The following is a 57131-nucleotide window of genomic DNA, read 5'->3' on the forward strand; positions in this document are numbered from 1 at the left end:
CGCCGGTTCCTGCCAGCCCCAGGCCCGATAGGCCGAGAAATCCCGCGTCGGATCGAAATCGCGCTGCACCTGGGGGCCCTGGCAGGCGGCTAGCGCGAAGAGCAGAGGTATCAGCAACAGGCAGCGCAACATGATCGTTCTCCGGGGGTGGAATCTGTTCAGTCTAGGCCTCGGCGCGGTGCTGAGTCTGCATCGCTGTCACGCTCAGCGCGGCGGGTAGTCCGCCAGCACCCGCTGCACCGCCTCGCGCAGCGCATCCTGCTGCTTGGCGCGGCTACCGCCGCTACGTGCTTCGGCGCGATTGCTCCAGATCGATTGGCCGGAAGCCGCGTCGAACATCTCGATACGCACCGAGAGCACCTCTTCCTCGTAGTTGCGCACGATGGGTACGCTCGTCCCCACGCCATAACCTGAGCCGTAGCCGCCACCGTAGCGGCCTACGCCGACATGCGGGCCGTAATCATCGTAAGTCTGCCGAATGCGGGTCTCCTTGCTGGCGCGGGCGCTGATCAACAGTTCGCCCTTGCGCTCGGCCTGCGCAGGGCGCAAGCCGAGTTGATCGAGCGCGCCGGCGACCATTTCCTGCAGCTCCTCGCCGGTGATCGACGCGGTGCCGGCCGGTGGTGCTTGCCAGCTCCAGTTCTGGTAGCTGGAAAAGTCCCTTGGCGCCGCCGGATAGATCGGTGACTGGATCTGCTCGATCGGTGGCGCCGGAGGAATCGGCGCGGATTCGTCGGTATAGGGGTTCTGGCTCTGGCAGGCTGCAAGGCCCAGGCAGAGCACCGGCAGCATGGCGCGGATCGACATCGGTACCTCCCGGTCGGCTCAGAGCGGCCGACACATCCAGTGCAGGTAGCGCCCGAGACCGGCAAATTGTGGATGGCGGCGGTAGGCCAGTTCCATCTCGATCAGTTCGGCAGGCTCGGTGCGGGCCTGGAAATCGGCGGGCATGTAGTCATGGAATACGCGCACGCCACTGGTTGTTTCGACCTGCCAGTGCGGTGCGAGTTGCGCCGCCAGCTCGCGTGGGTCCAGCGGCTGCTGAGGCGTCAGGCTCTGGCGCTCGCCGGCATAGGTCTGGCTGCGCAGTTTCTTGAAATGGCCCTTGAGCAGGTTGCGGTAGATCAGCGCGTCGCGGTTGTAGAAGGCCAGCGATAGCCAGCCATCGGCCGATGTTAGGCGATGCAGCGCCGGCAGGATCGCCTGGGGCTCGGCCAGCCATTCCAGCACCGCGTGGCAGATCACCAGATCGAAACGGCCCTCGACCTGGCTTTCGACTGTCTGCCAGGGCGCCTGAATGAAGGTTGCCTGCTGGCCGGCTGCGGCAAACTGTTTGCGCGCGCCTTCCAGCATCGGCTCTGCCGGTTCTGCCAGGGTCACATCATGGCCCTGCTGAGCCAGCCACAGACTCATGTGGCCGAGGCCGGCGCCGATATCCAGCACCCGCAGTGGCCGTTGCGGCAGGGCTTCCGTCAGGTCGGCCTGCAGCACGGCAAGGCGGATCGCGCCCTTGGCGCCGCCGTAGATCTTCTCGGCGAAGCGCGTCGCCAGCTCGTCGAAATGGCGATCGCTCATCGGGCGAACCGCCGCTCGTTGTCGGCCAGCTTGGTCAGCAGCGCCTGTTCCATGTCGATGCCCAGCTCGCTGCACATCAAGAGCAGGTACATGAGGATGTCGCCGACTTCCTGACCGGCATGCTCAAGTTTGTCGGCTGAGAGCTGGCGCGACTCGTCCTCGGTCTGCCACTGGAAGATTTCCACCAGCTCGGCCATTTCCACGCTGGCGGCCATGGCGAGATTCTTGGGGCTGTGAAAGCGCTGCCAGTCGTTCTGATCGCGGATGGCGTGCAGGCGTTGGGTGATCTGTTCGATGTTCATCTGGGAGGGTGGGCGTGTTCGAAAGACGACAAGCTTCCGCCAGCGCGGCAGCGCCCGCAAGGGGCGGATCAGAGACGCCGCACTTTCAGCTCACGCTCGATGGCGATCACGCCGGGACGGTAATCGCCCTGCTCGATGGCGCGGATTGCCTGTTCCAGGGTTTGCTCGGCGATCTGCTGGTGCTGCTGGGAAATCGCATTGACCCGGATCGGCAGGAAATCCAGCAACTGCGCGTCACCAAAGGTCGCCAGCCGCAGCTGCTCTGGCCACAGCAGGTTCCGCTCGCGCAGCGCATCGAAGACGCCTTCGAGCAAGACGTAGGCGGTGGTGATCAGCGCATCGGGCAGCGGGCCGCGCTCGAGCAGGGCGAGCATCTGTTCACGGCCGCACGCACGGCTGAACTGTTCGGCCTGCAGGATGCTGACCTGACCGCTGTGCTGCGACAGTGCCTGGCGAAAACCTTCCTCGCGCTGCTGGCTGATGGGCAATGCCGGGCGTGCGCTGATCAGGGCGATATGGGCGGCGGCCGGAACTGCCAGCGAGCGGGTGAGCAGGGCGGCCGCTTCGCAATCATCGCTGACCACCGAGCAGAAGTGCTCGGCGTCCAGCGCGCGGTCGAGGGCGATCACCGGCGTGCCAGCCGCCTGCACCTTGCGATAGCTCTGGTCGTCGGCCGGTAAGCAGCTGGCGACGATCAGCGCATCGCAGCGGCGCGAGCGCAGCAGCTGGATGACCTGGCGCTCGGTGTCCGGCTCGTCGTCGGTGCCGGCGATCAGCAGCTGGTAGCCGCGCTGCCGCGCGCGCTGCTCGAGCAGTTTGGCCAGACGCGCGTAGCTGGGGTTTTCCAGATCCGGAACGATGAAGCCGAGGGTGCGCGACTGCCCTCGACGCAGGCCAGCCGCCTGCTGGTCGAGCTGAAAGCCCTGCTGTTCGGCCACGGCCATCACCCGCTCGACCGTGGCCGCGCTGATACGGCGCTGCGCGGCCTTGCCATTGAGCACATAGCTGGCGGTGGTTACCGAAACGTTGGCGAGGCGGGCGATGTCGGTCAGTTTCAACAGAGGGTCCTGAGACGGGTGGTATGAACTCGGGCTTCTAGAATTACCCAATATTGCGTAATGTGCCAGTCTTAGGTGAAACGTTTCAGCAGTGTTTCGGTCTGAAGCGCCAGCCCAGGATTCGGGCAAAGCCGGCTTGACCGTCGGCCACAACAATCGCGAGCCCCGCAGGAGTTCTCCATGCTTGAGTTGAATGCACAGCACATCCACATGCATCAGGCCGCGGCGGACAAGCCAGCGGCGCTGGCCCTGCTGGGTGAAGTTCTGGTCGCCGACGGGCTGGTCGCGCCGGGTTATCTGGACGGGCTGCGTGCGCGTGAAGCGCAGGGCTCGACCTTTCTCGGTCAGGGCCTTGCGATTCCCCATGGCACGCCGGAAACCCGTGATCAGGTGTTCACCACCGGCGTGCGGCTGCTGCATTTTCCGGCCGGCGTCGACTGGGGCAACGGCCAGCTGGTGTATCTGGCCATCGGTATCGCTGCGCGTTCCGACGAACACCTGCGCCTGCTACAGCTGCTGACCCGAGCATTGGGTGAAGGCGATCTGAGCGAGGCGCTGCAGAAAGCCGAAAGCCCGGAAGCCATCATCGACCTGCTGCAGGGTGCGCCACAGGCGCTGGCGCTGGATGGCGAGCTGGTCTCGCTGGGTGTCGCTGCGGATGATTTCGACGAGCTGGCATGGCAGGGCGTCAAGCTGCTCAAGCGCGCGCAGTGCGTGGAGCCGGGTTTCAACGCCAGTCTGCCGCTTGGCCAGGCGCTGCCGCTGGGGGATGGCCTCTGGTGGCTGAGTAGCGAGCAGGCGGTGCAGCGTCCTGGTCTCGCCTTCGTCACGCCAGCTTCCCATCTCGAGCATCAGGGGCAGCCGCTCAATGGTCTTTTCGTGCTGGCCAGCCTGGGCGAAGCGCATCGGGCGATGCTCGAGCGCCTGTGCAATCTGCTGATCGAAGGCCGCGGGCAGGAGCTGAGCCAGGCGACGTCCAGTCGCACAGTGCTCGAAGCCCTGGGCGGCGAAGTGCCGGCAGACTGGCCGAGTGCCCAGGTGCCACTGGCTAACGCCCATGGCTTGCATGCCCGCCCGGCCAAGGTGCTGACCGAGGTCGCACAGGCCTTCGCCGGCGAGATCCGAGTGCGGCTGGCTGGTAGCCAGAGCGCGGGCGTGTCGGCCAAGAGCCTGAGCAAGCTGCTGGCGATGGGCTCGCATCGCGGCCAGGTGCTGGAGTTCATCGCCGAGCCCTCGATCGCCGACGATGCGTTGCCGGCGCTGGTCCGCGCGGTGGAAGAAGGGCTGGGCGAGGAAATCGAGCCGCTGCCGGCCGGCGGGGCGCCGGCGGAGCTGCGGGCCGTGCAACTGAATGAGGCAGCCCAGGACGTGCCCGTCTTGCGGGCCGGCGAGCAGGTCATCGGCATCGCCGCCGCGCCCGGCATCGCCATCGGTCCGGTCCTGGTACGCAAGCCGCAGGTGATCGACTACCCCAAGCGCGGCGAGTCTCCGGTGATCGAACTGCAGCGGCTGGATGCGGCGCTGGACAAGGTCCATGCGGAGATCGGCACGCTGATCAATGAGAGTCAGGTCGCCAGCATCCGCGACATCTTCACCACCCATCAGGCCATGCTGCGCGACCCGGCGCTGCGCGAGGAAGTTCAGGCGCGTCTGCAAAAAGGTTTGAGTGCCGAAGCCGCCTGGATGGAGGAAATCAAAATTGCGGCGCAGCAGCAGGAGGCCTTGCACGACAAGCTGCTGGCCGAGCGTGCCGCCGACCTGCGTGACGTGGGTCGCCGTGTGCTGGCCTGCCTGACTGGTGTGGAAGCCGATCAGGCCCCAGACGAGCCCTACATCCTGGTGATGGACGAAGTGGCGCCTTCGGACGTCGTCACGCTAAACGCCCAGCGCGTCGCAGGCATTCTTACCGCCGGCGGCGGCGCCACTTCGCACAGCGCCATCATCGCCCGCGCGCTGGGCATTCCGGCGATAGTCGGTGCTGGGCCGGGTGTGCTTGGGCTAGCGCCAAACACCTTGCTGCTGCTTGACGGCGAGCGCGGTGAACTGCTGGTTGCCCCAACCGATGCGCAGCTGGACCAGGCCCGCAACGAGCGCGCCACCCGCGAGGAGCGCAAGCGCCTGGCAAATGAGCGTCGCCTGGAGCCGGCCATCACCCGCGACGGCCATCCGGTAGAGATCGCTGCCAACATCGGCGCTGCCGGCGAAACCCTGGAAGCGGTGGCGATGGGCGCCGAAGGCATTGGCCTGCTGCGTACCGAGCTGGTGTTCATGAACCATTCCCAGGCGCCGGATCAGGCGACTCAGGAAGCCGAGTACCGCCGTGTGCTGGAAGCCCTCCAAGGGCGTCCGTTGGTGGTACGTACGCTGGATGTCGGCGGGGACAAGCCGCTGCCGTACTGGCCGATGCCCGCCGAGGAAAACCCCTTCCTCGGCGTGCGTGGCATTCGCCTGAGTTTGCAACGCCCGGACATCCTTGAAACCCAGCTGCGTGCCTTGCTCGCTTCGGCCGATGGCCGCCCGTTGCGGATCATGTTCCCCATGGTCGGCAATATCGACGAGTGGCGCACCGCCAAAGCCATGGTCGACCGCCTGCGCGTTGAGCTGCCGGTAGCTGACCTGCAGGTCGGCATCATGATCGAGATCCCCTCAGCAGCTTTGATCGCGCCGGTGCTGGCGCAGGAAGTCGACTTCTTCAGTATCGGCACCAACGACCTGACCCAGTACACGCTGGCAATCGACCGCGGCCATCCGACGCTCTCCGGTCAGGCCGACGGCTTGCATCCGGCGGTGTTGCGCCTGATCGGCATGACGGTCGAGGCCGCCCATGCCCACGGCAAGTGGGTCGGCGTTTGTGGCGAGCTGGCCGCTGATGCATTGGCGGTGCCGATGCTGGTGGGCCTGGGCGTGGACGAACTGAGCGTGTCGGCGCGCAGCATCGCCTTGGTGAAGGCGCGCGTTCGCGAGCTGGATTTCGCGGCCTGCCAGAGGCTGGCCCAGCAAGCCCTGATGCTGCCCGGCGCCCATGAAGTCCGCGCCTTCGTCGGGGAGCACTGCTGATGGCTCGTGTTCTCACTGTCACCCTTAACCCGGCCCTGGACCTAACCGTGCAGCTGCCCGCGCTGCGCCTGGGCGAAGTCAATCGCAGCGAAAGCCTGCAGGTGCATGCCGCCGGAAAGGGGCTCAACGTCGCGCAGGTGCTGGCCGACCTCGGTCATCAGCTGACCGTCACCGGCTTTCTCGGCGAGGGCAATCCGCAGGCCTTCGAGCAGTTGTTCGCAGCGCGTGGATTTGCCGACGAATTCGTCCGCGTGCCGGGCGATACCCGCAGCAACATCAAACTGGCCGAGGCGGACGGGCAGGTCACCGACATCAACGGCCCGGGGCTGAGGGTGAGCGAGGCGCACTGCACGGAGCTGCTGACGCGCCTCCAGCGGTTGGCGCCCGCTCATGACCTCGTGGTCGTCGCCGGCAGCTTGCCGCGTGGCATCGACAGCCAGTGGTTCGTCCAGCTCTTGCAGACGCTCAAGAGTCTCGGCGTGCGGGTGGCGCTGGACACCAGTGGTGCCGCGTTGCGTGACGGGCTGGCCGCCACGCCCTGGTTGATCAAGCCCAACGAGGAAGAGCTGGCGGAGGCCCGTGGCGTCGAACTCAACGAGTCGGCAGCGCTGACCGCCGAAGCGCGACGACTGCAAGCCGAAGGCATCGAGCACGTGGTTATTTCGCAGGGCGCCAATGGCGTCAGCTGGTTCTCGCCAGGCGCCACGCTGCATGCCAATCCGCCAAAGGTTCAAGTCGTCAGCACCGTGGGTGCCGGCGACTCGCTGCTTGCCGGGATGCTTCACGGCCTGCTGCAAGGCTGGCCGGCAGAGCGCACCCTCACACAGGCCACGGCCATCGCCGCGCAGGCGGTCGGGCAGGTTGGGCTCGGCATCACCGATACGGCTGAACTTGCGGAGCTTGAAGCTGCGGTGCGCCTGCAGTCGCTCAGCCAATAATTCGAACAAGAGGTGAAGGAATGAATCTTCTCATCGTCACGGCCTGCCCCAACGGAATGGTCACCAGCGTGCTGACTTCACGGCTGCTCGAAGCGGCTGCCCATCGTCTGGGCTGGTCGACCGCCGTGGAAGTCCACGATCCCAAGGCCATCGGCTCGCCGCTGACGCCCGCACAGATCACCAATGCCGATCTGGTGGTCGTGGTGAAAACCGGGCCGTTGTCATTGCAGCGCTTCGTTGGCAAACGCGTCGCGCAATCAACGCCATCCGAGGCGCTGCTTGATCCGGAAGCCTTCCTGCGCAGCGCGGCTGACACGGCAAGCGAGCTGCAGCAGGACGACGAAGCGGATGCCGCGCACACAAGCGGCAAGCCCAAACTTGTTGCCATCACCGCTTGCCCGACCGGCGTGGCGCACACCTTCATGGCGGCTGAAGCCCTGCAGCAGGCCGCGATCCGCAAGGGTTACGACCTGCAGGTTGAAACCCGCGGCTCGGTGGGGGCGCGCAACGTGCTGGAAGCGGACGCCATCGCCGCGGCCGACGTGGTGGTGCTTGCCGCCGATATCGAAGTGGATGTCGCCCGCTTTGCCGGCAAACGCGTGTTTCGCTGCGGCACTGGCGTGGCCCTCAAGCAACCCGATGCGACCCTGGATCGCGCGCTGGAAGAAGGCGCTGTGCTAGCCGGAGGCGCCACAGCCAATACCGGCGGCGGCGAACAGAAGGGCGAAAAGACCGGTGTCTACAAGCACCTGCTGACCGGCGTGTCCTACATGCTGCCGATGGTGGTGGCGGGCGGTTTGCTGATCGCGCTGTCGTTCGTATTTGGCATCGAAGCGTTCAAGGAGGAGGGCACGCTGGCCGCCGCGCTGATGAAGATCGGTGGCGAAACGGCCTTCCAGTTGATGGTGCCGCTGCTGGCGGGATATATCGCCTATTCCATCGCGGATCGCCCGGGGCTTGCGCCGGGCATGATCGGCGGCTTGCTGGCCGGCACCCTCGGTGCGGGCTTCATTGGCGGGATAATCGCGGGCTTTGTGGCGGGCTACGCGGCCAAGGCAGTGAGCCGCTGGATTCCGTTGCCGGCCAGTATCGAATCGCTCAAGCCAATCCTGATCATTCCGTTGCTGGCGAGCCTGGTAACCGGTCTGGTGATGATTTACGTGGTCGGCACGCCGGTGGCGAAGATGCTCGCCGGGCTCACCGAATTCCTCGACACCATGGGCACCTCCAACGCCATCCTGCTCGGGCTGCTGCTCGGCACCATGATGTGCGTCGACCTCGGCGGACCAGTGAACAAGGCCGCTTATGCCTTCTCCGTCGGGCTGCTCGCGTCCCAGAGTTACGCGCCGATGGCCGCCACTATGGCGGCGGGGATGGTGCCGCCAATCGGCATGGGCATCGCCACGCTGATCGCCCGACGCAAGTTCGCGCAGACCGAGCGTGAAGCCGGCAAGGCCGCGCTGGTGCTGGGCTGCTGCTTCATTTCCGAAGGCGCGATTCCGTTCGCTGCGAAAGACCCGTTGCGGGTGATTCCGGCCAGCATCGTCGGTGGTGCGCTGACCGGCGCGCTGTCCATGGCCTTCGGCGCAAAGCTGCTGGCGCCCCATGGCGGGCTGTTCGTGCTGCTGATCCCCAACGCCATCAATCACGCGCTGTTGTATCTGGCTGCAATCCTCGCCGGCAGCTTGGTAACTGGGGTGATCTACGCAGTAATCAAGCGGCCTGAAACGCAGCCGCTCAGCGTCGGGGCAATGGCGTAAGCGGTCGCCAAACGGCTGAACTAAAGCCCTGCCCATCGTATCCACTAAAAGCTGGCGAGACTTTGTGTCAGAAAGTTTCGCCAGCTTTTTGCTTTTTGCTTTGAAGATGAATCGGCTGGAGAGCGTTGCATGAGTATCGATTACGGGCCGCGGCCCATGCGCATCACCCTGACCGCCGTGGCGGTTCTGCTGCTGGGGGCGCTGATGGCGGTCGGTGGCGGCTACCTCGCGATGCTGGGTGGCTCCTGGTATTACCTGCTGGCCGGTATCGGGCTGCTGGGCGTAGCCGGGCTGTTGTTCGCTCGGCGCCGCGCCGCGATCTGGCTCTACGCGGTGCTGCTGCTGGCGACGTTGGCGTGGACGCTGTACGAAGTCAGCTTCGACTGGTGGCAGCTAGCGCCGCGCATCGACCTCTGGTGCATCCTCGGGCTCTGGCTGATCCTGCCGTTCGTCAATCGTTACGTGGGCGATCGGCTGGTCTGGCGTGATGGCGCCAGTGGGCTGCTCGGCTTGGGGCTGCTGGCCGGCGCGCTGATCGCGGGGTACTCGCTGACCCAGGATTACCACTCGATCACCGGCGAATTCAGCGATACGCAGATGCAAGGCTTGAACCCCGACGGGCAGGCCGGCAGGGTTGCCGGCGAATGGAAAGCCTACGGCGGCTCCGACCGCGGCGATCGTTACTCGACGGCCGATCTGATCACGCCGGACAACGTCGGCAAGTTGAAAAAGGCCTGGGAGTTCCACACCGGTGACCTTTCCGGCGAGGGTGACCCCGGCGAGATCACCTATCAGGTGACGCCGTTGAAGGTTGGCGACAATCTGTTCATCTGCACGCCGCACAGCATTGCCATCGCTGTCGATGCCGACAGCGGTGAGGAGCGCTGGCGCTTCGACCCGAGCATCAACCGCGATGCCGAGTACTACCAGCACATGACCTGCCGTGGCCTGGCCTTCCATGACGCCAACGCCTACGGGCCCGCAGCGACGGCACCGTCCGACCAGCCCGTAGCGCGTTGCGCGCGGAGGCTGTTTTTGCCGACCAACGACGGCACTCTGGTCGCGCTGGATGTCGAGGACGGCAAGCCCTGCGAGGACTTCGGCAATGCCGGCGTGGTGGATCTGAAGGCTGGACTCGGTGAGGACGCTTTGGGCGTTTACCTGCCGACTTCACCACCGGTGGTGACCGAGAAGCTGGTCATCGTCGGCGGCTCGATCACCGACAACGGCGCGGTGGATTCACCCGGCGGCGTGATTCGCGCCTACGACGTGCGCAGCGGCGAGCTGGTATGGAATTTCGACCCGGGTAACCCGGACGCCACAGAGCCCTTGCCACCCGGCGAAACCTACGTGCGCAGCACGCCAAACTCCTGGACCATCGCCACTGCCGACGAGTCGCTGGGGCTGGTCTACATCCCCACCGGCAACCAGACCCCGGACCAGTGGGCGCAGCCGCGCACGCCGGAGTCCGAGCGTTTCACCGACACGCTGGTGGCGCTGGACCTGGCGACCGGCCAGGTGCGCTGGGAATTCCAGACCGTGCACCATGACCTCTGGGACCGCGACCTGCCATCGCAGCCGACGCTGGTGGATATCGAAGGCCCGCAAGGTCAGGTGCCGGCCATCATCCAGCCGACCAAGCGTGGCGATCTGTACATCCTCGACCGCCGTACCGGCGAGCCGATCGTGCCGGTGGAAGAGATGCCCGTGCCCCAAGGCACTGACTACGGCGAGTTCACCGCGCCGACCCAACCCGCATCGGCCGTCAGCTACGCACCGCAAGAGCCGCTGCGCGAGCGCGACATGTGGGGCGGTACGCCGCTGGATCAGATGATGTGCCGCATCCAGTTCCGCAAGCTGCGTTACGAGGGCGACTTCACGCCGCCGTCGGAGCAGGGCTCGCTGATCTATCCGGGTAACGTGGGTACCTTCAACTGGCCATCGGTGGCGGTCGATCCGAGCCGACAGCTGTTGTTCGGTGCGCCGAATTACCTGGCCTTCATCTCGACTATGGTCAAGCGCAGCGAGGTTGACCCCGATGAACGTACCGGCGGCGGCGAGACCGGCCTGCAGCCCAATCTGGGGGCGCCGTACATGGTGCGGCTGGAGCCGTTCATGTCGGTGCTCGGCCTGCCGTGCCAGACGCCGCCATGGGGATTCGTCACCGCGCTGGACCTGCGCAGCATGAAGAAGGTCTGGATGCACAAGAACGGCACCAGCCGCGACAGTGCGCCCTTGGGCATTCCCTTCCCGGTGGGTACGCCAGCACTGGGCGGGCCGATCGTCACCGCCGGCGGAGTGGCCTTTATGAGCGGAACGCTGGATTACTATCTGCGCGCCTACGATCTGCAGAACGGCAAGGAATTGTGGAAGGGCCGCCTGCCTGCCGGTGGCCAGGCGACTCCGATGACCTACGTGTCCGAGAAGACCGGCAAGCAGTACGTGGTGCAGATGGCCGGCGGGCATGGCTCGTTCGGCACCAAGCTGGGGGATTCCTTGATCGCGTGGACCCTTGAGGAGTAGGTGAGGCGGGGGCAGGTGGCGACGTCGACTGCAGCGCTCGACATAGCCACCAGCCCCTCACCCTAGCCCTCTCCCCGGAGGGGAGAGGGGACTTGACCGGGTTGGGTTGCCGATCCGGTGCAGGGCGAAACGCATGATGTGCCCGCTAGTTGCGGATGTTCGGTGGCTTCAATCAGGCCCTCTCTCGTCGTTGTGGAGAGGATTGGGTGGGCGGTCTTCGAGCCAGGCCGGCATGGCTTGCTCGGTACCAATCTGGGCGGTTTATTGATCGCGTGGTCCCTTGAGGAGTAGGTGAAACGGGCTGTGTGGGTTTTAGTTGCGACGCTAGTCGTGGCCGCCAGCCCCTCACCCTAGCCCTCTCCCCGAAGGGGAGAGGGGACTAGACCGCGCGGTTTTTCGTTCCGGGTGTAGGGCGATGCGCTTTAATGCGTGTCGGGCCGATCACAAAGGGTTCGGTGGCTTCATTCAGGCCCCCTCTCCCCTTTGGGGAGATGGTTGGGGCGCGGGCCTCGATCCGGTGCAAGATTTCAGTCAGGACTCGGATTCAGGCCGGTGTATCGGTAATGCGCGGATTGGGTGCTGGGGTGAGAGCGTGCTGGTGTTTGTTGCAACTGCCTGATGGGCACAGCCCGCGCTCACTCCCCTCGCTTACTCTGCGCGGTCTGCATGAGCACAAGTGATCCGGCTTCCTCAATCCAGCTCCCTCTTCCCCGTTGGGGAGAGGGTTGGGGTGAGGGGCGCGGGCCTCGATTCGGTGCGAGCTTTCAGTCAGGACTCGGATTCAGTCCGGTGTATCGGTAATGCGGAGATTGGGTGCTGGGGTGAGAGCGTGCTGGTGGTGGTTGCAACTGCTTGATGGACACAGCCCACGCTCACTCCCCTCGCTTGCTCTGCGCGGCATGAGCACAAGTGATCCGGCTGCCTCAATCCAGCTCCCTCTCCCCCTTGGGGAGAGGGTTGGGGTGAGGGGCGCGGGTCTCAATCCAGCTCAAGATTTCAGTCAGAACACCCTCTAGATTCCGTATCACATCCAGATTGCTGAAGCGTAGAACCTCCATCCCGTGGTGCTGCAGGTAGGCCGTGCGCAAACGGTCTTTCGCCAGGCCAGCTTTGTCGAAGTGCTGACCGCCATCGAGTTCAACTACAAGTCGCAATTCTGCACAGTAGAAATCCAGGACATAGGGCGGGCACGGATGCTGTCGGCGAAATTTGAATCCGGCTAAGCCGCGATTGCGCAACTGGCGCCACAGCAGGCGCTCGCAATCGGTGAGTTGGTATCGCAGGTGTCTGGCGAACTGGCGTTGTTCGGGGGAGGCGCGTTCGGTGGGCATACACGGTCCTTGTGAAAAGGCAGCCACTCGCTTCCATGCGAGAGCGCATCTAAATGAGCGCAGCGGCAGTAATGCGCAGAACCAACTACGCCTGCTGTACCCCGCAGCAGGCGCATTCTTGGGTCAGTGATGCTCTCGTGTCGCCCTGAACTTCACATCCGGCCAGCGCTCTTCCATCAGGCTCAGGTTCACCCGTGTCGGCGCCAGGTAGGTCAGGTGGCCGCCGCCGTCGATGGCGAGGTTCTCGTAGGCCTTGGTCTTGAAGTCTTCGAGCTTCTTCTTGTCATCGCACTCGATCCAGCGCGCCGACCAGACGTTGATCGCCTCATAGGCACACTCGACCTTGTATTCCTCTTTCAGGCGACTGGCGACGACGTCGAACTGCAGCACGCCGACCGCGCCGAGGATGATGTCGTTGTTGCGCTCGGGGAAGAACACCTGGGTGGCGCCTTCCTCGGCGAGTTCCTGCAGGCCCTGGCGCAGCTGCTTGGATTTCAGCGGGTCCTTCAGGCGCACGCGGCGGAACAGTTCCGGTGCGAAGTGCGGGATGCCGGTGAAGCCGAGGTTCTCGCCTTCGGTAAAGGTGTCGCCGATCTGGATGGTGCCGTGGTTGTGCAGGCCGATGATGTCGCCGGCCCAGGCTTCCTCGAGCATTTCCCGCTCGCTGGAGAAGAAGGTCAGGGCGTCGGCGATGCGGACATCCTTGCCGATGCGCGCGTGGCGCAGCTTCATGCCTTTCTCGTACTTGCCCGAGCAGATGCGCATGAAGGCGATGCGGTCGCGGTGCTTGGGGTCCATGTTCGCCTGGATCTTGAACACGAAGCCGGTGAACTTCTCCTCGACCGGCTCGACCACTCGCTCGTTGGCTGCGCGGGGCAGTGGCATCGGCGCCCAGTCGACGACGGCGTCGAGCACGTGGTCCACACCGAAATTGCCCAGCGCGGTACCGAAAAACACCGGGGTCAGCTGACCATTGAGGAATTCGTCCTGGTCGAACTCGTGGCAGGCGCCCTGAACCAGTTCCAGCTGTTCGATGAAACGCTCGTACTCGTCGCCGATGTGCTTGCGCGCTTCGTCGGAATCCAGGTTCTGGATGATCTTGACCTCGGTGCGCTCGTGCCCGTGGCCCGGCGTGTAGACGATGATGTAGTCGTCCTTGAGGTGGTACACGCCCTTGAAGTCGCGGTAGCAGCCGATCGGCCATGTGATCGGCGCGGCCTTGATTTTCAGCACCGCCTCGATTTCGTCGAGCAGTTCGATGGGGTCGCGGATATCGCGGTCGAGCTTGTTGATGAAGCTCACGATCGGCGTGTCTCGCAGGCGGCAGACGTCCATCAGCGCGATGGTGCGTGGCTCGACACCCTTACCTCCGTCGAGAACCATCAGCGCCGAGTCCACCGCGGTCAGGGTGCGATAGGTGTCTTCCGAGAAGTCCTCGTGACCGGGGGTGTCGAGCAGGTTGATCATGTGCTCGCGGTAGGGGAACTGCATCACCGAGGTGGTGATGGAGATGCCGCGCTGCTTCTCCATTTCCATCCAGTCGGAGGTGGCATGGCGGTCGGATTTGCGCGACTTCACCGTACCGGCAACGGCGATCGCCTTGCCCATCAGCAGCAGCTTTTCGGTGATGGTGGTCTTGCCCGCATCGGGGTGCGAGATGATGGCGAAGGTACGGCGCTTCGCGACTTCGGCGGCCTGAGTGGTCATCGGAATTAAGGAACCCGTCGACGAGTAGTCGGTCTGTCAAAAAAGGCGGCGATTATAGCGGCAAATGGATTTCGCTGCGGCCCGCACGGCTGCGGAAATCGCCGATTTGTGCAGTTTCCATGACGCTTTGTTTTGAATCGACAACAACTCGAAACGGATGCACCTTCGGGACGTTTTTTTGATTGATCTATGCCCCCCTTGGTCCTAAAGTTCGCGCCCGAACGTCCATGCTGGCAACGATCCATCCGGCTCAAGTACTGACGACGAGAGATCCTCCGTGATACTCGGCGACATGCCTTGGGAAGTAGGCGAACCAAAGTGGGGAAACTGATCAGGCGTTCTTGTCAGGGCTGATGCCCTCCATCCCTCATCCGACTTTTGTTTCCCGTTTTTTGGAGTCCCACGCATGACGGTCAAGATCGAAGACTATTACCCTCGCGCCACCTTCCAGAAGATGAAGGCATTTGCCGACCAGCACGAAACCCCCTTCGTGGTGATCGACACCGAAACCATCAGCAAGGCTTATGACGACCTGCGCGCCGGTTTCGAATTCGCCAGCGTGTACTACGCCGTCAAGGCCAACCCGGCGGTCGAGATCATCGATCTGCTGCGCGACAAGGGTTCGAGCTTCGATATCGCCTCGATCTATGAGCTGGACAAAGTAATGTCCCGCGGCGTTGGCCCGGAGCGCATCAGCTACGGCAACACCATCAAGAAAGCCAAGGACATCCGCTACTTCTACGACAAGGGTGTGCGCATGTTCGCCACCGACTCGGAAGCCGACCTGCGTAACATCGCCAAGGCCGCGCCGGGTTCGAAAGTCTATGTACGCATCCTCACCGAAGGCTCCACCACTGCGGACTGGCCGCTGTCACGCAAGTTCGGCTGCCAGACCGACATGGCGATGGATCTCTTGATCCTCGCGCGTCAGCTGAAGCTGGAGCCCTACGGCATTTCCTTCCATGTCGGTTCGCAGCAGCGCGACATTTCCGTATGGGACGCCGCCATCGCCAAGGTCAAGGTGATCTTCGAGCGTCTGAAGGAAGAAGACGGCATCGAGCTGAAGATGATCAACATGGGTGGCGGTTTCCCCGCCAACTACATCACCCGCACCAACAGCCTTGAAACCTACGCCGAGGAAATCATCCGCTTCCTCAAGGAAGACTTCGGCGACGAGTTGCCGGAAATCATCCTCGAGCCGGGTCGCTCGCTGATCGCCAACGCCGGCATCCTCGTCAGTGAAGTGGTGCTGGTGGCACGCAAGTCGCGTACAGCGGTCGAGCGTTGGGTTTATGTCGATGTGGGCAAGTTCAGCGGCCTGATCGAAACCATGGACGAGTCGATCAAGTTCCCGATCTATGCCGAGAAGAAGGGCGAAGTCGAGGAAGTGGTGATCGCCGGTCCGACCTGCGACAGCGCCGACATCATGTACGAGAACTACAAGTACGGGCTGCCGCTTAACCTGGCCATCGGCGACCGCCTGTACTGGCTGTCCACCGGTGCCTACACCACCAGCTACAGCGCCGTCGAATTCAACGGCTTCCCGCCGCTGAAGGCTTACTACATCTAAGCCGTAGACGATGAACGAACGCCCCGCATTGCGGGGCGTCTTCGTTTCTGTGCTTCGTTCACCGAACCCCGGCGCGTAGCTCGTTGCGTCGCCGCGCGTAGGCCTCGACGATATCGGCAATCTGCGGCAGCGCAGCAGCTTGCAGGCTGGCGAGCGCAGTCTCGATGAACTTGAGATGGCCAAGCTCCAGCGCGCGACTCAGCCAATGCCGCGCCGCATCCCATTGCTGCTGGGTGAGCAGCACGGCGGCATGGCTGAACTGGCCGCGAAAGTCGCCGGCCTCGGCGGAACGTCGATACCAAGAGTGGGCCGCTGACACATCGAGCGATACGCCGAGGCCTTCCTCCAGGCAGCGGCCGGTGAGGTTCATCGACTTGGCATGGCCGAGTTCGGCGGCCTGGCGATATAGGCGATAGGCCGCAGCTTCATCCTGCGAAATGCCGCGGCCGGTGGCGAGCAGGTTGGCCAGGTTGTACATGCCCCAGTCCAGGCCCATTTCTGCTGCACGTCGGTAGAAATCGGCCGCTCGTGCAGGATTGGCAGGGGCGCCCCAGCCATGTTCGTGGCAGCGTCCGGCCATGTTGCAGGCCATGGCGTGGCCGCGATCGGCAGCGATGCTGAACCAGATCAGCGCGAGCGCAGGATCTGCCTCAATGCCACGGCCATCCAGGAGGATCTGGCCGAGCAGGGCTTGCGCTTCCAGCTCTCCGGCTGCGGCAGCAGCCAGTACCAGCCGTGCCGCACGCTGGGGTTGTTCAGCGAGGTGCCCGAGCTGTTCGGTGCCGAGCGTCTCCTCACGACGCAGAAGATGAGGCATCAGACCTCGACCCAGCGGCGCAGCAGGTTGTGATAGGTGCCGGTCAGTTGCACCAGGGATGGGTGCTCCGGCACATCGGCGGTCAGTTGCTGGATGGCCTGGTCCATCTCGTAGAGCAGCGTGCGCTGCGCATCCTCGCGCACCAGGCTCTGAATCCAGAAGAACGAAGCCAGCCGCGCGCCGCGGGTGACCGGCTCCACCTTGTGCAGGCTGGTGCTGGGGTAGAGCACCATGTCGCCGGCAGCGAACTTCACCCGCTGCGTGCCGTAGGTGTCGTGTATCACCAGCTCGCCGCCGTCGTACTCGTCGGGATCGCTGAAGAACAGTGTGGCGGACAGGTCGGTGCGCACGCGTTCGGCGCTGTTGCGTACCTGACGCACCGCATTGTCGATGTGATAGCCGAACTCGCCGCCTGCCGTGTAGCAGTTGAACAGGGGTGGAAAGACCTTGCTCGGCAGCGCGGCAGACATGAACTGCGGGTGCTGCCAGAGCCGTTGCAGCATGGCTTCGGCAATCTCGCGGGCGAGTGGGTCGTCCTCCGCCAGCTGCAGATTGTATTTGGCCTTGGCCGACTGATAGCCGGCCGTTACTCGGCCGTCCTGCCAGTTGGCCTGTTCCAGCGCGGAGCGAATACGGTCTGTTTCTTCTCTGGAGAACACATTAGCAATGCGTAGAAGCATGGATCACCGGCAGGAGCGAAAAAGAGCAAATGATATTAGTTTGCATTCAGGTGTTTCAGAATGCGACAGAATGTATCAGAATGCCACCCGCTAATAATAGCAATTCGCAGTTGCATCAACTTCCAAGGATCCGCATTACATGTCGCGTCAGTCTCTAGAACTGGCCCAGCCACCTCGCGTGTTGGCTTCGGCTATCGGTGTCGCCCTTACCGCTTTCACCGCTCCCTCCATGGCTCAGGTTGTGCCTGCAGCGTCATCGCCCAGCGAAGCGCCGGTTGCGCTCGATGAAGTGACGGTAATCGGTGAGCAGGAACAGGCCTACAAGGCCGATACATCCGCCTCGAAGAAATACACGGCACCGCTGCGCGAAACACCGAAGTCGGTCACCGTGATCACCGACCAGGTGATTCGCGACACCGGTTCGCTGACGTTGGTCGATGCGTTGCGCACCACTTCCGGTATCACCTTCGGTGCGGGCGAGGGCGGAAATCCGGCGGGCGACCGGCCGATCATCCGCGGCTTCAACGCCGAGAACGACACCTTCATCGACGGCCTGCGTGACGTTGGCTCGCAAACCCGCGAGATCTTCAACGTCGAGAGCATCGAAGTGAGCAAGGGGCCGGGCTCAGCCTACACCGGTGCCGGCTCCACGGGCGGCAGCCTCAACCTGATCAGCAAGACCGCCAAGCAACGCGACTTCGGCGATGCCAGCGTCACCCTCGGTTCGGACCAGACGCGCCGCTATACGCTGGACGTCAACCGCGTGCTCGGTGACAACGTCGCCGGCCGTCTGAACCTGATGAAGCACGAGGCCAACGTCGCCGGCCGCGATGGTGTGGATGTCAGTCGTTGGGGCGTGGCACCGACCATCACCTTCGGCTTCGATACGCCGACTCGGGCGACGCTGTCTTACTACCACCTGGAAACAGACGACATGCCGGACTACGGCATTCCGCTGACCGTGGCTACGCCAGGCAATCCAGGTCGCGAGCCAGTGAGCGTGGATCGCGACAACTTCTACGGCCTTGAAAGCCGCGACTTCCGCGAGAGCACCACGGATGCCGGCACCATTCGGCTCGAGCACGACCTGAACGAGAACCTGACCGTCTCCAACACCACGCGTATCGCCCGCACCACCCTGGACTACATCGTCACCAACCCGGACGACTCGCGTGGCAACGTGCCCAATGGACTGGTTTCGCGCTCTGCCAAGAGCCGCAATTCCGATACCCAGAGCTGGGTCAACCAGACCGATCTGACGGCGCGATTCGACACCGGCAGCATCGAGCACACCCTGGTGACCGGCGTGGAAATCAGCGATGTCGGCGTGCACAACCGACCCTACGTGGTCACTCCGGGCACCAGCGGCAACACCTGTTCGTCGGCGCACCTGGCTTCGGGCGACTGCATCAGCCTGTCCAACCCGAGCTCCAAGGATGCCTGGACCGGCAGCATCGCGCGCAGCGCGGCGACGACCGATACCGACACCGAAACGCTGGCGGCCTACGTCTTCGATACGCTGAAGTTCAACGAGCAGTGGTCGCTGAACATGGGCCTGCGCTACGACGACTACGAAACGGAGCAGAAGGCCGTCTCCACCGCCGGTGTCGTCACCCGGCCGGAGAACAAGAGCCACTTCTGGAACTACCAGTTGGGTCTGGTCTTCAATCCGCTGCCCAATGGCAGCATCTACGCGGCGTGGTCGACCTCCAGCAACCCGTCCGGCGAGACCGGCGGCGAAGGCTCCGATGCGCTCAGCGTGAACAACCAGGTTCTCGATCCGGAGCGCAACCGCAACTACGAGATCGGCACCAAGTGGGACTTCTTCGACGAGCGTCTCGGCCTGACCGCCGCGCTGTTCCGCACCGAGAAGACCAACGCGCGGGTTACCAACGCCAGCGGTTTCCAGGAAAGCATCGGTGAAACCCAGGTCGACGGCCTGGAGCTGGCCGCCACCGGCCAGATCACCCGTAACTGGCAGGTGTTTGCCAGCTATACCTATCTGGACGCCGAACTGGTCAAGTCCGGTGCCGCCAACGTCGGCACCCGCGCGGCGCCGGTGTACGTGGAAGGGCTGTACGACGGTAACGAGGTGCCGAGCACGCCGAAGCACAGCTTCAGCTTCTGGAACACCTACAACCTCACCCAGGACCTGACCATCGGTGGCGGTGCGACCTACGTCGACTCCCGCTTCGGCGACACGGCCAACAACATCGAGGTACCGGAATACTGGCGCTACGATGCGATGGCCGCCTATCGCGTGAGCAAGAATCTGGACCTGCAGCTGAACGTGCAGAACCTGACCGACAAGCGCTATTTCGATCAGGTCTACGGCAGCCACTATGCCCACGTCGCGGCCGGTCGTACTGCGTTACTGAGCACCAACTTCCACTTCTGATCCCGCTGTGAAAATGACAAAGGCCGCTCTTCGAAGCGGCCTTTGTCGTTATGGCGGACATCAATACAGGTCGCGGCGATAGCGTCCCTGCTCGCTCAGCTGTTCCAGCCGCGCCTGGCCGAGCAGACCGAGCAGGATCTGCTGCACTTCCTGCCCCATGCCTTCCAGGCTGCCGCAAACGTAGATCGCCGCGCCCTGGTCGATCCAGCGGCGCAGGTCGTCGGCCGCGTCCCGCAAGACTTGCTGCACATAGCGCTTCTCCGGCTGGTCGCGAGAGAACGCCAGGTCCAGCCGCTCCAGCAGGCCGCTGTCGAGCCAATGCTGCAGTTCGTCTCGAAAGAAGAAGTCGTGGGCGGCGTTGCGTTCGCCGAACAGCAGCCAGCTGCGTGAGCCTTGGGGAGCGGCTGCGCGTTCGCGCAGGTGCGCGCGCAATCCGGCGATCCCGGTGCCGTTGCCGATCAGGATCAGCGGTGTATCGACCGAGGGCCCATGAAAACCGGGGTTGCTGCGGATGCGCAGGGCGATCCGCTCGCCAATCGCCGCGTGACGGCACAGCCAGCCGGAGCCGAGGCCGAGCGTGCCGTCCGGATGACGAGCTTCGCGCACCACCAGCTGCACGGCGCCGTCCGCGGGTATCGAGGCGATGGAGTATTCGCGGTGCGGCAAGGGCGGCAGGGCCAGCAAGGCGGGCAGGTCGAGCGTGCGCAACACGTCGAGGTCCGGCAGGCGTAATCCGGCCAGCTGGCTTGCCAGACGCTGTCCATCCACCCGCTGCTGCGGGTCGTGATCCAGCTGCTGCAGCAAGCGTTCCATGCGGGCCAGTTCGTGCTGCGGGCCGACCTCGACGATATCGCCGGCGCGCCAGCGTTGCTGATCGTCGACTGGCACGAGCGTCAGATGCTGCACTGGCCCGCCGGCACTGCCGGGGTTGAGGCAGCGGCGCTCGGTGAGCTGCCATTGCCGATAGGGCGCCGGCAGCCAGTCGCTGAAATCACTGTTGCCGCTCAGCTGGGCCAGCTGTTGTTGCCAGTGGCGCAGTACGCCGGGATCGGCTCGGTCAGCCTCCAGGCGATCGAACAACGGCGTGGCGCCGCATTGGCGCATTCGTTCATCCAGACGCTGGCCGAACGCACAGAAATGGCGGTACTGGCGATCACCGAAGGCCAGCACGGCATACTCGAGGTCCTGCAGCTGCAGGTTTGCCGTGCTCAGGCGCCGCTCGAAACGCGCGCCGTCGTCCGGCGCCTCGCCTTCGCCATAGGTGCTGACGACGAACAGGATGCGCCGCGCTGGCAGCCGGCTCGGCTCCAGCGCATTCAGCGGCAGCAGTTGCACGTTCAGGCCAGCTTCGCGAAGCTGCTCAGCACTGCGTTCGGCATAGAGCCGGGCTTGCCCGCCCTGGCTGGCATAGGTCACCACAAGCGCCGAGGTCGCGTCGGTAGATGCTGCTTTGCGGGGTAGCTGTCCACGCCAGCAATACAGCGACATGGCCAGATAGACGAGGACGACCACGGCAGCGCTGATCGCTCGCGACGGCTGCCACCACAGCAGCAGCGCAGCGACCGCGAGACAGCCGAGCAGCGGCGACAGGCGCCGGACGGATTGGAAAGGTCTGGGCAAGAGGCGGACTCGTTGCGGGGAATGCGGTAGCGCGCTGCCTGAGCGTCAGTGCTCAGGCAGCGGGCTGGCGTCAGGGCGCCAGCACTTCCAGCGTGGCGCTGTAGCTGGCGCGGCGCTCGGTGGCCGGCTTGCTGACGCCCTTGTCGGTAGTGAGCTCGGCTTCCAGCCAGTACATGCCAGCTTCCGGCCAGGTGATGCTGGCCTTACCGGCCTTGTCGGTTTTCGTCCTGATCTCCCCCAGTTGGTCGCGGTAGCGGTTGCCGCCCGGGATCACGCTGATCTCGACATCCGCGGCCGGCTTGCCATCGAGCAGAAAGACGAACTCCGCCGCTTCGCCGGCGAACAGGTCGTTGGGGTGGGTGACGGGCTTGAGTTCCAGGCCCTGGCCGCTGGGCGCGAGTACGTCAGTGCTGGGCGCACCGGAGGTCACGAACACTTCCATGCGGTTGCTGGTCTGGCTGACCTTGAGACCTTCGGCCTTGGCCGGGACGTCCTTGGCGAAGCTTTCCGGGGTGCCCATCCAGCGGCGCATCTGGCCGTTTTCCTTCCAGCTGGCGAACAGGCCGTTGTTGGCGACCGCCAGCTTGTAGGTGCCTTTCTGGCTCAGCTGCACATCGAAGGTACTGCGGTAGCGGCCGATGGCGCCGTTCTGTACCGCGACCTTGGAGCCATCCGGGGCGATGACCTGCAGCTCCGGAACCGGCCGCCCGCGCATGCCGGGCGGGCCACCTGCCGGCGCCTGGGCTGCCTCGCCGATACCCTTGAGGCGCATCGGCACGTGTTCGAAATAGAACAGGTCGTTGGAAACCGCGGCGTCGACGGTGATCCAAGGCTCGTCACCCGAGAGCACGGTGGCCGAAGGCAGCATCCAGGCGCGGTGGGCCTGGGCCGAAAGCGGCAGGCAGACGGCGAGGGCCAGGGCGGTCCATTTGATGGCGGGTTTCATGGCGTGCTTCCTGTTCATGGGGTCAGCGTGAGATTGATGGCGCCCAGCTCACTCTTGCCCTGGGCTTGATGTTCGGCGTTCTGCTGGGGCGGCCAGCTGAATGGGACGCGCAGCAGCTCGCGGCCGCCGACCTCTCGGGCCGCTTCGACCACCACGCGGTACTCGCCGGCCTCCAGCGTTTTGAACGGCGCCTGCTTGTCAGAGAACTTCAGGCTGTGGCTGCCCACGGCACGGGTGGCGCCGCTGACGCCATCAACCGGCATTTCCAGGCTGCGGCCGCTACGGCGCCACCACTGGCGCAGATCCTTGAGCCACTTTTCACCTTCCTTGTCCTTGAGCTTGGTGTCGTACCACACCGCCAGATTGGCAACGTGGCTCTGGTCCGGGCGCTCGAGCCAGATGGCGACATAGGGGCGGTGGTACTCGGCGACATCCAGGCGGGGGATTTCCACGTCCAGCTGCAGGTCCGCCGCGTATAGCGGGGCGCTAAGAAGGGCGAGGGGGAACAACAGGCGTTTACGCATGAGCAGTCCTTAATGAATGAAGAGCAGCGCCAGTAGCAGCGGAATCACCAGCCCCAGGCCAACCAGTGGCCAGGTGCCGGGGCGATTGCCGGCATGGCGTTGCAGGAGCAGCAGGCCGGTGAGGCTGAACACCACACAGGCAACGGCAAACAGATCGATGAACCAGCTCCAGGCTTCGCCGCTGTGACGGCCTTTGTGCAGGTCGTTGAAGTAGGCGATCCAGCCGCGATCGGTCAACTCGTATTCCAGCTCGCCGCTTTCCAGGCTCAGACTCAGCCAGGCATCGCCGCCAGGACGGGGCAGGGCGACGTAGAGTTCGCCATCGCTCCACTCGGCTTCGCGACCGGTCAGCTGCACGTCCAGGGTCTGTTCCAGCCATCGCTGCAGGTCAGCTGGCAGTCCGTCCTCCGGAGTGTCGGCCTGCAGACGGTTGAGCAGCCGCTCGGGCAGCTGCCCTTCGCGAGTGTCCACCAGCGGTTTGCTCTCGATTTGCCCGGCGTGGTTCAGCGTGATGCCGGTGACCGCAAACAGCAGCATGCCGACCAGGCACAGCGCGGAGCTGATCCAGTGCCATTGGCGCAGAGTGCCGAGCCAGATATGCATGGTGGTCCTTGGCGTATGGGAGGGTGGGCGAATTCTAGGGCGACTGACGCGGCGATGCTAAAGATTTACAAACAGCATACATTCGCGTTTTTCATGATCCGTATGGGCGAGAAACAACAGAGCCGGGATGATCCCGGCTCTGTTGTGTCGCCTTCAGGTCAGAAGGTCAGGTTGGCTGACAGCCACAGGCGGCGGCCTTCTTCCACGATACCGGTGGTGGCGGCGCCGGAGTGGCTGTAGTCGGTGCCGTAGGCCGTGCCGTTTGCGCTCCCGCCATTGGAATAGGTGGTGTAGGCCTTGCCGTCGACGAAGTCCTTGTCGAAGAGGTTGTAGATCGTCGCGTTGAGCGTCAGGTTCTCCGTAGCCCGATACGACCCGCCCAGGTGAAACAGCGTGTATGCCTTGGCGTTCTTGCCCAGCGTGTCGTAGATCGACTGGCTGGTGGAGTAGCTGCCGTTGGCGTTAGCGAGATTCTCGTAGCTGGAGGTGAAGCGCGCGCGCTCACCGCGGTACTCGCTCTTCAGCCACAGGCCCAGACGGTCGGTGGTCTGCCAGTCGAGTTTGGCGTTGGCCAGGTGTTCGGGCGTGTTGGTCAGCGGCTCTCCCTGGTTATCGCCACTCTTCTGCTCGCTGTCGGTGTAGGTGTAGTTGGCGCTCAGTTTCCAGGCTGGTGCGAACTGCCAGCTGCCAGCCAGCTCCAGGCCACGGGTCACCGCTTCGTCGACGTTGATCTGCTGCGAGCAGGTGCCGTTGTTGTTGCCTGCGCACAGTGGATCGGTGATCGGGTCGCCGCTGGCGATCTTGTCCTTGAACTTGTTGTGGAACAGCGTGGCGTTGGCGCTGAAGCCGGTCAGGCTGTCGAAATAGGCACCGATCTCGGTACTGGCGGTCGTTTCGGGGTCCAGGTCCGGGTTGCCGATGGTGATGATGGAGCCCTGGCCGGTTACGCCATTGATGCCGCCGTGCAGGTCGTTCAGGTCCGGCGTCTTGTAGCCCTTGCTGATGCCGCCCTTGAGGGTCCAGTTGTCGGTGGTGTTCCAGACCAGGTAAGCCCTCGGGCTGACATGTCCACCAAAGGACTCGTGGTCGTCATAGCGGGCGCCCAGGGTCAGGGCCAGATCATCGCGCAGGCGCCACTCATCTTCGGCAAACAGTGCCCAGGTCTTCTGCTCGAATTCCGTCTGGGCGATGCCATCGGTCATTTCGGCTTTCCACCATTGGCCGCCTACGGTGGCGATGTGCGATTTGCCGATCGGGGCAACCAGCTTGGTGTCGAAGACCAGGTTGGTGGTTTCCAGCTCGCGATCGTCGCCGCCGATTGCCCCGGGTACGGCGGTCGGCGCACCGATGGTGCCGGGAATGGTCCGGCCGAAGGTTTCGGTGGTGTTGTGCATCAGGCTGGAATCCAGCGTGCCGAAGCCGAGGCGGCCGGTGTGGGTCAGGGCGATCTGTTCGCGCTCGAAGCGAAGCTCGTCGTCATAGCCGTTCGCGGCACTAGCCGGCGCGGTGCAAGCCCTGTTCAAGCCGTCGAGGGTGCCGAGCTGGCATTCGTCGTTGTTGTATGCCTGCCGTCCACGCTCGATATCCAGCGCGAAGTCATGGTCCTGATGCGGGGTCAGGGCCAGGCGGGCGCCGATGTTCTGGTTGCGACCGTCGACGGGCGAGGGACCGCGCTTGCTGACATCAATGCCATTGCCGTAACTCAGATCCGACTCCTGGCGATCGAACAGGCTGCCGCGAACCTGCAGGCCGAGCAGACCGTCGATCAGCGGACCACTGGCGTAGACACTGGTGTTGCGGGTGTCGCCGAAGTCGCGATCTTGCTGATAGGTGTAATCCTGTGTCACCGAGCCGGTCCACTCCTTGCCGACCTTGCGGGTGATGATGTTGATTACCCCGCCCATGGCGTCGGAGCCGTAGAGCGTCGACATCGGGCCACGGATCACTTCGATGCGCTCGATGGCCGACAGCGGCGGCATGAAGCTGGTGGAGGTTTCGTTGAAGCCGTTTGGCGTGACATTGCCTGCGGCGTTCTGTCGACGGCCGTCGATGAGGATCAGGGTGTACTGGCTGGGCATGCCGCGAATGCTGATGTTGAGCCCGCCGGTCTTGCCGGTGCCCTGGCCGATATCGATGCCTTCCACGTCGCCCAGTGCCTGCGCCAGGTTGTTGTAGCGCTTCTGCTGCAGGTCTTCACGGCTGATGACGCTGATGCTGGCCGGTGCTTCGGTGATCTTCTGTTCGAAGCCGGAGGCGCTGACGACCGTGTCGTTGAGCGTGACAGGCGCGTTCTGGGCGAGAGCCGTCCAGCTGCAGCCGATCATGGCGCAGGACAGGGCGGTACGTGCGAAGGGGATAGACATGCGGGCTCCTTGTAGCCGTCTCTTTAGTGCCCGCATGATAATCATTCGTAAACGAGAATTTAGAATTTACTGCATTAGTTTCTCATCTGGGTCGTCAAATCGGTTGCCAGCCCTTGCACAGCGCGGGCTGGGTATTTGTAAGCGAATATTTAGAAGTGGTCCGAACGGTCAGTTTCGGTCACGGCATCTGAACTTCGATGACGCCGTCGGCGTTGATCGTGACCTGGCGAGTGCCCGCTTCGATTTCGGGGATGGGTGCCGATTCCATCATGTCCATCTTCATCGCGCTGCTGCGCATGACAGGTTGAAATCCGCCGCCGTTGAGGTTGAGGCTCACCAGCTTGTAACCGCTGCCGCCGAGCGCCTCGGTCGCGAGTTGGGCGCGCGCCTGGAACGCGGCGACCGCCTCCTTGAGCAGGGCATCCTCGTTCTGCTTGCGGATCGGGTCGGAGACACTGAAGTGCATGCTGCTCATCTTCAGGCTCTTCATCAGCTCGGCGGTCAGCTTCGACAGGCTGGCAAAGTTGCCGCTCTCCAGGCGCAGCTCGGCACGCTCCCGCCAGCCGGAGATCTGCTGGCCCTTGTCGTCATAGACTGGATAGCTGTTGCGGCTGCCCTGGCTGACGATCACATCCTTGCTCTGCCGAGCGGTCTGCAGCGCCTGGTTCAGCGCGCGGGTGGTCTCTGCCGCGAGCTGGGCGGGGTCGTTGTGTTGTGCTTCGCTGTAGAGCGTGACGTGCATGCGGTCATGGGCCACTTCGCTGCTGACCTCGGCGCGCAGGGCGACCTGGTTGTAGCGTGGTTCCTCGGCCATGGCGGGCAGGCTGACGAGGCTGGTGATCAGCGCCATGAGGGCTGCGCTGCGGAAGAGAGTTGGCTGCATAACGGATCCTTGGCATGTGCACCGGCCGGTGCGATAGCGCAAGACTCTACCTGCGCCGGTGAATGTATGCAGCTGCCCGTGCGTCGAGTTGCCGCATTTCGGTTTGGCCGCCAGACGGCTTGGTTATACTCCGCCGAATTCCTGGAGACTCCATGTACACATCCGTCCCGCTGCTATCTGCCAGCCGGCAGAACCTTCGGCTTCTGACCCTTATTCGCATCGTGGTGCTGGCTGCACAGTCCGGCGCCGTGGGCGTGGCCTACGCGACGCAGATGCTGACGCTGCCTTGGCTGGCGCTGGGTATCACGCTAGCCGTGTCGGCGGTGCTCTGTCTGGGTACGGCACTGCGTTTGCGCGGCCCGTGGCCCGTCACCGAGCTGGAATACGCCGTGCATCTGGGCTGCGACCTGATGATCCACAGCGCGCTGCTGTACTACTCCGGCGGCTCGACCAATCCGTTCGTTTCCTACTACCTGGTGCCGCTGACCATCGCTGCGGCAACCCTGCCGTGGCTTTATTCCATCGTGCTTTCCGGCCTGGCGCTGCTGGGTTACACGCTGATGCTGGTCTGGTACGACCCGCTCACCCTGCCACCCTTCGAGCGGGCGACGCTGCAGGTTTACGGCATGTGGCTGAGTTTCGCGCTGGCGGCCGCGCTGATCACTTTCTTCGTCGCGCGCATGGCCGAACAGCTGCGCCGACAGGAACAGCAGCAGGCCCAGCGCCGCGAGGAGAGCATGCGTGACCAGCAACTGCTCGCCGTGGCCACCCAGGCCGCTGGCGCCGCTCATGAACTGGGCACGCCGCTGGCAACCATGAGCGTGCTGCTCAAGGAGTTGCGCCAGGAATACAAGGACCCGCAGCTGAGCGAGGATCTCGGCCTGCTGCAGTCGCAAGTCCAGCTCTGCAAGGAGAGCCTGCGTCAGCTGGTCCGCGCCGCCGAGGCAGACCGGCGCCAGGCGGTCGTCGAGCAGACCGCACGCGAATGGGTCGACTCGGTCCTGCAGCGCTGGCACCTGATGCGTCCAGAGGCAACATTCCGCTTCCAGTGCGTCGGCCTTGGCAGTGCGCCGAAGCTGATGCCGCCGGCTGACCTCAGCCAGTCGCTGCTCAATCTGTTGAACAACGCCACCGATGCCAGTCCCGAGGATCTGGAAATACGCCTGGACTGGGATCCGCAGTGGATCAAGCTGACCATCCGTGACCACGGCGCCGGTGTTCCGCTGGCCATCGCCGAGCAGATCGGCAGACCCTTCATCACGACCAAGGGCAAGGGTTTCGGCCTTGGTCTGTTTCTCAGTCAGGCCAGCGTCACCCGCGCCGGCGGCACGGTGAAGCTCTACAATCACGAAGAAGGTGGCACACTGACCGAACTGCGCCTACCGCATGGTTCGGTACGCGCCTGATCCTGATCGTGACCAATGCGAGGAATGCACAGATGACCGACGAGTTGCAGCAAGAGGGTGAAGAACAACCTCACCTGCTGTTGGTGGATGACGATCCGACGTTCACCCGGGTAATGGCGCGCGCCATGAGTCGCCGGGGCCTGCAGGTCAGCATTGCTGGTTCTGCTGAGGAGGGCCTGGCCCTGGCCAAGCAGGATATTCCTGACTACGCAGTGCTCGACCTTAAGATGGAAGGCGATTCGGGCCTGGTGCTGCTGCCCAAGTTGCTCGAGCTGGACCCCGAAATGCGGGTGTTGATCCTGACCGGTTACTCGAGCATCGCCACAGCGGTGGAAGCGATCAAGCGCGGCGCCTGCAATTACCTGTGCAAGCCTGCCGATGCCGACGACGTGCTCGCGGCATTGTTGTCGCAGCATGCCGATCTCGACAGCCTGGTGCCGGAAAATCCCATGTCGGTCGATCGCCTGCAGTGGGAGCATATCCAGCGGGTGCTCAGTGAGCACGACGGCAACATCTCCGCTACCGCCCGTGCCCTGGGCATGCATCGACGGACCTTGCAGCGCAAGCTACAGAAACGTCCGGTGCGACGCTAACCGGCGTCATCGTCTCGCGGGGGCGGCGTTGTCATCACACGACGCCCGAGCCCTCGCGTAACGCATGCTTTATGCTTGCGAGCTTTGTAGTTGCAGGCGTCTTCCATGCTCCCCCTCGTACTGCAAACCCTGAGCGTCACTGCGCCGGTGTTTGCCATGTTGTTTCTCGGTGTCGCGCTCAAGCGCCTCGGCTGGATCGACGCTGCGTTCGTGTATACGGCTTCGGCGCTGGTGTTCAGGGGCACCATGCCGACGCTGCTGTTCATCTCCATCATCAAGGCCGATCTGACAGCGGCGCTGCAGCCGGCACTGCTGCTCTATTTCGTGCTTGCCACAATTGCGACATTCATCGTGGCCTGGGTCTGGGCCTTGTGGCGTTGCCCAGCATCCGATCGCGGCGTATACGTGCAGGGCGCTTTTCGTGGCAACAACGGCATCGTCGGTCTGGCGCTGGCCAGCAGCCTCTACGGTGACTACGGCCTGTCGGTTGGCGGTGTGCTCGCCGGGGTGGTGATTCTGGTCTACAACAGCCTCTCGGCGATGGTGCTCGCCATCTACAGCCCGGATGGACAGGTCGGCCCGAAGGAAATTTTGCTTAGCATCCTGCGTAATCCACTGATCATTGGTGTGGTCGCGGCCGTTCCCTTCGCCTATTGGCAGATTGACTTGCCGGGCTGGCTGATGACCTCGGGCCAGTACTTTGCGCAGATGACCTTGCCACTGGCGCTCATCTGCATCGGCGCCACGCTGTCATTGGATGCGTTGCGCAAGAGCAGCGGCAGTGCGCTCAGTTCGAGTCTGATGAAGATGGTCTGGCTGCCGGCACTCGCGACCCTGGGTGCCTGGGCCTACGGCTTTCGCGATGCGGAGCTGGGTATCCTTTTTCTCTACTTTGCCAGCCCAACGGCGGCGGCGAGTTTCGTCATGGCGCGCGCGGTCAACTCCAATCATCAGCTGGCCGCGACCATCATTGTCATCACGACGCTGATGGCAGCGCTGAGCATCAACGCCGGGCTGTTTCTGCTGGGCTGGCTGGGCTGGATCTAGTCGAGACCTTGGCTGCAATTCGCCGCGCCGTTCGTCGCCAATGCGGCTCTCAGCTTAAGAATCGCGGCGCGATGGTCGTAATCGGTCATCAGGCCTCAGAAAAAAAAGTGCGTTTGCGTCAAATTGCCCTGGACGTTCAACGGCTTGCCTGGCGAGGCGGCCGCTCCGTGTTCTAGGGAATCTCTCATGGCATTTTTCGCACCTTCGAGCCGCTCGCTGACGCGTGACGACATACGCGTGGTGAACCTGCGGCGCCTTGCGGTTCCGGGTTTTGCGCTGTTGCTGGTGCTGAGCCTGGGAAGCTTTGCCGGCGGTGTCTGGCTTGGCAGCGATCTGCGCACGCCGAACCTGGCCACGCATCAGGGTGATGTACCCGTCGAGGATGAGGACCGCTTTGCCATCGCCCGGGTCGGCGAGGTGGTCGGCCGGTTGAAAACTCTCGAATCCGATCTGCTCGCCCTGCAGCAGCTGATGGATCAACAGCGTGTTCTGCATGGCCAGCTGTCGGCGCTGGACCCGACGCTGTTGCCCGTGCTGGTGCCGGCACGCACGGACAGCGCAGGGCAGGGCGGTGCGCTGTTGCCGCCTCGGGGCTGTTCGGGGGAGCTGCTGATCGATGCCGAGCGGCTGAGCCTTGCCGACCTGCAGCGCAGCGAGACCTCTGCGCGCTGCATGCGGGTGATGCTGGACGGGCTGATGCAACAAGTGGCCGAGCGCAACGCGGCGCTCATGGCGATTCCGTCACGGCGACCGGTGGGCGAGGCACGGCTGGGCTCGGCATTCGGCAATCGCGTCGACCCCTTCCGCAAGAAACTGGCGTTCCATTCCGGGGTGGACTTCGCATTGCGCAGCGGCTCCGACGTGGTCGCTGCGGCGGGAGGCCGGGTGCGCTTCGCCGGCTACCGAGGTGCCTACGGCAAACTGGTGGAGATCGACCATGGCAATCGCCTGGTCACGCGCTATGCCCATCTGTCGCGACTGGATGTTCGCCAGGGTGAGGTCGTCACGCCGGCACAGCGTATCGGCGCGGTGGGTTCGACAGGCCGATCCACTGGTCCTCATCTGCATTTCGAGGTGCTGCACAAGGGGCGCTTCGTCGACCCGCAGCGGTTCCTGGCCCTGGGTGATCTGGAGCGTGACAGCGATGGCCTGGCTGAGGACTAAACGCCCTTCCACGCGCGAGTTGCTACGCGCCGAGCACCGACTGCAAGCCGCGCGCAGCGCGCGCAGCGGACGTTGGCTGATCTTTGGGCTGCTCTGTGTGATCGGCGCGCTGCTGTACCTGCGCAACCACGAGCAGGTGGCTCATGCACGGCAGGTCGAGGCGCTGACGCAGGACAGCCAGGCACTCAGGGCCGCGCTTGGGCAGAGTCGGTTGAAGCGCCAGGAAATCCAGGCCACCGAAGAGCAATTGCTAAGGCGTATAGCCACTCTCTCAGCGCAGGTCGAGCGGCTGCAGACCGATCTGGCGTTCTTCCGTCAGCAGAAGAAGGCCCGTTAACTTTTTTGGAGTAGATGATGTTCAACAAGAAGAAGTCGGTACCTCGCGTCACCATCGATCAGTTTTCCAGCCTGATCTCCGGCAACCTGTCCCTGATCGGGGACGTGACCTTCGAAGAAGGGTTGAAGGTCAGCGGTGAAGTGCGCGGCGATGTCTGCCACAAGCCGGGCACACACAGCTTGCTGGCGCTGAGTGCCGAGGGAAGAATCGAGGGCAACGTGAGCAGTTACGATGCGCTGATCGACGGCACCATCGTCGGCGATTTGGTGGTCGAGCATCTGCTCGAACTGCATTCCAACGCCCGCGTGCGCGGGAACATCCGCTATCGCCAGTTGAGCATGGAGAACGGCGCGGTGGTCGACGGGACCCTCAACCGCATGGGCGACGAAGAGGAGAGTGCCCAGGTGTTCGAGTTGCCGCGGCCTCAGGTCCGTGAGGGCTGAGTGAAGGCGGGCCAGCCAGGCCCGCCGGTGGTTCGTCCTGTTGTCAGCGCTGGGTTTTCCAGGCGCGGCCGGCGATGACCAGCAGCGTGATCGCGGTCAGCGGCAGTGCATAGCCCAGCATGGCGTCGCCAAAGGTTTCCGCGAACGGGCGGCCGGTACTGGTCAGCACCAGGTACAGGGTGTAAGCCACGTAATAGGCGACGAACAGGGCGCCTTCCCAGCGCTTGATGCAGTAGCCGGCGAAGAAAATCGGCAGGCAGGCTACCGCTACCGCGATCATCACCGGGAAATCAAAGGCTAGCGCGTTCGAAGACACACCGATCGCCTGCGGCGACACCAGCGAGGCCAGGCCGAGTACGCAGAGCAGGTTGAAGATGTTGCTGCCAACGATGTTGCCGACGGCGATATCGCGCTCGCCGCGAAAGGCCGCCATGATCGAGGTGGCCAGTTCTGGCAGTGAGGTGCCGATGGCGATCACGGTCAGGCCAATGACCAACTCCGATAGGCCGAGCGCCCGGGCCAGGGCCACGGCGCCCTCGACGAGGAAATTGGAGCCCACCACCAGCAACACCAGGCCTGCGATCACCAGGCCAGCGTTGATCAGCCCAGCATGCGGCTTGGCCGGCTCATCCAGGCCGAACTCCTTGGCAAACTCGTCGTCGACTTCCGCAGCTTTTTCGCGGCGACTGCTTATGATCAGGAACAGCGTGTAGACCACCACCGCGGTGAACAGCAGTGCACCGTCGATACGGCTGAGTTCTCCGTCCCAGGCTAGGCCGAAGGTCACGAGGCTGGCGCCGATCATGATCGGCACGTCCAGACGGATCAGTTGACGCGATACCACCAGTGGTGCGACCAGTGCGGTCATGCCGAGAATCAGCAGCACGTTGGCGATGTTGCTGCCCACGACGTTACCGATCGCGATGTCACCGCTGCCATTGAGTGCGGCCTGCACGCTGACGGCCGTCTCCGGCGCGCTGGTGCCGAAGGCGACCACGGTGAGGCCAATGACCAGTGGGGAGATGCCGAACTGGGCGGCGAGTTTGGCTGCACCTCGCACCAGGACCTCCGCGCCGGCAACGAGCAGCACCAGGCCGGCTATGAGGTAGACAAAGGTCATCAGGGTCACGATGGGGCGCTCCGCAAAAAATCCAGAAAGTGGGTGTTTCAGCGCTGGTGTTGCCAGGCGCGCAGGAAGATCACCAAAAGCGTGACGGCCGTCAAGGGGAACGCGAACCAGAGCATCGCGTCGCGCAGCAGCTCGATGGCACCCAGGCCGGTGGCGAACATCACCAGATACAGGGTGTAGGCCAGGTAATAGGCGAAAAACATCAGCCCTTCCCAGCGCCGGATGCAATACCCGGAAAAGAAAATCGGCAGGCAGGCGACGAACACGGCCAGCATTACCGGGAAGTCGAAGGACTGCGCATTGGGGGAAATGGACAGGCCTTCCGCGGCCACCGCGGCGCCGGCGCCGAGTACCAGCAGCAGGTTGAAGATGCAGCTGCCCACCACATTGCCGACAGCAATGTCGCGCTCCCCCTTGATGACCGCCAGCACCGAGGTCGCCAGCTCCGGCATCGAGGTGCCGACCGCAACCACCGTCAGGCCGATGACCAGCTCGGAAAGACCGAGCGCGCGCGCAAGGCCAACGGCACCTTCGATCAGCAGATTCGAGCCTCCCACCAGCAGCCCCAGGCCGAGCAGGATCAGCAGCAGCTGGAGCACCCAGGCATAAGGCTTGTCGCCAGCGTCCGGGCCGAACTCGGTGTCGAATTCATCGACGCCTGGTCCCGGCTTGTCCCGCTTGCTGGCGAGGACCAGAAACAGCGTGTAACCAATCAGGGTAACGAGCAGCAGGGTACCGTCCAGTCGGCTGATGCTGCCGTTCCAGGCCAGTCCATAGCAGAGCAGGCCGGCGCCGATCATCACTGGCACATCGAGGCGGATCAGTTGCCGGGATACCACCAGCGGTGCGATCAGTGCGGAAATGCCGAGAATCAGCAGGATGTTCGCGATGTTGCTGCCGATCACGTTGCCTACTGCGATGTCACCGCTGCCATTCAGCGACGCCTGCACGCTGACGGCTGTTTCCGGGGCGCTGGTGCCGAAGGCCACCACCGTCAATCCGATGATCAGGGGCGGAATGCCGAAGCGGCTGGCCAGTTTGGCCGCGCCGCGTACCAGCGCTTCGGCACCGACGACGAGCAGTACCAGGCCGCTGATGAGGTAGCCAAAGGTAATCAGCGACATGCGGGCGCTCCCTTGGCTGGGGTAGCGCAGTCTGTGCTCTGTGACATCACTGCAGGTGCCTGTTCCTTCATGGGAGGGTTTCGATACGCACGCGGATCACGCCGGTCTTGAGCATGTCCAGTTGTGCCGCCGCGGCGCGGGAAAGGTCGATGATGCGGCCGCGGCGAAATGGTCCGCGGTCGTTGATACGTACCACCACCTGCTTGCCGTTCTGCTCGTTGGTGACCCGCACCCGCGTGCCGAAAGGCAGGCTGCGATGAGCGGCCACCAGCGCGTTCTGATCATGGGTTTCGCCGTTGGCGGTGCGCTGGCCGTGATGCATCCGCGCGTAATAGGAGGCCTTGCCGCTCTGGCTGAAGCGCTCTTGCGTGGTCGGTGGTGCCTTGGCGGGTTGAGCCGGCTGGCGATCTGCGCAGCCGCTGACCAGCAAGGCCAGCAACAATAGGGCGGTGAAGCGTGTCAGGCGCATGAACAATCCTTCCGTTGGGTCGATCGCTGAGTCGGCGATGGCCCGCGGCAGGTGTCGTGACGTTGTGGCGATGCCGGGAGCGGTGATGCAGCGATGTCCGCGGTTGCAGCAGGGGCAACCGCGGAGGGCCATCGCTCAGCTTAGCCTTCGAGTTTTTTCTTCAGCAGTTGGTTCACCTGGCCAGGGTTGGCCTTGCCCTTGGAAGCCTTCATCGCCTGGCCGACGAAGAAGCCGAACATCTTGCCACGCTTGGCTTCGTCGCTGGCGCGGTACTGTTCGACCTGCTCGGCATTCGCTGCCAGCACTTCGTCCAGCATCGACTCGATGGCGCCGGAATCAGTGACCTGCTTGAGGCCCTTCTTCTCGATGATCTCGTCAGCCGAGCCTTCGCCGGCGGCCATGGCCTCGAAGACCATCTTGGCGATCTTGCCGCTGATGGTGTCGTCCTTGATGCGCAGGATCATGCCGCCCAGCTGCTCGGCGCTAACCGGTGACTGCTCGATCTCCAGGCCTTCCTTGTTGAGCAGGCTGGACAGCTCGCCCATCACCCAGTTGGCGGCCAGCTTGGCGTCGCCGCAGGTGCTGTTGACCTGTTCGAAGTAGTCGGCCAGTTCGCGGCTGGCAGAGAGCACGCTGGCGTCGTAGGCGGACAGGCCAAACTCGCGCTCGAAGCGCTCGCGCTTCTGCACCGGCAGTTCCGGCAGGCTGGCGCGGACTTCGTCGAGGAAGCTCTGCTCGATCACCACCGGTAGCAGGTCGGGGCAGGGGAAGTAGCGGTAGTCGTTGGCTTCTTCCTTGCTGCGCATGGAGCGCGTCTCGTCCTTGTTCGGGTCGTACAGGCGGGTTTCCTGCACCACCTTGCCGCCGTCCTCGATCAGCTCGATCTGCCGCTGCACTTCGTGGTTGATGGCTTTTTCGATAAAGCGGAACGAGTTGACGTTCTTGATTTCGGCGCGGGTGCCGAACTCGGTCTGGCCTTTCGGCCGCACCGAGACGTTGCAGTCGCAGCGCAGCGAGCCTTCGGCCATATTGCCGTCGCAGATGCCCAGGTAGCGCACCAGCGAATGCATCGCCTTGACGTAGGCGACCGCTTCCTTGGCCGAACGGATGTCCGGCTCGGAGACGATCTCCAGCAGCGGGGTGCCGGCGCGGTTGAGGTCGATGCCGCTCATGCCGTGGAAGTCTTCGTGCAGGCTCTTGCCGGCGTCCTCTTCCAGGTGCGCGCGGGTGATGCCGATGCGCCGCGTGCTGCCGTCTTCCAGGGTAATGTCCAGATAGCCCTTGCCGACGATGGGATGGTCCATCTGGCTGGTCTGGTAGCCCTTGGGCAGGTCGGGGTAGAAGTAGTTCTTGCGCGCGAAGACGTTCTTCGGCGCGATCTCGGCATCGATCGCCAGGCCGAACTTGCAGGCCATGCGCACGGCTTCAGCATTGAGCACCGGCAGGGTGCCGGGCATGCCGAGGTCGACCAGGCTGGCCTGGGTGTTGGGCTCGGCGCCGAAGGTGGTGGCGCTGCCGGAAAAGATCTTCGACTGGGTCGCGAGCTGTGCGTGGATCTCCAGCCCGATCACGGTTTCCCATTGCATCTTCAATCTCCTCAGAATCCGGCCGGGGCGCGCATGTGCCAATCGGTGACTTGTTGATACTGGTGCGCCACATTGAGCAGGCGCGCTTCCTGGAAGTACGGCGCCAGCAGTTGCACACCCACCGGCAAGCCATCAATGAAGCCGGCCGGCATCGACAGGCCCGGAATGCCCGCCAGGTTGGCGGTGATGGTGTAGATGTCTTCCAGATAGGCCGAAACCGGATCGGCGTTCTTCTCGCCCAGCTTCCAGGCCAGGTTCGGCGTGGTCGGGCCGAGGATCACGTCGACCTGCTCGAAGGCAGCGACGAAGTCCTGCTTGATCAGGCGGCGGATTTTCTGCGCCTTGAGGTAGTAGGCATCGTAGTAACCGGCGGACAGCGCGTAGGTGCCGACCATGATGCGCCGCTTGACCTCGTCACCGAAGCCTTCGGCGCGCGAGCGCTTGTAGAGGTCGGTGAGGTCGACCGGGTTTTCGCAGCGATAGCCGAAGCGTACGCCATCGAAACGCGAGAGGTTGGAAGAGGCCTCGGCTGGCGCGATCACGTAGTAGGAAGGAATCGCATGCTGCATGTTCGGCAGGCTGATTTCCTTGACCGTGGCGCCGAGCTTCTTCAGTTCCTCGACGGATGCCATGACGGCGTCAGCGATCTTCGGATCGAGGCCGGCGCCGAAGTACTCCTTCGGCAGGCCGATGCGCAGACCGGCGAGCGGCTGGCTCAGCGCGGCGAGGTAATCGTCCAGCGGCTGGTCGACGCTGGTGGAGTCCTTGGCGTCGAAACCGGCCATTGCCGACAGCAGCAGCGCGCAGTCTTCGGCCGTGCGTGCCATCGGGCCGCCCTGATCGAGACTCGATGCGTAGGCGACCATGCCCCAGCGCGATACCCGGCCGTAGGTCGGCTTGAGGCCAGTGAGGTTGGTCAGCGCAGCCGGCTGGCGGATCGAACCGCCGGTGTCGGTGCCGGTCGCGGCAGGCAACAGTCGTGCGGCGATGGCCGCGGCGGAACCGCCGGAGGAGCCGCCCGGTACTCGGGTCAGGTCCCAGGGGTTCTTCACCGCGCCGTAATAGCTCGACTCGTTGGCCGAGCCCATGGCGAATTCGTCCATGTTCAGCTTGCCGAGGGTAACCGTGCCGGCAGCTGCGAGCCGTTCCACCACGGTGGCATCGTAGGGCGCATTGAAGTTGTCGAGAATCTTCGAGCCGCAGCTGGTGCGGATGCCCTGGGTGCAGAACAGGTCCTTGTGGCCGATCGGTGCGCCGAGCAGGGCGCCGTTCTCGCCGGCGGCGCGACGCGCGTCGGCGGCCTTGGCCTGTGCGAGGGCAAGCTCGTCGGTCACGCTGATAAACGCGTTGAGCTGCGGGTCGAGCTGCTCGATGCGGGCCAGCAGGGTGCGCGTCAGTTCCTCGGCGGAGAAGTGCTTCTCGGCGAGGTTGCGGGCGATCTCGGCAAGCGTCAGGTTGTGCATGTCGGAATCCTTCATCATCACTCGATCACTCGCGGAACCAGATAGAGGCCTTCTTCCACGGCGGGTGCGATGGCCTGGTAGGCATCACGCTGGTTGCTCTCGGTGACTGCATCGGCACGCAGGCGCTGGGTGGTTTCCAGCGGGTGGGCCAGCGGCTCGATACCAGTGGTGTCGACCGCCTGCATGCGGTCGATCAGGCCGAGGATATTGTTGAGGGTCTCGGTGGTGCGGGGCAGGTCGGCTTCAGACAGGCCCAGGCGGGCCAGATGAGCGATCTTCTCCACCTCGGTGCGTTCAAGCGCCATCGGGTATCTCCAGCGGAAAGCGAATCGGGACTGCACCTTCCGTCGACTGGACGGGGTGCATGGCAGCACGGGACGAGCCGCGGCAATGGGCTTTCTGGCCCGGAAAAGCCGTCAATCTTACATGCCCGAGGCGGTTATCGGTAGCGTGGACGCGGTGCGCGGCCTTAGGATGAGTGGCGACCACCGTCATGCGACCTGGCACGCAATGCCTCATTTCTGGCGCCACGCGGGCGGACTCTCGCCTTGCCCTAACTTCGCACCATTGTTAGAGTTTGCGGCACTTTTTTCCCCACGCGTTTGCCCCAGGGCCCTTTTCCCATGTTCAAGAAACTGCGTGGCATGTTTTCCAGTGATCTGTCGATCGACCTGGGCACTGCCAATACCCTTATTTATGTGCGCGATCGCGGCATTGTTCTCGACGAACCCTCTGTAGTCGCCATTCGTAGCCACGGCAACCAGAAGAGCGTTGTCGCCGTCGGCACCGAGGCCAAGCGCATGCTGGGCCGTACCCCGGGCAACATCAACGCGATCCGTCCGATGAAGGACGGTGTGATCGCCGACTTCAGCGTCTGCGAGAAGATGCTGCAGTACTTCATCAACAAGGTGCACGAGAACAGCTTCCTGCAGCCCAGCCCGCGCGTGCTGATCTGCGTGCCCTGCAAGTCGACCCAGGTCGAGCGTCGTGCCATTCGTGAGTCCGCACTCGGCGCCGGTGCTCGCGAAGTGTTCCTGATCGAGGAACCGATGGCCGCTGCGATCGGTGCCGGTCTGCCGGTGGACGAGGCCCGCGGCTCCATGGTCGTGGACATCGGTGGAGGTACCACCGAGATCGCGCTGATCTCCCTCAACGGCGTGGTCTACGCCGAATCCGTGCGAGTCGGCGGTGATCGTTTCGACGAATCCATCGTGACCTACGTGCGTCGCAACTACGGCAGCCTGATCGGCGAATCCACTGCCGAGCGCATCAAGCAGGAAATCGGTACCGCCTTCCCGGGCGGCGAGGTCCGCGAAGTGGACGTCCGTGGCCGCAACCTGGCCGAAGGCGTGCCGCGCAGCTTCACCCTGAATTCCAACGAAGTGCTCGAAGCCCTGCAGGAATCGCTGGCGACCATCGTTCAAGCGGTCAAGAGCGCGCTGGAGCAATCTCCGCCGGAGCTGGCCTCCGACATCGCCGAGCGCGGCTTGGTACTGACTGGCGGCGGCGCGCTGCTGCGTGATCTGGACAAGCTGCTCGCCCAGGAGACCGGTCTGCCGGTGATCGTCGCCGAGGAGCCGCTGACCTGCGTCGCCCGTGGCGGTGGTCGCGCGCTGGAGATGATGGATCGTCACGCCATGGACCTGCTGTCCACGGAGTGAGCCTGCGCCGCTGTGCTCATGACAAGCCGAAAGATCCGGTCGCACCGGCTTTCGGCTTGTCGCGTTTAGTCTCAAGCTTTTACTCGTGAGGTAGTTGCAATCAAGCCGCTATTTGCCAAGGGACCTTTGCTCGGTGTGCGCCTGCTGGTGTTCGTCGTGCTTTGTGTCGTGCTGATGGTGGTGGATGCACGCTTCGACGCGCTGAAGACGGTACGCAGCCAGATGGGGCTGGTACTGACGCCGTTCTACTGGGTCGCCGACATGCCGGTGCGGATCTGGAGAGGTGCGACCGAGCAGATCGCCAGTAGCAGCAGCCTGATGGCCGAGAACGAGAAGCTCAAGGCCGAGGCGCTGCTGATGCAGCGGCGCCTGCAGAAGCTGGCGATGCTCACCGAGCAGAACGTGCGCCTGCGCGAGTTGCTCAACTCGGCGGCGCTGGTGGATGACAAGGTCATCGTCGCCGAACTGATCGGACTGGACCCAAACCCGTTCACCCATCGCATCCTGATCGACAAGGGCGAGAAGGACGGCGTCTTCATGGGGCAGCCGGTGCTCGATGCCAGCGGCCTGATGGGGCAGGTCGTCGAGGTGCTGCCGTATGCCGCGCGCGTGCTGCTGCTGACCGATGTCACCCATAGCATTCCGGTGCAGGTCAACCGCAACGGACTGCGTGCGATCGCCGTGGGCACCGGCAATCCGGACTATCTCGAGCTGCGCCATGTGGCCGAAACGGCTGATGTCAAAGCAGGAGATTTGCTGGTCAGTTCCGGGCTCGGTCAGCGATTCCCTAGCGGCTATCCGGTGGCGCAGGTGACCGAGGTGGTGCACGGCTCCGGCCAGCCGTTCGCCATCGTACGTGCGGTGCCGACCGCCATGCTCAATCGCAGCCGCTATCTGATGCTGGTCTTCAGCGATTCGCGGACGCCGGAAGAGCGGGCCGCCGACGCTGCCGAGGCCCAGGCCGATGCCGATCAGAAAGCCGCTGCCGAAGGCGCGGAGGCAGCCGCACCTGCACCCGCTGCTGAGGCGGGGGCTGAAACGAGCGATTCCGAGCAGGCGCCCGCCGCTTCGTCGTCGACAACGGTATCGGAGGAGGCGCAATGATCAGCGGGCGGCCGAATAATGGATGGGTCATCTGGTTCAGTCTGACGCTCGCGCTGCTGCTGAGCGTCGCGCCCATGCCCGGCAGCGCGGAGATCGCGCGACCGTTGTGGCTGGGACTGGTCATCGCCTTCTGGTCGTTGGTTCTGCCGCATCGCGGTGGGCTGGGCGCCGCGTTCTGTTTCGGGCTCGCACAGGATGTGCTGGCCGGCACGCTGTTCGGCCAGAGCGCCTTGCCGCTGATCCTGATCGCGTTCCTGGTGCTGAGTCTGCAGCAGCGCCTGCGCATGTTTCCGCTCTGGCAGCAGAGCATGGTGCTGCTGGTTGTGCTCGGCCTCGCCCAGTTGGTGCAGCTCTGGCTCAATACGCTGACCGGCAACCGGCCGCCGACGCTGCTGTTCCTGGCGCCTGTGCCGGTCAGCGCATTGCTCTGGCCTTGGGTTTATGTCGCGTTGCAGGGGCTGCGTCAGCGATTTGCGGTGTATTGACCAACGCCCGGTCGATTTCGTCCGTCGTACTCTGCGCTGAAAAAATCTGATCTTTTGTATGGGTTTGTGCCGCCGGGCACGGCTTACGCCTTGCTGCTCCAAAGCAATTCTGAAATCATGCTGCCGCTATGGCGTTCCGCCATTACTGGTTTCTGCTTCAGAAGACGATAAGCACAACAGCACGGGCGATGAGTATGGAAGCTGGCAGTTCGATTTTTTCCAGGCCGCAAGGCTCTCGTGGCGCCCGTGCGGTGCTGGCTGCCGGCGCGGTAGGGTCGCTGCTGATGACGCTGGTCATGAGCACTGGTTACTCTCAGGCCGATAGCGCCCCGCAGGCCCCTCAGTTGGCCAAGCTGTCGGCCCCAGATACGCTCTCCACCGTTACCGCTCCCTCTGAGTCCGCTGCCGATTCGCCTCGCGCCGAGCAGCTGGCCGGCAAGATTGCAGAGCTCGACGCCATTCTCCTTGAAAAGCAGAAGCTTGAAGATGCGCTGCGAGCCGAGAAGAGCGAGCTCGCTGCCGTGCGATTGCAGCTGGCCAACAGCAAGAAGCTGATTCGCCTGGAGGTCGACGACTTCCTCGGTCAGAGCGCCGAGCGCAAGCGTCTCGATGAGCTGCTGGACGAGCACAAACGTAGTGCCGAAGCCGAGAAAGCCATTGGCGAACGCGTCGAAGCTCTGGAGAAGGATCTCGGCAGCCAGCACCTGAAGTTCTCGCTTGCCGCGCGTGACGTCGATCGTCTCAAGACCCAGCTGGCGGCCGAGGTTCGCGAGCGCAACAGCAAGAAGATTCAGGCCATTGCCCGCAAGCTGGACAAGACCATTCGCTTCGAGCAGTCGGTTTCGTTCCGCTGTTCCGCCAGCAAGAGCCTCGCGGCCTGCCTGGCCGAGCACCGCAACGATGGTCAGATGTCGCAATGGGTGCTGGAAAACTACCAGCGTGTGCTGGCCGAGGATATCCGCGAGCAGGTTGCCCATGTCGACCTGGATACCGCCTGGTACCGTTACCGCACACGTACCGATTTCGCCCAGGCAAGCATGAGCCTGGACGGCACCGTCAACGCGCAGATGAACGTCGAGGCGACCATCACGGCGAAGAAGATGATGCCGTGCGCGATCCTCGATGTGCCCTACGAGCAATGCGACAGCAAGACCCACTCGCTGATCGTGCGTAGCAACAAGTACGACGATCGGGTCCGCATCAACGACCAGGAGCATGGCGCCACGCCGGTTTCGCTGGTGCTCGACAGCGGTGTCTATGACATTCAGGTCACCTCCGGTGGGATTACCCAGAAGCGCACGCTGTCGCTCAAGGGTGATCAGGTGGTCAACTTCAAGTTCTGATCCATGCCCGGCGTAGTCCTTACGCCGGTCCTCTGCGCCTTCCTCGACGTACCCCGGATATGCGACGCTGTCGCTTTACCGTCTGAGGAACTGCCATGGGCGCTCTGTTTCTTGCCTCGGCATCACCCCGCCGCCGCGAATTGCTCGCGCAGATCGGCGTGCCGTTTTCTCTCGTCAGCGTGTCCGTCGATGAAACGCCCTCGCCAACCGAGTCGCCCGAGGCGTATGTCGAGCGCGTTGCGCGCGACAAGGCGCTCGCCGGGCTCGTCAGTCTGGGGGATCGCGACGGCTGCGTGCTGGGTGCCGACACCAGCGTGGTGCTCGATCAGCATATTCTCGGCAAGCCTGCCGACCGTGCCGACGGGCTCGCCATGCTGGCGGCGTTATCCGGGCGTACGCACCGGGTCATGACCGCCGTCGCGCTGGCCAGTCGAAGTGCCTGCGAGGTGCGTGTGGTCATCAGCGAGGTGACCTTCCGTACCATCGACGAAGCCGAAGCCGAACGCTATTGGGATAGCGGAGAGCCGGCGGACAAGGCGGGCGGTTACGCCATCCAGGGCTGGGGCGCGGTGTTCGTCAGCCAGTTGCACGGCAGCTATTCGGCGGTGGTTGGCCTGCCGTTATGTGAAACGGCGCAGCTGATCGACGCCTTCGGATTTCCACGTTGGACCAAAGGCTCAAGCTAGAGCCTGTGGCTTCGGCGCACAGGCCGGTTAGAATCGACTCAACCACCAGCTAGCGCTGCACATCAAGCCACCGCCGAGAACAACAATGAGCGAAGAAATCCTGATGAACATCACCCCCATGGAGTCGCGGGTGGCGGTGGTGGAGAACGGTGTCCTGCAGGAGGTGCATGTCGAGCGCACCCAGCGCCGTGGCATCGTCGGCAACATCTACAAAGGCAAGGTGGTGCGCGTCCTGCCGGGTATGCAGGCGGCGTTCGTCGACATAGGGCTGGATCGCGCCGCGTTCATCCATGCTTCCGAGATTTCCGCCCGCGAGGGTAATGCGGTCGAGCCGATCAACGCCCTGGTTCACGAAGGCCAGAGTCTGGTGGTGCAGGTCACCAAGGACCCCATTGGCACCAAGGGCGCGCGCCTGACCACGCAGCTGTCGATCCCATCGCGCTACCTGGTGTACATGCCGCGCACCAGCCATGTCGGCATTTCCCTGCGTATCGAAGATGAAGCCGAGCGCGAGCGGCTCAAGCAGGTCGTTGCCGAATGCGTTGAGGCAGAGGGCATCCAGGAAGCCGGTGGCTTCATCCTGCGTACCGCGGCTGAAGGGGCCGGCAGCGACGAGATACTCATGGATATCCGCTATCTGCGCCGTCTGTGGGAGCAGATCGCCAGTCAGATCAAGACCGTCGAAGCGCCCACGGTAATCTACGAAGACCTCTCTCTGGCCATGCGGACCCTGCGTGATCTGGTCAATCCGCGGATCGAGAAGATCCGTATCGATTCGCGGGAGAATTTCCAGAAGGTCACCCAGTTCGTCGGCGAGCTCATGCCCGAGCTGGGCGACCGCCTCGAACACTATCCGGGCGAGCGGCCGATCTTCGATCTCTATGGCGTCGAGGACGAGATCCAGAAGGCGCTGGAGCGCAAGGTCATGCTCAAGTCCGGCGGTTACCTGATCATCGATCCGGCCGAGGCGATGACCACCATCGACGTCAACACCGGTGCATTCGTCGGTCATCGCACGCTGGAAGAAACCATTTTCAAGACCAATCTCGAGTCGGCCACTGCCATTGCCCGCCAGCTCAGGCTGCGCAATCTGGGCGGCATCATCATCATCGACTTCATCGACATGGAGGACGAGGAGCATCGTCGCCAGGTCCTGCGCACGCTGGAGAAGCAGCTCGAGCGCGATCACGCCAAGACCAACATCATCGGCATCACCGAACTCGGCCTGGTGCAGATGACCCGCAAGCGCACCCGCGAAAGCCTCGAACAGGTGCTGTGCGAACCCTGCATGTGCTGTCAGGGACGCGGCAAGCTGAAGACGCCGGAGACCGTCTGCTACGAGATATTCCGCGAGATCCTGCGTGAGGCGCGGGCCTACCAGGCGGAAGGCTACCGGGTGCTGGCCAATCAGAAGGTGATCGATCGTCTGCTCGACGAGGAGTCGGGCAATGTCGCCGACCTGGAGGCCTTTATCGGTCGCTCGATCAAGTTCCAGGTGGAAAGCATGTACTCCCAGGAACAGTACGACGTGGTGTTGCTCTGAACAATGGTAGACCGGGCCGCAAGGGCCAGGATGACCGGAGCGCATCCAGATGAACCGCCTCGCTGCCTTCCTCGTGACACTGTCGCGCCAGCTGTTCTGGGTAATCGCATTCGGGCTGATTCTGGCCGCGCTCTACGTGAGCCTGGGGCGGCAGCTGGTGCCTGTAATCGCCGAGTACCGGGCCGAGGTGCAGGAGAAGGCGCAGGCGGCGCTGGGCATGCCAATCGCGCTGGGCAGGCTCGAAGGCCGCTGGGAGGGCTTCGCTCCCCGTTTGCTGGCGCATGATGTATTGCTCGGCGAGGGTGACAGCGCGATGCGCCTGGACCGTATTGCCATCGTCCCAGACCTGGCGGCCAGCCTCTGGGCGCGAGCGTGGCGGCTGAGCCGGCTGGAGTTTAGCGGCGTGCAGCTGTCTGTCGCTGAAGATGCCGAGGGCAAGTGGCGAGTGGAGGGCTTGCCGGCCCGTACCGAGCAGAAACCGCCCGAACCGCAGAAGATTCTCGAGTCGTTGCAGCGGGTGCGTGGGCTGGCGCTGCGCAACAGCCAGATCACGCTGGAGCCATTCGGAGAGCCGCCGCTGACCCTGAGCTACACCGATCTGGGCCTGCTCGTCGACGGTGAGCGGCTCCGGTTGGACGGGCGCAGCATCCTGCCGGATGGCCAGCCCCTGGCCTTGCGCATTGAGGGGCGGGTGCAGCCGCAGCGCTGGCAGCACGCCGAGGCGCAGGTTTATCTCAGCCTGCCACAAAGCGACTGGACCGCCTGGTTGCCGCGCCGACTGACTGCCGACTGGCATCTGCAGACGTTGAAGATGGGAGGTGAGCTGTGGGCAACCTGGCGCGAAAAGGCGCTGGAGCGTGCTGTTCTACGGATTAACGCGCCGCAACTGATCACGTCCTTTGCCGATCGTGAGCCTGTTCAGCTCGAGGACCTTGGGGGCGAGGCTTATATCGATCGCAACGAGCAGGGCTACCGGCTGCTGCTGGACCGGCTGGCGTTCGATCTCGAAGGCGAGCGCTGGGGCGATGCGCGAATCCAGGTTCAGCAGGATCAGACTCAGCAGCATTGGCAGCTGCAGGCTGATCGGTTGGGTATCGCGCCGATCGCCACACTCGTCCGTGCACTGGCGCCGCTACCACCGGCCGCAGCCGAGACGCTGACGGCGCTGCAGCCCAATGGAACATTGCGCAACCTGCAGCTCGACTACCGCCCCCAGATGGAGTCGCCGCAGCGGCTGCAATTCGCTGCCAATCTGGACCGTATCAGTTTCGCCGCACACAACTGGATACCGGCGGTGGGCAACGCGAGTGGCAGCATTCGCGGTGATATGGGCGGCGGAGAACTGCGCCTGGACAGCGACGACTTCAGCCTGCAACTTGCGCCGCTGTACCCCGAGCCCTGGCGCTACCGACACGCCGGCGGGCGTCTGACCTGGGCGCTGGACGAGCAGGCCTTCACGCTGGCTGCGCCCTATCTGCGTATCGACGGCGAGGAAGGCAAGATCGCCGGTGACTTCCTGATCCGCCTGACCAGGGATCCCGCGGCAGAGGACTACATGGACCTGCGGGTTGGCTTGAGCGAAGGCGACGCGCGCTTTACCGAAAAATACTTGCCGACACGCTCACTGGCGTTAAGCCCGGCGCTGGTCAGCTGGCTCAAGGAAGCGATTCGCAGCGGTACGGTCGAGCAAGGTTATTTCCAGTACCAGGGCGCATTGAGCAAGGGAGCTTCCGACAGCGCGCGCAGCCTGAGCCTGTACTTCAAGGTGCGCGATGCCGAGCTGGCGTTTCAGCCCGGCTGGCCCGTGCTGCAGCAGGGCCGTGGCGAGGTGCTGATCGAAGACAGCGGGGTTCGCGTCCGGCTCGCGGAAGGGCGGATTCTCGACAGTCACGTGCGTGATGCGACAGCGGACATTCCTCGCGTCGGCGCCGGCAACGTGCCGCAGTTGGCCGTGAAGGGGCAGGTCGCCAGCAGCCTGGCGGACGCCTTGAAGCTGCTTCAGGAGGCGCCGATCGGAACCGGCGAGATCTTCGCTGGCTGGCAGGGGCAGGGTGCGCTCAGCGGCGCGCTCGATCTGCAGATCCCGCTGGGCAAGGGCACGCCGCGGGTCATCGTGGATTTCGCCAGCGACGATGCGAAACTGAAGATTCCCGAGCCGGAGCTTGCCTTCGAGCAACTCAGCGGCAGTTTCCGCTACGACACCGCGCGAGGCTTGAGTGCAGAGGCCATCCAGGCGCGCCTGTTCGGCGCTCCGGTCAAGGGCAAGGCGGTAGCGACAGGAGCGCCTGGCAAGCCAGCCTCTCGCGTGGAGGCACAGGGCGCCGTGGGGTTGAAGCGTCTGGCTGAGTGGCTCGCTATCGGGCAGTCGCTGCCCGCCAGCGGTGAGTTGCCCTATCAGTTGCGACTGGATCTGGCAGGTGAGGACAGTCAGTTGCAGATCGACTCTTCGCTACAGGGGCTGCGCATCGATCTGCCAGCGCCGTTCGGCAAGCCTGCACGCGAGCGCCGTGACACCTCGTTGCGGATGTCCCTGCAAGGGGCCGAGCGTCGCTACGGTGTCCGGCACGGGTCTCTCGCCGCACTGACGTTCGCTGCGCCGCCGGGTGCCTGGGCGCAGGGGCGCGGCGAGCTGCGTCTCGGGCCTGGGGCGGCCAATCTTCCGGCCAGTGCCGGGCTTTATGTCAGGGGACGCCTGCCGCAGCTCGACTTGAAAGCCTGGCAGGCGGTGCTCGAACAGCACGGCAAGGCACAAGCGCAGCAGACGCCCGGCTCGCTGCTGCGCCGGGCGCAGGTCGATATCGATCGTTTCGAAGGTTTTGGCACCCGAATCGACAATCTTGGGCTGGACCTGCGGCGAATGAGGGAAGCCTGGGACCTTGGCCTTCGCAGTTCGATCATCAGCGGCTCGGTTCGCCTGCCAGATGCCGAGGGCGGCATCATCGTTGCCGATCTCCAGCGCCTGCGTCTGCCGGCTGCCGCGCAATCCGACGAGGCGGTCAAGGAGCGACCCGATCCGCTGGCTGATGTCGACCCGCAAAGCCTGCCGGCAATGGATGTCGCGATCGAACGGGTTTCCCTGGGCGACAATGTGCTCGGCGCCTGGGCGTTGAAGCTGCGCCCGGTCAGCGGCGGGACCGAGTTCCGCGATATCGCTCTCGACCTCAAGGGCCTGAAGATTACCGGGAACGGCGGCTGGGGCAGTGCGCAGACCTGGTACAAGGGCCGCCTCGAAGGGCGCAATCTCGCTGACGTATTGCTTGCGTGGGGCTTTGCGCCTTCGGTGACCAGTGACAGTTTTCGCCTGGATGTGGATGGGCAGTGGCCTGGTTCGCCGGCTTGGTTCGCCATGGCGCGCTATTCCGGCAGCATGCGACCTCGGCTGCGCAAGGGGCAGTTTGTCGAGATCGACGGCAGCGCCCAGGCGCTGCGCGTGTTCGGCGTGCTCAACTTCAATTCAATAGGGCGCCGCCTGCGGCTGGACTTCTCCGATCTGTTCAGCAAGGGGCTCAGTTACGACCGGCTGGATGGGCGGTTGCTGGCCAAGGAGGGTGTGTTCAATACCCGCGAGCCCATCACTGTCAGCGGTCCGTCGACCAACCTCGAGCTGGATGGCAGGCTGGATATGGCGCGTGACGAGATCGACGCCAAGTTGCTGGTTACCTTGCCGATCAGCAACAACCTGCCGCTGGCGGCGCTGATTGTCGGCGCACCGGCGATCGGCGGGGCGCTGTTCGTGGTGGACAAGCTGCTCGGCGACCGCGTGGCGCGTTTCGCCAGCGTACAGTACGACGTCAAGGGGCCTTGGCAGGCGCCTAAGATCAGCTTCGACAAACCATTCGAAAAGCCCAACTGATCCGCATCGAGCCGGGTCTTTCAGCATCGGGGATAGCATGTCCTTAGCCGTGATTCAGATGGCCAGCCAGGCGGATGTAACGCTCAATCTGGCCCGCGCGCGCGAGCTGCTCGAGCAGGCGGCCGAAGCGGGCGCGCGGCTGGCGGTGCTACCGGAGAACTTCGCCGCAATGGGCCGCAGCGATCTGCCGCAACTGGGTCGCGCCGAAGCCGCTGGCGACGGGTCGATCCTGCCCTGGTTGAAACAGGTCGCCCGTGACCTCAGGTTGTGGATCGTGGCCGGCACCTTGCCGTTACCGCCCGACGACGACCCGCAGGGCAAGCCGAATGCCTGCTCGCTGCTGTTCGATGATCAGGGGCAGCGGGTGGCGCGCTACGACAAGCTGCATCTGTTCGATGCGGATGTCGCTGACAACCGTGGTCACTACCGTGAATCGGACGACTATGCGGCGGGGCAACGGCTGGTGATCGCCGACACACCGGTTGGACGCTTGGGGCTGAGCGTGTGTTATGACCTGCGTTTCGCCGAGCTGTATGGTGCGCTGAGGGCGGCAGGTGCCGAGTTGATCAGCGTGCCGTCGGCGTTCACCACGGTGACCGGTGAAGCGCACTGGGCGACGTTGATTCGTGCCCGTGCCATCGAGACTCAGTGCTATATCCTGGCTGCCGCACAGGGTGGAGAGCATCCTGGTGGTCGCCTCACCCATGGGCATTCGTCTATCGTGGACCCATGGGGCCGTCTGCTGTGCGAGCAGGCGACTGGCGAGGCGGCTTTGGTTGCCGCTCGGGATGTGTCCGAACAGGCTGCCATCCGCCAGCGAATGCCGCTGCAGCGCCACCGCCGATTTTCCGTACCGTGCCTGGCCACGGACCGTTTGGAGTGAATATGAGTGAACTGCTGTTACCTGTCACCGAGCGACTGCTGACACCTGGCGGCCTGGGTATCGATGACCTGCCAGGCTTGCTCGGTGAACTCGCCGGGCCCGGCGTGGATGCGGCGGACCTGTACTTTCAGGATCAGGTTTCCGAGTCCTGGGTGCTCGAGGATGGCATCGTCAAGGAGGGCGGCTTCCACCTGGAGCAGGGCGTCGGCGTGCGCGCACTGTCCGGCGAGAAAACCGGTTTCGCCTACAGCAACGCGATCACTGCCGATGCATTGCGTCAGGCGGCTCAGGCTGCACGCTCCATCGCGCGCAGCGGCCAGCAAGGCCAGGTCAAGGTGCTGTCCAGGGCGGCATTCGCGCCGTTGTACGCGCAGGACAATCCGCTCGACGGGCTCGGCCGTGCCGAGAAGGTCGAGCTGCTTAAGCGCATCGACGTCGCGACCAGGGCGCTGGACCCTCGCATCAAGCAGGTGACCGTAAGCCTGGCGGGCGTCTGGGAGCATATCCTGGTGGCCGGAATGGACGGTGGTATGGCGGCCGATATCCGCCCTCTGGTGCGTTTCAACGTCAGCGTGATCGTCGAGCAGAACGGCCGCCGCGAGCGCGGTGGCCAGGGTGGCGGCGGGCGTACCGGCTACCAGTACTTCCTCAGCGAGGATCGCGCCATGGGCTACGCCCGCGAGGCATTGCGTCAGGCGCTGGTTAACCTCGAAGCGGTGCCGGCACCGGCCGGTTCCTTGCCGGTCGTGCTTGGGCCTGGCTGGTCCGGCGTGCTGTTGCACGAGGCCGTCGGCCATGGCTTGGAGGGTGATTTCAATCGCAAGGGCAGCTCGGCCTACAGTGGCCGGATCGGGCAGAAGGTGGCGTCGAGCCTATGCACCATCGTCGATGACGGTACCCTGGCGGATCGCCGAGGTTCGCTCAGCGTCGATGACGAAGGCACGCCGACCCAATGCACCACGCTGATCGAGAACGGCATTCTCAAGGGTTATATCCAGGACAAGTTAAACGCCCGCCTTATGGGCGTCGCGCCGACCGGTAACGGCCGCCGCGAGTCTTACGCGCATCTACCGATGCCGCGCATGACCAACACCTACATGCTGGCCGGCGAAAGCGATCCGCAGGAAATCATTCGCTCGGTGAAGAAGGGCATCTACTGCGCCAGCCTCGGCGGCGGTCAGGTCGACATCACCAGCGGCAAGTTCGTCTTCTCCACCAGTGAGGCCTATCTGATCGAGGACGGCAAGATCACCGCGCCGGTGAAGGGCGCGACGCTGATAGGCAATGGCCCCGAGGTGATGAACCGGGTGTCGATGGTCGGTAACGACCTGGCGCTCGATAGCGGTGTCGGCACCTGTGGCAAGGATGGGCAGTCGGTGCCGGTGGGCGTCGGCCAGCCGACCCTGAAGATCGACGAGATAACCGTAGGCGGAACGGGTGCGTGAAGCCGCGGCGAGTGCCAGCCGCGAGCTTCAAGGGTAGAGGTTGAGGTACGGGTTGAGATTGCCGTCAGCGCAAGCCGCGTTTGGCTTCGTCCAGTTCGCGGATGTACTTGAATATCTTGCGGCTGGCGGCCGGCGGCTTGTCGCGCGCCGCCTCGTGCTGGGCGTGGCGGATCAGCCCGCGCAGATGCTGGCGGTCGGTCTCGGGGTATTCGGTTACGAACGCTTCCAGGGTGGCGTCGTCACCGCCGATCAGACGGTCGCGCCAGCGCTCCAGCGCATGGAAGCGCTCGTTGTATTGGCGCGTCGAGGCGTCCAGTTGATCGACCAGCGCGAGAATGGCATCGACATCCTGGTCGCGCATCAGCTTACCGATGTACTGGATGTGCCGTTTGCGCGCGATATGCGCCTTGTGTTTCGGCGCGTCGGCCAGCGCCTTCTGCAACGCGTCGCTCAGCGGCAGGCGAGCGATGAGGTCGGGCTTGAGGGTAGTTAGCCGCTCGCCAAGCTCCTGCAGGGCAAGCAGCTCGCGTTTGACCTGGGACTTGCTTTTTTCGTCGAAATCGTCGGCGTCGGAGTGTTCAGACATGGGGATGGTCCACTAGGAAATGCCGCCATGATAACAGCAGCCCTGGCAGCAGGCTTCAGAGGAGCGGCGCCAGGTTGCAACTTGATTCGATTGCAGTGGTTTGGGAGTGCTTATGAGTGAAGTAGAGGGCATCGGCCCGCACGCGCTGCCCGGTTTGCGCGAGAAGGTCGAGCGCATTATCGAGGAAGCGCGTCGGCAGGGCGCCAGCGCCAGCGAGGTTTCGGTCTCCATGGAGCAGGGGCTGTCGACCACAGTGCGGCAGCGCGAGGTGGAGACGGTCGAGTTCAATCGCGACCAAGGCTTCGGCATCACGCTCTATGTCGGCCAGAGCAAAGGCACTGCGAGCACCACCGGCAGTGGTGACGACGCCATCCGTGAAACCGTAGCCGCCGCGCTGGCCATCGCCAGGCATGCCTCGGAGGACGAATTTGCTGGCCTCGCTGACGCTACGCTGATGGCGCGCGAGCTTCCCGATCTCGATCTTTACCATCCGTGGGCGGTCACCCCCGAACAGGCCATCGAGCAGGCGCTCAGCTGTGAAGACGCCGCGTTCGCCTTCGATCAGCGTATCCGCAACGCAGACGGCACTACGCTTAATACCCATCAGGGCTGCCGCGCCTATGGCAACAGCAACGGCTTCATCGGGGGCTATTGCAGCAGCCGTCACAGCCTGAGTTGCGTGATGATCGCCGAGAGCGAAGGGCAGATGCAGCGTGACTATTTCTACGACGTCAACCGCATCGGCGAGGCGCTGCTCGACCCGCAGACCATCGGCCGGCGCGCAGCCGAGCGTGCCGTGCGACGTCTAGGCGCGCGCGCGGTTCCTACCTGCGAAGTGCCGGTACTTTTCGCTCCCGAGCTGGCGACCGGTCTGTTTGGCCACTTCATTGCAGCGATTTCCGGCGGAAATCTCTACCGCAAAGCCTCTTATCTCGAGGATGCCCTGGGACAGGCGCTGTTTCCCGAGTGGCTGAGCCTTGATGAGCGTCCGCACATCCCGCGAGCCCTCGGTAGTGCCGGCTACGATGGCGATGGCCTGGCGACCTATGCCAAGCCGTTCGTGGAGAACGGCCGCCTGCTGTCCTATGTGCTTTCGACCTATTCCGGACGCAAGCTCGGTATGCCCAGTACGGCCAACGCCGGGGGTGTGCACAACCTGTTCGTCAGCCATGGGGACGAGGATCAGGCGGCGTTGATCCGGCGCATGGGCCGAGGCCTGCTGGTGACGGAGCTGATGGGACAGGGCCTGAATCTGGTGACCGGCGACTATTCTCGCGGCGCCGGCGGCTACTGGGTCGAGAATGGCGAGATCCAGTTCCCGGTACAGGAAGTAACGATTGCCGGAAATCTGCGCGACATGTTCCGCCAGATCGTGGCGGTCGGTTGCGATGTGGAAACGCGCGGCAACGTGCGGACCGGCTCGGTGTTGATCGAGCGAATGATGGTCGCTGGCAAGTAAGGCAGGCGCGGCGCGGTCGGCAACGATTCGCGCCGCCGTGGCAAGGTGTCTACTCGCCTTCTTCGAAATAGTCGTCGATCAGCGCGGTCAGCGCGTTCAGTGCGTCCTCTTCTTGTTCACCTTCGGTGTCCAGGTGCACGGTGGTGCCTTTGCTGGCGGCGAGCATCATGACCGCCATGATGCTCTTGCCGTCGACCAGCGTGGCCGGACAGCGGCCAACGCGAATCTTGCAGGGGTAGCGATTGGCAACGGCGACGAACTTGGCGGCAGCGCGCGCGTGCAGGCCGAGTTTGTTGATGATGGTGACTTCGCGGGCGGGCATGGTGCAGGTATTCCTAGGCGAGGTCCCGATGACGGACCTGCAGGTTCTTCAGCGGTTCTCTCAATGCCTGGCCTAGCCGTTCGGCCAGGTAGACCGAGCGATGATGGCCGCCGGTGCAGCCGATGGCGATGGTGACATATGCGCGGTTGCTGGCTGCAAAGCGCGGCAGCCATTTGCTCAGATAGCCGTGGATATCCTGGAACATTTCCTCCACGTCGGCCTGGGCGCTGAGGTAGTCGATCACCGGCTGGTCTAGCCCGGAAAAGTCGCGAAGCTCGGCTTTCCAGTAAGGGTTGGGCAGGCAACGTACGTCGAACACAAGATCGGCATCGACCGGCATCCCGCGCTTGAAACCGAATGACTCGACCAGAAAAGCGGTGCCCGGCTCAGGCTTGTTGAGCAAGCGCAACTTGAGCACGTCGCGCAGCTGATAGAGATTGAGATGGGTGGTGTCGATTTTCAGGTCGGCGTGATCGATGATCGCTGCGAGCAGCAACTCCTCATCATGGATCGCTTCGGCCAGAGAGCGATTTTCGTTGGTCAGTGGATGGCGGCGGCGGGTTTCCGAGAAGCGCTTGAGCAGGGTCTCATCGTCGGCATCCAGATAGAGCACATCGCACTGGATGTGCTTGGCGCGGACTTCTTCGAGTAGCTCGGGGAAGCGCTTGAGCTGGCTGGGCAGGTTGCGCGCGTCGATCGATACGGCGACCTGCGGATGCAGCAGCTCAGTGTGCAGCAGGGCGCGCTCGGCAAGCTCAGGCAACAGTCCGGCAGGCAGGTTGTCGATGCAATAGAAACCGTTGTCCTCGAGCACGTTCAGTGCAGTGCTCTTGCCCGAACCCGAGCGTCCACTGACGATGATAAGCCGCATCTATGCCCCGTTCTGCACGTCGACCACCACCTGGTAGAGGCTTTCGTTGCTCGGCGCCTGGCGCAGTCGTTGGCGTACGTCTTCGCGGTCGAGCATGCTGGCGATCTGGCGCAGCAGTTCGAGATGCTCGTCGGTGGCGGCCTCCGGTACCAGCAGGACGAACAGCAGGTCCACCGGCGCGCCGTCGATGGCGTCGAAATCCACTGGCGTCTGCAGGCGCAGAACGGCGCTCAGCGGCGCATTGCAGCCAACCATGCGGCAGTGCGGGATGGCGATGCCGTTGCCGAAGCCGGTCGAGCCGAGCTTCTCGCGCGCGATCAGGCTTTCGAAGATGGTCTGGGAATCGAGATCGATAAGGTCCTGGGCGATCACCTTGGCGATCTGTTCCAGGACGCGCTTCTTGCTACCGCCCGGGACGTTCACCAAGGAACGCCCGGGGGTGAGGATGTTTTCGAGTCGGATCATATTGGAGTCAGCGGGTGACAGCGCCCTGTGTGTGGTCGAGCTGCTTCTCCTTGTGCTTGATCAACTGGCGATCGAGCTTGTCGACCAACAGGTCGACGGCAGCGTACATGTCTTCGTGATCGGCGATGGCCACGACTTCGCGGCCTGCGACGTGCAAGGTTGCTTCGGCTTTCTGCTTGAGTTTCTCGACCTGGAGGATCACCTGAACGCTGATGATGCGGTCGAAGTGGCGAGCAAGCCGATCGAATTTCTCCTCGATGTAGTCACGCAGGGCATCGGTTACTTCCAAATGAACACCGCTGATGTTGACTTGCATACTGCTATCTCCTTTGCCTTGTACGAAGAGCAGGTTGGTAGGCCTGCGCCGGGACAGTTCGACCAGGGGCCGATCACAGTAGACGTTTGCGCTCGCTGGATGGTGCGATACCGAGCGACTCGCGGTACTTCGCAACTGTGCGGCGGGCCACCTGGATGCCCTGCGCTTCCAGTAAACCAGCGATCTTGCTGTCGCTCAACGGCTTTTTCTGGTTTTCCGCGGCGACCAGTTTCTTGATGATCGCGCGGATCGCGGTGGACGAACATTCGCCGCCTTCCGCCGTGCTGACGTGGCTGGAGAAGAAGTATTTGAGTTCGTAGATGCCGCGTGGCGTGTGCATGTATTTCTGCGTGGTCACGCGGGAGATGGTCGACTCATGCATGCCCACCGCCTCGGCGATGTCGTGCAGTACCAGAGGCTTCATCGCCTCGTCACCATGCTCGAGGAAGGCGCGTTGGTGTTCGACGATCTGAGTCGCCACCTTCATCAGGGTCTCGTTGCGGCTGAGCAGGCTCTTGATGAACCAGCGCGCTTCCTGCAGCTGGTTGCGCATGAAGGTGTTGTCCGCGCTGGAGTCGGCGCGTTTGACGAAGCCGGCGTATTGCGCGTTGACGCGAAGGCGCGGCATGGCTTCCTGATTCAGCTCGACCAGCCAGCGATCATTGTGCTTGCGCACGATCACGTCGGGCACCACGTATTCCGGCTCGCTCGCCTCGATCTGCGACCCCGGGCGCGGGTTCAGGCTCTGGATCAGTTCGATGACCTGGCGCAGATCGTCTTCCTTGATCTTCATTCGCCGCATCAGCAGGCTGTAATCCCGGCTGCCGAGGATGTCCAGATAGTCGCTGACCAGACGCTTCGCTTCGCTCAGCCATGGTGTGCGGTCGGGCAGTTGGCGCAGCTGCAACAGCAGACACTCACGCAGGTCACGTGCGCCGATGCCGGCCGGTTCGAATTGCTGGATACGACGCAGAACGACCTCGACCTCGTCGAGTTCGATTTCCAGCTCGGGATCGAACGAGTCGACGATTTCCTGCAGCGTCTCTTCGAGATAACCCTGTTCATTGATGCAGTCGATGAGGGTGGTCGCGATCAGTCGGTCGGTGTCGCTCATTGGCGCGAGGTTCAGCTGCCACAGCAGATGGCTCTGCAGGCTTATGCCGCTCGACGTCCGGCTGGTGAAATCCCACTCGTCGTCATCGTTGCTGGGCAGGCTGCTGGCGCTGGTCTGGTAGATGTCTTCCCAGGCGGTGTCGACCGGAAGCTCGCTGGGAATCCGCTCGCCCCAGTCGCCGTCGCTGTCGTCCAGGCTGTCACTGCTATGAGAGGGCTCCTCGTAGGTGCTTTCCTGGCTGCTGCTCTTCTCGGTGACGGTGTCGCCTGGCCGTTCAGCGGCCTCGGCCATAGGGTCGGAGCTGTCGAAGTCGTCTCCGTCTTCTTCGCGCTCGAGCATGGGATTGGAGTCCAGCGCCTCCTGGATCTCCTGTTGCAGATCGAGGGTGGATAGCTGGAGGAGCCGTATGGCCTGTTGCAGCTGCGGTGTCATCGTCAGCTGCTGGCCCATCTTCAGGACTAGCGATGGTTTCATGGCAGAGGACTTCGAACCTTTTATGCCGGCGCAACCGCGCCCATTCCGACATGCCGTGCGCGGGGCGCCGGCAGAAAGCAAATTATATGCCTGCCGATGAAGCCTTTGCCTAGAGCCGATTTGCCGAGCCGAGCAAAAAATCCGCGTTACAGGCGGAATTCGTGGCCCAGATAGACTTCCTTGACCAGCTGATTGCTCAGGATGGTCTGCGCATCGCCCTCGGCAATCAGTTGCCCGTCGTTGACGATGTAGGCCGTCTCGCAGATATCCAGGGTCTCGCGGACGTTGTGATCGGTGATCAGCACGCCGATGCCCTTGGCCTTGAGGTGATGGATGATCTGCTTGATATCGCCCACCGAAATCGGGTCCACACCGGCAAAGGGTTCATCAAGCAGGATGAACTTCGGTGCGGTGGCCAGTGCGCGGGCGATCTCCACGCGGCGTCTTTCACCACCAGAGAGGCTCATGCCGAGGCTGTCGCGGATATGGTTTATATGGAATTCCTGCAGTAGGCCTTCCAACGCCTGCTGACGGCCGTTGCGGTCCAGATCCTTGCGGGTCTCGAGAATGGCCATGATGTTGTCGGCGACCGAAAGCTTGCGAAAGATCGAGGCCTCCTGTGGCAGGTAGCCAATGCCGGCCCGCGCGCGGCCGTGCATCGGCAGGTGGGTGACGTCGTCCTGATCGATCAGCACGCGGCCCTGGTCGGCATTCACCAGGCCGACGATCATGTAAAAGCAGGTGGTCTTGCCGGCGCCGTTGGGGCCGAGCAGGCCGACGATCTGCCCGCTTTCAATGGACAGGCTGACATCGCGCACGACCTGCCGGCTCTTGTAGCTCTTGGCCAGATGCTGGGCTTTGAGAACGGCCATTACTCGGGCTGCTCCGCAGCCTGAGCGTTTTTGCGCGGCTGGATCACCATGTCCACGCGCGGGCGCGGCGTGGTGACATCGGCATTGGTGGCGCGCCCGGCGTTGACGATCTGCCGACGGGTGTCATAGACGATCTTCTCGCCTTCGAAGGTGTTGCCTTCCTGAACGACCTTGGCCTGATCGATGAGCACGATCCGCTCGTTGGCGGCGAAATACTGGATGGTCAGGCCGTA

At 63.7% G+C, this 57131-nt stretch carries 51 protein-coding genes (2 of these 51 only partly in view); 22 read left to right on the plus strand and 29 right to left on the minus strand.

What is annotated here, in order from left to right:
• The 5 genes from RT582_RS05950 to cra all read right to left on the minus strand — a co-directional run.
• On the minus strand, positions 1 to 132 hold the 5' end (the start) of the coding sequence (locus tag RT582_RS05950) for a DUF4136 domain-containing protein (RefSeq protein WP_014821427.1). Its footprint begins 426 nt before the window's first position; 132 of the gene's 558 nt are visible here — the first part of the coding sequence; the start codon lies at positions 130 to 132; its stop codon lies beyond the left edge, outside the window.
• 72 nt (positions 133 to 204) lie between these two features.
• Positions 205 to 807, minus strand: a complete 603-nt coding sequence (locus tag RT582_RS05955; protein WP_014821426.1) for a DUF4136 domain-containing protein — start codon at positions 805 to 807, stop codon at positions 205 to 207.
• A gap of 18 nt (positions 808 to 825) precedes the next feature.
• Entirely contained in the window at positions 826 to 1575 is a 750-nt protein-coding gene (locus RT582_RS05960; RefSeq protein ID WP_014821425.1) for a methyltransferase domain-containing protein, read from the minus strand.
• Entirely contained in the window at positions 1572 to 1877 is a 306-nt protein-coding gene (locus RT582_RS05965; protein ID WP_014821424.1) for a nucleotide pyrophosphohydrolase, read from the minus strand. Before RT582_RS05965 ends, RT582_RS05960 begins: the two co-directional genes overlap by 4 nt.
• Positions 1878 to 1945: 68 nt before the next feature.
• The gene (cra, locus tag RT582_RS05970) at positions 1946 to 2935 is read right to left on the minus strand and encodes a catabolite repressor/activator (RefSeq protein WP_014821423.1); all 990 of its coding nucleotides are present in this window, start codon (positions 2933 to 2935) and stop codon (positions 1946 to 1948) included.
• 180 nt (positions 2936 to 3115) lie between these two features.
• Here cra and ptsP point away from each other — a divergent pair, with 180 nt between their 5' ends.
• The 4 genes from ptsP (at position 3116) to RT582_RS05990 (ending at position 11213) form a co-directional block, all read left to right on the plus strand.
• Positions 3116 to 5992 (plus strand): phosphoenolpyruvate--protein phosphotransferase, encoded by a 2877-nt coding sequence (gene ptsP / locus RT582_RS05975; protein ID WP_014821422.1) that lies wholly within the window; start codon positions 3116 to 3118, stop codon positions 5990 to 5992.
• Entirely contained in the window at positions 5992 to 6930 is a 939-nt protein-coding gene (pfkB, locus tag RT582_RS05980; protein WP_014821421.1) for a 1-phosphofructokinase, read from the plus strand. Before ptsP ends, pfkB begins: the two co-directional genes overlap by 1 nt.
• Before the next feature lie 20 nt (positions 6931 to 6950).
• Positions 6951 to 8690 (plus strand): PTS fructose-like transporter subunit IIB, encoded by a 1740-nt coding sequence (locus RT582_RS05985; RefSeq protein WP_014821420.1) that lies wholly within the window; start codon positions 6951 to 6953, stop codon positions 8688 to 8690.
• Between the two features lie 129 nt (positions 8691 to 8819).
• Positions 8820 to 11213 carry a membrane-bound PQQ-dependent dehydrogenase, glucose/quinate/shikimate family gene (locus tag RT582_RS05990; protein ID WP_014821419.1) on the plus strand — a complete coding sequence of 798 codons (2394 nt, stop codon included), beginning with the start codon at positions 8820 to 8822 and terminating at the stop codon, positions 11211 to 11213.
• Between the two features lie 923 nt (positions 11214 to 12136).
• Here the strand turns inward: RT582_RS05990 and RT582_RS05995 are convergent.
• Together RT582_RS05995 and RT582_RS06000 are read right to left on the minus strand one after the other, a co-directional pair.
• Entirely contained in the window at positions 12137 to 12544 is a 408-nt protein-coding gene (locus RT582_RS05995) for an endonuclease domain-containing protein (RefSeq protein ID WP_313476931.1), read from the minus strand.
• 123 nt (positions 12545 to 12667) lie between these two features.
• On the minus strand, positions 12668 to 14251 hold the full coding sequence (locus RT582_RS06000; RefSeq protein ID WP_313476932.1) for a peptide chain release factor 3: 1584 nt from the start codon (positions 14249 to 14251) through the stop codon (positions 12668 to 12670).
• Between the two features lie 406 nt (positions 14252 to 14657).
• On the opposite strand from RT582_RS06000, the gene RT582_RS06005 reads away from it, so the two are divergent.
• Positions 14658 to 15821, plus strand: a complete 1164-nt coding sequence (locus tag RT582_RS06005) for a type III PLP-dependent enzyme (RefSeq protein WP_003302224.1) — start codon at positions 14658 to 14660, stop codon at positions 15819 to 15821.
• A gap of 58 nt (positions 15822 to 15879) precedes the next feature.
• On the opposite strand, the gene RT582_RS06010 is transcribed toward RT582_RS06005, so the two are convergent.
• Both RT582_RS06010 and RT582_RS06015 read right to left on the minus strand, forming a co-directional pair.
• Complete coding sequence (locus tag RT582_RS06010; RefSeq protein WP_313476933.1) at positions 15880 to 16638, minus strand: tetratricopeptide repeat protein; 759 nt, start codon at positions 16636 to 16638, stop codon at positions 15880 to 15882.
• Complete coding sequence (locus RT582_RS06015) at positions 16638 to 17318, minus strand: Fe2+-dependent dioxygenase (protein WP_278420986.1); 681 nt, start codon at positions 17316 to 17318, stop codon at positions 16638 to 16640. Before RT582_RS06015 ends, RT582_RS06010 begins: the two co-directional genes overlap by 1 nt.
• Before the next feature lie 139 nt (positions 17319 to 17457).
• Between RT582_RS06015 and RT582_RS06020 the strand changes: the two genes are divergently transcribed.
• On the plus strand, positions 17458 to 19716 hold the full coding sequence (locus tag RT582_RS06020; RefSeq protein ID WP_313476934.1) for a TonB-dependent receptor: 2259 nt from the start codon (positions 17458 to 17460) through the stop codon (positions 19714 to 19716).
• Positions 19717 to 19776: 60 nt separating this feature from the next.
• Here the strand turns inward: RT582_RS06020 and RT582_RS06025 are convergent, their stop codons facing one another.
• The 6 genes from RT582_RS06025 to RT582_RS06050 form a co-directional block, all read right to left on the minus strand.
• Positions 19777 to 21336 carry a sulfite reductase subunit alpha gene (locus RT582_RS06025; protein WP_313476935.1) on the minus strand — a complete coding sequence of 520 codons (1560 nt, stop codon included), beginning with the start codon at positions 21334 to 21336 and terminating at the stop codon, positions 19777 to 19779.
• Positions 21337 to 21406: 70 nt separating this feature from the next.
• Positions 21407 to 22282, minus strand: a complete 876-nt coding sequence (locus RT582_RS06030; protein WP_313476936.1) for a DUF4198 domain-containing protein — start codon at positions 22280 to 22282, stop codon at positions 21407 to 21409.
• A gap of 14 nt (positions 22283 to 22296) precedes the next feature.
• Positions 22297 to 22806, minus strand: a complete 510-nt coding sequence (locus RT582_RS06035; RefSeq protein ID WP_023445936.1) for a DUF2271 domain-containing protein — start codon at positions 22804 to 22806, stop codon at positions 22297 to 22299.
• A gap of 9 nt (positions 22807 to 22815) precedes the next feature.
• Positions 22816 to 23409 (minus strand): PepSY-associated TM helix domain-containing protein, encoded by a 594-nt coding sequence (locus RT582_RS06040; RefSeq protein WP_313476937.1) that lies wholly within the window; start codon positions 23407 to 23409, stop codon positions 22816 to 22818.
• Between the two features lie 158 nt (positions 23410 to 23567).
• Positions 23568 to 25772, minus strand: coding sequence for a TonB-dependent receptor domain-containing protein (locus RT582_RS06045; protein ID WP_313476938.1), 2205 nt, complete (start codon positions 25770 to 25772; stop codon positions 23568 to 23570).
• Positions 25773 to 25950: 178 nt separating this feature from the next.
• The gene (locus tag RT582_RS06050) at positions 25951 to 26655 is read right to left on the minus strand and encodes an SIMPL domain-containing protein (protein WP_023445933.1); all 705 of its coding nucleotides are present in this window, start codon (positions 26653 to 26655) and stop codon (positions 25951 to 25953) included.
• A gap of 152 nt (positions 26656 to 26807) precedes the next feature.
• Here RT582_RS06050 and RT582_RS06055 point away from each other — a divergent pair, with 152 nt between their 5' ends.
• From RT582_RS06055 to RT582_RS06080, 6 genes are all read left to right on the plus strand, one after another.
• Complete coding sequence (locus tag RT582_RS06055; protein WP_003302234.1) at positions 26808 to 28061, plus strand: ATP-binding protein; 1254 nt, start codon at positions 26808 to 26810, stop codon at positions 28059 to 28061.
• A gap of 32 nt (positions 28062 to 28093) precedes the next feature.
• A complete protein-coding gene (locus RT582_RS06060) occupies positions 28094 to 28654 on the plus strand; it encodes a response regulator transcription factor (RefSeq protein WP_014821408.1) in 561 nt (186 codons plus the stop codon).
• Between the two features lie 105 nt (positions 28655 to 28759).
• Positions 28760 to 29701 (plus strand): AEC family transporter, encoded by a 942-nt coding sequence (locus RT582_RS06065; RefSeq protein ID WP_023445931.1) that lies wholly within the window; start codon positions 28760 to 28762, stop codon positions 29699 to 29701.
• A gap of 186 nt (positions 29702 to 29887) precedes the next feature.
• Complete coding sequence (locus RT582_RS06070; RefSeq protein ID WP_313476939.1) at positions 29888 to 30865, plus strand: M23 family metallopeptidase; 978 nt, start codon at positions 29888 to 29890, stop codon at positions 30863 to 30865.
• The gene (locus RT582_RS06075; protein ID WP_014821405.1) at positions 30846 to 31202 is read left to right on the plus strand and encodes a hypothetical protein; all 357 of its coding nucleotides are present in this window, start codon (positions 30846 to 30848) and stop codon (positions 31200 to 31202) included. The genes RT582_RS06070 and RT582_RS06075 overlap by 20 nt, the downstream gene beginning before the upstream one ends.
• Positions 31203 to 31219: 17 nt before the next feature.
• Positions 31220 to 31645: a bactofilin family protein gene (locus RT582_RS06080; RefSeq protein ID WP_221102825.1), complete on the plus strand. Its 426-nt coding sequence runs from the start codon at positions 31220 to 31222 to the stop codon at positions 31643 to 31645.
• A 43-nt stretch (positions 31646 to 31688) separates the two neighbouring features.
• Here RT582_RS06080 and RT582_RS06085 read toward each other — a convergent pair whose 3' ends face one another.
• From RT582_RS06085 to gatC, 6 genes are all read right to left on the minus strand, one after another.
• Positions 31689 to 32774: a calcium/sodium antiporter gene (locus tag RT582_RS06085; protein ID WP_014821403.1), complete on the minus strand. Its 1086-nt coding sequence runs from the start codon at positions 32772 to 32774 to the stop codon at positions 31689 to 31691.
• A gap of 38 nt (positions 32775 to 32812) precedes the next feature.
• Positions 32813 to 33898 (minus strand): calcium/sodium antiporter, encoded by a 1086-nt coding sequence (locus tag RT582_RS06090; RefSeq protein WP_313476940.1) that lies wholly within the window; start codon positions 33896 to 33898, stop codon positions 32813 to 32815.
• 67 nt (positions 33899 to 33965) lie between these two features.
• The gene (locus tag RT582_RS06095; protein WP_014821401.1) at positions 33966 to 34367 is read right to left on the minus strand and encodes a septal ring lytic transglycosylase RlpA family protein; all 402 of its coding nucleotides are present in this window, start codon (positions 34365 to 34367) and stop codon (positions 33966 to 33968) included.
• Between the two features lie 140 nt (positions 34368 to 34507).
• A complete protein-coding gene (gatB, locus tag RT582_RS06100; protein WP_278398090.1) occupies positions 34508 to 35953 on the minus strand; it encodes an Asp-tRNA(Asn)/Glu-tRNA(Gln) amidotransferase subunit GatB in 1446 nt (481 codons plus the stop codon).
• An 11-nt stretch (positions 35954 to 35964) separates the two neighbouring features.
• Positions 35965 to 37416: an Asp-tRNA(Asn)/Glu-tRNA(Gln) amidotransferase subunit GatA gene (gene gatA, locus RT582_RS06105; protein WP_104098660.1), complete on the minus strand. Its 1452-nt coding sequence runs from the start codon at positions 37414 to 37416 to the stop codon at positions 35965 to 35967.
• 17 nt (positions 37417 to 37433) lie between these two features.
• Positions 37434 to 37721 carry an Asp-tRNA(Asn)/Glu-tRNA(Gln) amidotransferase subunit GatC gene (gene gatC, locus RT582_RS06110; RefSeq protein WP_014821398.1) on the minus strand — a complete coding sequence of 96 codons (288 nt, stop codon included), beginning with the start codon at positions 37719 to 37721 and terminating at the stop codon, positions 37434 to 37436.
• 318 nt (positions 37722 to 38039) lie between these two features.
• Between gatC and mreB the strand changes: the two genes are divergently transcribed.
• From mreB to tldD, 9 genes are all read left to right on the plus strand, one after another.
• Positions 38040 to 39077, plus strand: coding sequence for a rod shape-determining protein MreB (mreB, locus tag RT582_RS06115; protein ID WP_003302863.1), 1038 nt, complete (start codon positions 38040 to 38042; stop codon positions 39075 to 39077).
• A 126-nt stretch (positions 39078 to 39203) separates the two neighbouring features.
• Entirely contained in the window at positions 39204 to 40181 is a 978-nt protein-coding gene (gene mreC, locus RT582_RS06120; protein ID WP_042922824.1) for a rod shape-determining protein MreC, read from the plus strand.
• Entirely contained in the window at positions 40178 to 40666 is a 489-nt protein-coding gene (mreD, locus tag RT582_RS06125) for a rod shape-determining protein MreD (protein WP_313476941.1), read from the plus strand. The genes mreC and mreD overlap by 4 nt, the downstream gene beginning before the upstream one ends.
• A 194-nt stretch (positions 40667 to 40860) precedes the next feature.
• On the plus strand, positions 40861 to 42009 hold the full coding sequence (locus RT582_RS06130) for a PEGA domain-containing protein (protein WP_313476963.1): 1149 nt from the start codon (positions 40861 to 40863) through the stop codon (positions 42007 to 42009).
• A gap of 95 nt (positions 42010 to 42104) precedes the next feature.
• Positions 42105 to 42695, plus strand: coding sequence for a Maf family protein (locus RT582_RS06135; RefSeq protein WP_042922827.1), 591 nt, complete (start codon positions 42105 to 42107; stop codon positions 42693 to 42695).
• 85 nt (positions 42696 to 42780) lie between these two features.
• Positions 42781 to 44238, plus strand: coding sequence for a ribonuclease G (rng, locus tag RT582_RS06140; RefSeq protein ID WP_003302857.1), 1458 nt, complete (start codon positions 42781 to 42783; stop codon positions 44236 to 44238).
• A gap of 49 nt (positions 44239 to 44287) precedes the next feature.
• Positions 44288 to 48091 carry a YhdP family protein gene (locus RT582_RS06145; RefSeq protein ID WP_313476942.1) on the plus strand — a complete coding sequence of 1268 codons (3804 nt, stop codon included), beginning with the start codon at positions 44288 to 44290 and terminating at the stop codon, positions 48089 to 48091.
• A gap of 37 nt (positions 48092 to 48128) precedes the next feature.
• On the plus strand, positions 48129 to 48974 hold the full coding sequence (locus tag RT582_RS06150; RefSeq protein ID WP_312944271.1) for a carbon-nitrogen hydrolase family protein: 846 nt from the start codon (positions 48129 to 48131) through the stop codon (positions 48972 to 48974).
• A gap of 2 nt (positions 48975 to 48976) precedes the next feature.
• Positions 48977 to 50419, plus strand: coding sequence for a metalloprotease TldD (gene tldD / locus RT582_RS06155; protein WP_044315501.1), 1443 nt, complete (start codon positions 48977 to 48979; stop codon positions 50417 to 50419).
• 64 nt (positions 50420 to 50483) lie between these two features.
• On the opposite strand, the gene yjgA is transcribed toward tldD, so the two are convergent.
• Positions 50484 to 51005 carry a ribosome biogenesis factor YjgA gene (gene yjgA / locus RT582_RS06160; protein ID WP_041014842.1) on the minus strand — a complete coding sequence of 174 codons (522 nt, stop codon included), beginning with the start codon at positions 51003 to 51005 and terminating at the stop codon, positions 50484 to 50486.
• A 112-nt stretch (positions 51006 to 51117) separates the two neighbouring features.
• Between yjgA and pmbA the strand changes: the two genes are divergently transcribed.
• On the plus strand, positions 51118 to 52464 hold the full coding sequence (gene pmbA, locus RT582_RS06165; protein WP_230355855.1) for a metalloprotease PmbA: 1347 nt from the start codon (positions 51118 to 51120) through the stop codon (positions 52462 to 52464).
• Between the two features lie 49 nt (positions 52465 to 52513).
• Here pmbA and RT582_RS06170 read toward each other — a convergent pair whose 3' ends face one another.
• The 7 genes from RT582_RS06170 to lptA all read right to left on the minus strand — a co-directional run.
• A complete protein-coding gene (locus RT582_RS06170) occupies positions 52514 to 52786 on the minus strand; it encodes an HPr family phosphocarrier protein (RefSeq protein ID WP_014821387.1) in 273 nt (90 codons plus the stop codon).
• Positions 52787 to 52799: 13 nt separating this feature from the next.
• Entirely contained in the window at positions 52800 to 53657 is an 858-nt protein-coding gene (gene rapZ / locus RT582_RS06175) for an RNase adapter RapZ (RefSeq protein WP_041014840.1), read from the minus strand.
• Entirely contained in the window at positions 53658 to 54122 is a 465-nt protein-coding gene (gene ptsN / locus RT582_RS06180) for a PTS IIA-like nitrogen regulatory protein PtsN (protein ID WP_014821385.1), read from the minus strand. It lies immediately after the preceding gene.
• Positions 54123 to 54129: 7 nt separating this feature from the next.
• The gene (gene hpf / locus RT582_RS06185; protein ID WP_003302844.1) at positions 54130 to 54438 is read right to left on the minus strand and encodes a ribosome hibernation-promoting factor, HPF/YfiA family; all 309 of its coding nucleotides are present in this window, start codon (positions 54436 to 54438) and stop codon (positions 54130 to 54132) included.
• 73 nt (positions 54439 to 54511) lie between these two features.
• Complete coding sequence (locus RT582_RS06190) at positions 54512 to 56026, minus strand: RNA polymerase factor sigma-54 (protein ID WP_014821384.1); 1515 nt, start codon at positions 56024 to 56026, stop codon at positions 54512 to 54514.
• 146 nt (positions 56027 to 56172) lie between these two features.
• The gene (gene lptB / locus RT582_RS06195; RefSeq protein WP_003302842.1) at positions 56173 to 56898 is read right to left on the minus strand and encodes an LPS export ABC transporter ATP-binding protein; all 726 of its coding nucleotides are present in this window, start codon (positions 56896 to 56898) and stop codon (positions 56173 to 56175) included.
• A protein-coding gene (lptA, locus tag RT582_RS06200; protein ID WP_044315499.1) for a lipopolysaccharide transport periplasmic protein LptA crosses the window boundary here: on the minus strand, positions 56898 to 57131 show its 3' end. Its footprint extends 312 nt past the window's final position; the window shows 234 of its 546 coding nt (coding positions 313–546); its start codon lies off the right edge, out of view — the gene reads right to left on this strand; its stop codon occupies positions 56898 to 56900. Before lptA ends, lptB begins: the two co-directional genes overlap by 1 nt.

The sequence above is a fragment of the Stutzerimonas kunmingensis genome (genome assembly GCF_032106285.1).
Classification (GTDB): Bacteria; Pseudomonadota; Gammaproteobacteria; order Pseudomonadales; family Pseudomonadaceae; genus Stutzerimonas; species Stutzerimonas kunmingensis_B.

Coding starts and splice junctions, on each gene's coding strand:
- RT582_RS05955 (WP_014821426.1), bottom strand. CDS start 807: ATGTCGATCCGCGCCATGCTGCCGGTGCTCTGCCTGGGCCTTGCAGCC.
- RT582_RS05960 (WP_014821425.1), bottom strand. CDS start 1,575: ATGAGCGATCGCCATTTCGACGAGCTGGCGACGCGCTTCGCCGAGAAG.
- RT582_RS05965 (WP_014821424.1), bottom strand. CDS start 1,877: ATGAACATCGAACAGATCACCCAACGCCTGCACGCCATCCGCGATCAG.
- ptsP (WP_014821422.1), top strand. CDS start 3,116: ATGCTTGAGTTGAATGCACAGCACATCCACATGCATCAGGCCGCGGCG.
- pfkB (WP_014821421.1), top strand. CDS start 5,992: ATGGCTCGTGTTCTCACTGTCACCCTTAACCCGGCCCTGGACCTAACC.
- RT582_RS05985 (WP_014821420.1), top strand. CDS start 6,951: ATGAATCTTCTCATCGTCACGGCCTGCCCCAACGGAATGGTCACCAGC.
- RT582_RS05990 (WP_014821419.1), top strand. CDS start 8,820: ATGAGTATCGATTACGGGCCGCGGCCCATGCGCATCACCCTGACCGCC.
- RT582_RS05995 (WP_313476931.1), bottom strand. CDS start 12,544: ATGCCCACCGAACGCGCCTCCCCCGAACAACGCCAGTTCGCCAGACAC.
- RT582_RS06000 (WP_313476932.1), bottom strand. CDS start 14,251: ATGACCACTCAGGCCGCCGAAGTCGCGAAGCGCCGTACCTTCGCCATC.
- RT582_RS06005 (WP_003302224.1), top strand. CDS start 14,658: ATGACGGTCAAGATCGAAGACTATTACCCTCGCGCCACCTTCCAGAAG.
- RT582_RS06010 (WP_313476933.1), bottom strand. CDS start 16,638: ATGCCTCATCTTCTGCGTCGTGAGGAGACGCTCGGCACCGAACAGCTC.
- RT582_RS06015 (WP_278420986.1), bottom strand. CDS start 17,318: ATGCTTCTACGCATTGCTAATGTGTTCTCCAGAGAAGAAACAGACCGT.
- RT582_RS06020 (WP_313476934.1), top strand. CDS start 17,458: ATGTCGCGTCAGTCTCTAGAACTGGCCCAGCCACCTCGCGTGTTGGCT.
- RT582_RS06030 (WP_313476936.1), bottom strand. CDS start 22,282: ATGAAACCCGCCATCAAATGGACCGCCCTGGCCCTCGCCGTCTGCCTG.
- RT582_RS06035 (WP_023445936.1), bottom strand. CDS start 22,806: ATGCGTAAACGCCTGTTGTTCCCCCTCGCCCTTCTTAGCGCCCCGCTA.
- RT582_RS06040 (WP_313476937.1), bottom strand. CDS start 23,409: ATGCATATCTGGCTCGGCACTCTGCGCCAATGGCACTGGATCAGCTCC.
- RT582_RS06045 (WP_313476938.1), bottom strand. CDS start 25,772: ATGTCTATCCCCTTCGCACGTACCGCCCTGTCCTGCGCCATGATCGGC.
- RT582_RS06050 (WP_023445933.1), bottom strand. CDS start 26,655: ATGCAGCCAACTCTCTTCCGCAGCGCAGCCCTCATGGCGCTGATCACC.
- RT582_RS06055 (WP_003302234.1), top strand. CDS start 26,808: ATGTACACATCCGTCCCGCTGCTATCTGCCAGCCGGCAGAACCTTCGG.
- RT582_RS06060 (WP_014821408.1), top strand. CDS start 28,094: ATGACCGACGAGTTGCAGCAAGAGGGTGAAGAACAACCTCACCTGCTG.
- RT582_RS06065 (WP_023445931.1), top strand. CDS start 28,760: ATGCTCCCCCTCGTACTGCAAACCCTGAGCGTCACTGCGCCGGTGTTT.
- RT582_RS06070 (WP_313476939.1), top strand. CDS start 29,888: ATGGCATTTTTCGCACCTTCGAGCCGCTCGCTGACGCGTGACGACATA.
- RT582_RS06075 (WP_014821405.1), top strand. CDS start 30,846: ATGGCCTGGCTGAGGACTAAACGCCCTTCCACGCGCGAGTTGCTACGC.
- RT582_RS06080 (WP_221102825.1), top strand. CDS start 31,220: ATGTTCAACAAGAAGAAGTCGGTACCTCGCGTCACCATCGATCAGTTT.
- RT582_RS06090 (WP_313476940.1), bottom strand. CDS start 33,898: ATGTCGCTGATTACCTTTGGCTACCTCATCAGCGGCCTGGTACTGCTC.
- RT582_RS06095 (WP_014821401.1), bottom strand. CDS start 34,367: ATGCGCCTGACACGCTTCACCGCCCTATTGTTGCTGGCCTTGCTGGTC.
- gatB (WP_278398090.1), bottom strand. CDS start 35,953: ATGCAATGGGAAACCGTGATCGGGCTGGAGATCCACGCACAGCTCGCG.
- gatA (WP_104098660.1), bottom strand. CDS start 37,416: ATGCACAACCTGACGCTTGCCGAGATCGCCCGCAACCTCGCCGAGAAG.
- gatC (WP_014821398.1), bottom strand. CDS start 37,721: ATGGCGCTTGAACGCACCGAGGTGGAGAAGATCGCTCATCTGGCCCGC.
- mreB (WP_003302863.1), top strand. CDS start 38,040: ATGTTCAAGAAACTGCGTGGCATGTTTTCCAGTGATCTGTCGATCGAC.
- mreD (WP_313476941.1), top strand. CDS start 40,178: ATGATCAGCGGGCGGCCGAATAATGGATGGGTCATCTGGTTCAGTCTG.
- RT582_RS06130 (WP_313476963.1), top strand. CDS start 40,861: ATGGAAGCTGGCAGTTCGATTTTTTCCAGGCCGCAAGGCTCTCGTGGC.
- RT582_RS06135 (WP_042922827.1), top strand. CDS start 42,105: ATGGGCGCTCTGTTTCTTGCCTCGGCATCACCCCGCCGCCGCGAATTG.
- rng (WP_003302857.1), top strand. CDS start 42,781: ATGAGCGAAGAAATCCTGATGAACATCACCCCCATGGAGTCGCGGGTG.
- RT582_RS06145 (WP_313476942.1), top strand. CDS start 44,288: ATGAACCGCCTCGCTGCCTTCCTCGTGACACTGTCGCGCCAGCTGTTC.
- RT582_RS06150 (WP_312944271.1), top strand. CDS start 48,129: ATGTCCTTAGCCGTGATTCAGATGGCCAGCCAGGCGGATGTAACGCTC.
- tldD (WP_044315501.1), top strand. CDS start 48,977: ATGAGTGAACTGCTGTTACCTGTCACCGAGCGACTGCTGACACCTGGC.
- yjgA (WP_041014842.1), bottom strand. CDS start 51,005: ATGTCTGAACACTCCGACGCCGACGATTTCGACGAAAAAAGCAAGTCC.
- pmbA (WP_230355855.1), top strand. CDS start 51,118: ATGAGTGAAGTAGAGGGCATCGGCCCGCACGCGCTGCCCGGTTTGCGC.
- RT582_RS06170 (WP_014821387.1), bottom strand. CDS start 52,786: ATGCCCGCCCGCGAAGTCACCATCATCAACAAACTCGGCCTGCACGCG.
- rapZ (WP_041014840.1), bottom strand. CDS start 53,657: ATGCGGCTTATCATCGTCAGTGGACGCTCGGGTTCGGGCAAGAGCACT.
- ptsN (WP_014821385.1), bottom strand. CDS start 54,122: ATGATCCGACTCGAAAACATCCTCACCCCCGGGCGTTCCTTGGTGAAC.
- hpf (WP_003302844.1), bottom strand. CDS start 54,438: ATGCAAGTCAACATCAGCGGTGTTCATTTGGAAGTAACCGATGCCCTG.
- RT582_RS06190 (WP_014821384.1), bottom strand. CDS start 56,026: ATGAAACCATCGCTAGTCCTGAAGATGGGCCAGCAGCTGACGATGACA.
- lptB (WP_003302842.1), bottom strand. CDS start 56,898: ATGGCCGTTCTCAAAGCCCAGCATCTGGCCAAGAGCTACAAGAGCCGG.